Source organism: Photobacterium sagamiensis (assembly GCF_050337085.1).
Taxonomy (GTDB): domain Bacteria; phylum Pseudomonadota; class Gammaproteobacteria; order Enterobacterales; family Vibrionaceae; genus Photobacterium; species Photobacterium sagamiensis.
On record NZ_JAKJSP010000020.1, the window covers coordinates 115,343 to 157,148 of the forward strand.

A 41,806-nucleotide genomic window follows, 5' to 3' on the forward strand; every position below is an offset into this window, starting at 1 on the left:
TGAGCATGAACTGTGGACGACACAGATGCCTGCGTTTAAGGCGATGGTTGATGCCGGAGTGGCGACATTCATGACTGCGTTTAATGATCTCAATGGTATTCCTGCGACCGGCAACAAAACGTTGCTGACCGATATCTTACGCGATCAGTGGGGCTTTGAGGGCTTTGTCGTAACGGACTACACAGCAATTAACGAATTGGTACCACACGGTTTTGCCCGTAATGAGAAACATGCTGCTGAATTAGCTTTCAATGCTGGGGCAGATATGGATATGGTCGGCCGAGTATATATTAATTATCTGGAAGAGCTGGTGGAAGAAGGTAAAGTTGATATTGCCAAAATTGATCATTCTGTCCGCCTGATCCTTGAAATGAAATGGCGTTTGGGACTGTTTGAAGACCCTTACCGTTATTCTGACATCGAACGTGAAGAAAAAGAGATCTTAAGCCAACAGAACCTAGAATCAGCCCGTGATGCGGCTCGAAAATCATTTGTTTTACTTAAGAACGACAACCAGACACTTCCATTAAACGAAAAGAAGATTGATTCAATTGCATTGATTGGCCCTCTGGCAGACAGCAAAAGGGATACCATCGGTAATTGGGTGATAGCTGGCGACGGCCGCGATCAACCCATCACAATTAAAGAAGGTCTCGAAGCCCGTCTGGGGAATAAGGTTGAGATCAACTATGCAGAGGGGGCAACAAGCGCTTATCTTGTTGATGAAGAAACGATGGCTACGCATGGCGGCAAGACCGTTTCATTCGTCTTAGAAGATGATTCCAGCCTTAAGTCTAACATCCAGGATGCGATTGAAGCCGCGAAGAAGTCAGATGTCATTGTGATGGCTTTGGGTGAAGAACAGCGCATGTCTGGCGAGGCGTCCAGCCGTGTTGAACTGACACTCCCTGGAAATCAGCAACGGTTAATGGAAGAGTTAAAAAAACTTGATAAGCCGATGATACTGGTACTGCTAAGCGGCCGACCAAACGACTTGCAGTGGGCAGATAAAAATGTCGATGCTATTTTGCATGCATGGTATCCGGGCACTCAGGGCGGTCTGGCTATTGCCGATGTCTTAATGGGCGATTATTCTCCTTCAGGCAAGCTTCCAATGACCTTCCCGCGCTCTGTTGGTCAGGTACCTCTGTTCTATAACCAAAAAAGTACCGGTCGTCCGTATGACGCGAGTAATCCGAATCAACGTCAAGAACATTACACCTCTCGTTATGATGACTCGGCGAATACACCACTGTATGCGTTCGGACACGGCTTGAGCTATACCGATTTCACCTACGGCAAAATTAAGCTTTCTTCTAATACACTGACAATGGATGGTGAAATAGAGGTGGCGGTCAAAGTGACCAATAGCGGTGACTCTGCAGGTGAAGAAGTGGTTCAGCTCTATACCCGTCAGCTGGTGGGCTCTATCACTCGTCCGGTTAAGGAATTGAAAGGTTTCCAAAAACTGCATTTTGAGAAAGGTGAATCTAAAGAGGTTAAATTTACCCTCACAGCTGAAGATTTAGCTTTTTACCGTGCGGGCCTCAACTGGGGATCAGAGGCAGGCGACTTCTATGTTTATGTCGGCACTGCATCTGACAACGTCCAGAAAGCTGAATTCAAACTTATCGACAAGTAATGACATGTTTCCGTGCCAAAACGGGTTCCGTTTTGGCACAGCGATTTGTTGATCAGTATTCATAAAAAATCAAACTGCAGTTGAAAGGTAAAATGTCGTGAAAAAGTTATTACCATTATTAATCTCAGGACTTCTGACACAAGTTGGCTGTACTGCTGATGCAGAAGCAAAAACCGACGTCGCTTCAAGTGCCGAGCCTCAGCGTCCGAATATTATTTTCATCATGTCTGATGATCACGCCGTGCAAGCGTTGAGTGCATACGGAAGTGCAATCTCTAAACTGGCACCAACCCCAAATATTGACCGAATTGCAGCTAACGGTGTTCGATTTGCAAACTCATTTGTGACGAACTCTTTATGCGGGCCGAGTCGTGCTGCCATGCTGACCGGTAAATTTGGTCACAAAAACGGTTTCAACTATAACGGTCAAACCTTTGATGGTAGCCAAAATACCTGGCCGAAGACTCTTCATGAAGCCGGCTATACGACTGCGCTGATTGGGAAATGGCATATTAACCTAATTCCAAAGGGGTTGAACTTTGATCACTGGGAGATCCTTAATGATCAAGGTGAGTATTACAATCCGGATTTTATCACCAAAGACGGTGTCAAAATGGAGATGGGTTACACCACGGATTTAATAACGGACAAAACCATAAAATGGTTAGATGGACAGCGTGATAAAAGCAAGCCGTTTGCCCTCATGATGCACCATAAAGCACCACACCGTAACTGGATGCCCGCACTTCGCCATACTCAGTTGTATGCCAATACCCAATTCCCTGTTCCAGAGAATTACTTTGATAATTATGACGGTCGAGTTGCTGCGGGTAAGCAAGAAATGAATATCTATCGTGATGCTCAGGAAGGTCACGACCTTAAGATGACGACGGGAGTTGGTAAATCTGAGTGGCGTAAGGATATCTGGCCGCACCTGTTGGCGCGTTTGACTGATGAGCAGCGGGCCGAATGGGATGCCGCCTATCAAGAACGTAACGATTACATGAATGCCAACGAGGGCAATTGGTCAGAAAAAGAGATGGCTGTTTGGAAATATCAGCGTTACATGCAGGACTATCTAGCCACCATTGCCTCTGTCGACGAAAGTGTCGGTAAAGTCTTAGACTACCTGGATGAAAATGGGCTCTCTGAAAATACGCTTGTCGTGTACACGTCTGATCAAGGCTTCTTCCTTGGTGAACATGGCTTCTTTGATAAGCGCTTTATGTATGAAGAGTCTTTTTCAACACCTTTAGTCATGCAATATCCAGCAAAGATCAAACCAGGTACTGTGGTTGAAGGACTCGTGCAGAACATTGACTATGCGCCGACATTTCTTGAGTTTGCCGGTGTTAATGCGCCTAAAGATATGGATGGTGAGTCAATGGTGAAGCTCGTGACTACCGGTGATGCGAGTGAATGGCGCAATAGTTTGTATTACCACTACTATGAACTGCCAGGGTTCCACAATGTCGCACGTCACTATGGTGTACGAGATGACCGTTACAAACTGATGCATTTCTACTACCCTGACGATCAGTGGGAATTCTACGATCTGAAAAAAGACAGTTCAGAAATGAATAACGCAATTAATGATCCTGCTTATAAAGATGAAATTGCACGCCTTAAGCTTGAGCTGAAGAGACTTGAGAAGCAGTACGATGTACCACCAATGGCAGAGTGGGAAGATATGGAGCTTATTCATAATCCAAAGGACAGGTTAGAAGATCTTTTTCCTAAACAGCTTCAGTGATAACCGATAGCTGAGCGGATATGGTCGCTTGTGAACCCCTGAGTTTAACCGCAGGGCTGAGTAATTGAGAGATATTTGTTCGTGTTGGTGATAGTTTTGGCAGTTAACAATAGATTTGCCGAAAGCTACTTTACAGCTCGAGCTGGGCTCTGTATTATTCGCCGCATTGGAGAGATGGCTGAGTGGTTGAAAGCACCGGTCTTGAAAACCGGCATACGTTTATAGCGTATCTAGGGTTCAAATCCCTATCTCTCCGCCACTTCTTTTTATGAATAAAGCCTTTGATTTTCAAAGGCTTTTTTCATATCTAAATGTTGTCAAATCACCCATTCGCAATGAGGTGAGACAATGTACCTACTAAAGCAAGCAAATTCTGTATATTACTCAAGGGTTTGTACTCCAAAAGCATTATTGGAAATTGGCTATCCATTCGACATAAAAGTGTCGTTAATGACTAAGGATCGTTCGACCGCTATCCAACGTAACTTTTTGGTTGCCTCCACGATAAAAGCTGCTTTTTTGGCTGAAAGCCCTATCTCTTATGAAGAGTTTAAGAAAAAACTCGATGCTGAAATTGATAGAATTCGGCGTAAATCATTCAAAGTTGTCGACTACAAAGTCCCATCAATTAAACGTACCACGCACATTGTTAGCCATCAAAATTTCGTAGTACAGTCTCATGATGACATCGATGCAAATTTAGATATTGATATTTATCCACCAGAAAAACCGATTCTTGATGTTCTTAACGAATTTATTGTGAATAAACGTGCTAGTGGTATTACTCATCTCACGTGCCATCAACTGAAGCAACGCATCACTCATTTTGCAGAGTTCGTTGATAATAAGTCTGTTGAGTCGATTAATAGTCAAGACATCATGAAGTATTTGGCCCTCTTGAACTCAGAAGGCCGTAGTAAGAAAACTAATAAAGATTTTTTTGCTTCTGTTAAACAGTTCTTAAAGTGGGCAAGACTCATGTTCTATATCGATTCAAATCCTGCTCAAGAAATTGTCCCTAAGTTTAAAAAAGGCAAACATGCAAGCGAAGAGAGAGAGCGTTGGGAATTACCTGAATTACTAAAACTATTTGATAGTCATTACTTTACTAATGTTGATGAAGATTTAAAGTGGGTAACTCTACTACTTTTCTATCACGGGTTGCGTCCATCAGAAGCATGTCAGTTGCGTGCTGCTGATTTCAAAGTTAAAGATGGCATTTACTACCTTAAAATTACGGATGAAGGTGAAAATCAGCATGTGAAAAATGAACATGCTGTACGAATTGTTCCAATTCATAGGGAGCTTCTTCGACTTAACTTTATTGAGTTTGTTTCTACAAAAAAGAAATTGAAAACAGTTCAACTTTTTAACTATCGGCCTCTTGGTAAAGATGGCGATTGGTCGAAGCAGTATCGAACCAAATTCGGCAAGATACAAACCAGTATAGGGTTTGAAGCTGGTGATCGCCCAACAGCCTACAGTTTTCGTCATACGTTTATCGATGAACTTAAACAAGCTGGTATAGCAGAACATGATGTCGCGGAGGTCGTTGGTCATGTTAATAAAAATATCACATTTGGTCGATACGGAAAGAAATCGGATTTGAAGCATCTTCAAAAAGTAGTGGATACGTTCGATATTTTGGGAGGGTTTGCATAATGTTTAAGCTAACTAATGATATCCGTAGTTCTATTCTTGATGCACTTGAAGAGGCTTCTTATTCAAATCATTTAGATATTTCCCAGTATATGAAATTAGGTATTACACATGCTGAGATTGGCATCATTGACTTGGCTAAGTCGTTATTGCAACAATCACCTAATTTAACTGAAACAGATCTGATTCAAGCAGGTATATCCAAACGAAAAATAGATGCTCTTCTTGGTGGTTTAAGCAATATCAAGATGTTGTTAGGTCTATCAGATATAGAGCAATCCACCTTATTTCTCGATTGGATAGGCAAGTGTCCAAATAACGAAAAGATAATCATACCGTATTGGCTCTACGTTGAATATCAGCAGGAGATTAGAAGTAGGTTCACGGATAGCTGCAATTTATGCAAGATAAACGATCAGCAACATATCTATATTCAGTTGGATCACGGTATCAGCCTACCAGCCCTCCCGTTAACACGAAAAAAGTATGCAAAGATACCCATAAACAATGCTGAATTGATCGGTGTAGTGTGTGTACTCCTAAGTATGCAAGGTTTTGTACTTGAGAGGATCAACAATGAAAGGTCGGTTATCACGGCAAAAGATGTGAATGCTGATGAGAGAGTAGTTATTTCTGTAAGCTGCTGGTCTTCAAAAGCAACTACAAATAGTCAGTCGGACTTAATTATCTGCGTTATCGATGATTTTTTGCAAGAAAATGTTGTTCACCAAGAAAACTCATTTAGGCCTTGTATCATTACTTTGGATCAACTACTGGAATTGTAGTCGTAAAGCTAGCGAAAAACGCTTGTATTCAGTTTGAATACAAGCGTTTCGGTTCTAAAGTTCCAAATAGGGCGAAGATTGCATTGCCTAACGCTGGTAAAAACACAAGCTACCCAATAACCACACCATGATAGTAGATAGTCTACATACCTTGGCTTGAGAAAAAATGCTTATACCGTCCACTTAGGGCGGTTTTTAGTTGATTAAGTTAACTATTGAATCGACAAATATATAATAAAAACAACCGCTTACAAGTCTCAATCTTGACATGGATCACGTTTAAAGTAATTAAATTTGGCTATTACTTTGCTACTTCTAGCTATGATCTTCTTACTTCGAAAAATAATCTGTTTATTTTCAGTCTGTTACGGTTAATATTTGTTTTTCAAATATATAACCTATTGAATTTATTGGAATTTTTATGGTTGATAATTATTTTTTAAGCATTAGCATAGATATCAACTTCAACATATTCATCAACCTAATCTCGTAGGAGAACGCCTATTTATCTTTAAATCAGATTGATGGCACCGATGAAAACAACGAAAAAATAAGCGGTGATATTTATGAAAAAACAAACGAAAAATATTATAAGTGAGAGAAAAGTCCGCCTTAAGGCAAAGCTACAAGCTAAACGTAAAGGTACGAGAAAATCAGTGATCTCATTAGATAAAAAAGATTACGAACCAAATAGTGTTGCATATCAAGTATGTCATGTTATGAAAACTAAAAAAAGACGGGTTGCTGATACTACTTTTACAGGTATGAAACCACATGCCAGGCATATTATTAAGCGACTAGGTAACAATGTAGCAAAAGATTTATCAGCAACCGATATAGAAGATTTTGTCGAAGACATGTTTGAATACGGTGTAGAAGCAAAAGTCATTAATGGTTGTTTTACTATTCTTAGAGCGGTATTCGTGCGGGTGCATAGTGATTCTAACGTTAGTCCAATGAAGAGAATCGAAAACTACAAGCTTTCAGGTACCAAGTTACACCCATTATCAGAAGATGAATTGAAAGTCTTATTTGCTCAAGTTACACCTGATGTCATGTCTAAGATGATGTTTATGTGCGGTGTATTGACAGCATGCAGAGTAAGTGAACTTCCATGTTGGACGTGGGAAAATGTAGAGTTTTTTGATGATGCTGAAACAGGAAAAGAGCATGCTCGCGTAACGATTGATCTTGCAAAGCCAGCCAATGATTACAAGGTAGTCAAAACACCAGATTCAGAAAGAACAATCGTCACATCACCTGAATGTGCTCAAATTTTACGGGTTCTTGAGAAGCGAACTGCTAAGCTAAAGCCTATCGAATTTGACGTTATTCAGCGGGATAATCGAAGTGTAGAGATAATGAAAAGGCGGTTTGTATTTTATAACGATCAAACTGGCCAACCTTGGTTGAACCCTAAACAGTTTAGTAAGCAATTTTTTACAAGCTTCTTGAAGGAAGCAGGCATTTCTCATCGTGGGCCAGGCCAACTAAGACATACATGTGCATCGTTACATTATGCAAAGGGGGTAAGTCTCGCTTGGATAGCAAAGTTATTGGGCCATAAGAGCACATCTATTGTAGAAAAGCACTATGCTCGTGCTAATGAAGTCAACTTGAAATCTGAACAGCAAAAAGCGGATGCGACTATAGCTACTCTGTTTAAAACAATAAACTCCGATAGCATTATTGTTAATCGTGATGTTTTGCTGAAACAAAATAAATTACCACAAGTTGATTTGCCTGCATTATTGGCGAGGTTGCGTAGCACATCTGATGATAGTGAGAGAGATGCGCTCTGCGCTCAGATTGAGTTGCTTTATGCAATGGGAGTGTAGGTCATGCTTAACTACGTTGAAGTGGCGGGGAAAGACTGCTGCTTACCTAACCTTACTATTTTCCTGTTGCTTACTTACCTGCCTTTCTTAGTCAGTAAGGAAGGTAAGTAAGATGATGGACATGACGCAAAAACAGCTCGCATTCGAAAAAGCGATGGTAGCCAGTGGTAAAGATCCTGAGAAAGGAACAGCATTTGATAAATATGTGGAGCAATACAACATTGCCACTAATTATGGACAGAAGAGCATTTCAGCCAAGCACTTACAATCCCTTGCTGGTGGAGAATACTCAAAAGCACGCATAGCACATCAAGTGCTCTCATCGTCTATACCGACAAGCTACCAGCAGCGGTCTGTTCCTGACTGGTTTATTACAATTATTGAATCCGCTCAAATAGATACGAATAGTCTATGGAATGCCTTTGATTCTGAAATGCATGAGCAAATTGAACGTAGAGTTAAGCTTGCTGAAATTGAAAAAGAGAATGCTATCGTTCAGCTTCAAGAGTCTGACTCAGTTATTGATGAACTACAAGATGAAGTCAAAACACTCCAGCAACACGTTACTGAACTTAACCTTATTCAAGCTGAGTTAGATGCATTGAAGAGCCGATATGAAGTGGTTCTTGAAGACCTCTCCTTATCCGTACAAGAGAATTCATTCCAGCAACAACAGCCTACTGATTTTTATGAGATGGAAAACAGGATGGCTGCTGATAGAGCAAGAATGAAACAGCAAGAGAACCAACATTTAGCCCTTCAAAAAGCGCATCAAAATTTACGTGAAGAGCATAATAATTTGTTGTTAGAAAAAGGTAATCTTGAAGGAGAGAACCTAATTCTTAGACAGCAATCGGACTCCTCTAGTGGTGACGATGAGAACTTTGATCCTACACGCGGGATGGCTAAAATTTTCGGTAACAATACAGAATAAATTCGCAACGCGCCTTTGCGGTCAAAATATAAAGAGCAAGGTTACTCCTGCACCGTACAAATCGTTCCTCATTGTCGGTGCTCAGCTTCGCTGACCGGAGCCTTGCAATGGCGGCTGCCCTTGACTCGCTTGGGTTGCACCCAAACCCGCTAAAGATAACAAGATCTATTCTAATGGACGTGAACTGATGACAAAAAGAAAATACAAAAAAAAAGATATTGGTAAAAGTTATTTATCCGATCCGCACCTTTTTGATGCAGTTGAATATGCGATTGAAACCCTGGTTTCCGCAGGAGAGAGAATCACTCAAAAACGCATTGCGGAACTGACCGACACGAATATTACCGTAATCAAGCACATTTATCCTTATTTTGCCGAGAGGAAAACCCAGCGAATCGAGCTGCGGTGCTCTGTTGTGGAAAAAATGCAATGGCAGCAGAAGGCGCAACAAGCCGATATGACGGTTTCCCGGCTGGCCAGCCAATCGCTTAACAACGTAACGGTCAGTATTCCGCCTACCCAGCAACTGCGCGGTGCCATAAACCGCGTGGTAGTTGAGCGTGTCAGTTTTAATACGCTGATTAACCAACTAGCCAAGTGGGTCAACACTTACAAATCTTCTGCAGATGAATTATTTGTGGTGACTCAGCTTAAGCATCTATGTGAACAATTTGATACGCACGATAAAAAGGTGATGACAATTCTCGGACAAGATCATCAATACGATGAATTTTACCGGTTACCTTCCTCACCTAGGCAGGAAGGAAGGCAATGACAGCTATCGCTATTTTTAAGACTGATGGGGCTCATACATCAAAGCCTACCGCGGTTACTGACTACATTCATGGAAAGTACTCAGCCCTGACAGATACACAGAAAGAATTACTGAAGCAAAATGAAACATTATTGAGATTAGCCAGGGAGTCAGGTGATGTACAACTGGAGGCTGAAGCTACTTATCTCCTTGGCCAGATCCATGGCAAGATACGCAATCCGCCGCCGCAACCGATCACTGATAATCGGGCACAGGTTGAGTATGCCATTGCGATTACGCCGCATGTACATAAATATACCTCCGGTGTTATTGCACATGCCGAGGAAGATACTGAGAAGATACTGGCCAAGCCTGCAATAGAACCTGAATTTCGAGAATTGTTGGAAGCGCTGTTTTTTGCGGGGTTACCCGAAGAAGATCGCTTAATTGAGTGGGTCAGGCATACTCACGAAAAATTCATTGAAAATCACTTTGTGGTTCCACGCATTCATTTGCGAACAGGAAAATATTTCAATCCTACCCCGCCGGGCTGTGAGGGAGATCTTAACGCTGTGCGTAACTACCTGAATTTTAAGTACGATCTTGCCAGTCCAGATGATCCAGAGCGTAGCAGACTGACACAAGGCCCCAGAATTTATGAAAAAAATCGTGATTTGAAGAAGGTCCTGAATCAGCTTGTCGTTGATTTAATAAACAAAAGACGCATCAACAATCGTGATGATGTCGTTAATCTATTAAAGCAACAAGACGTTCAAAAGGCCTACGGTTTTTATAATGTAGAAATCTCAAGCAACTTTATACGCATTTATCCAACCAACAAACTTAAGGCGGTCAGGCTCAGAGGCAAAATTTTCTCGGGTGCTTTTCAAAGCATTGAAAGCTTGGCCGGGGAGAAAATAATCCAAAGCCGCGATGAGCGCCTGACTGAGCTTAAAGAAGAGTTGGAACATCGTATTAGAAAACGTGCTGCATTCAATATCAGAAGGTATTTGACCGTGAATGCTGGCATAAATCAAACCAAGCCCACACCTGAGAACGAGGGGCAGTCCCAACAGCTTGAACCTACTGAGTTATCTAAACAGGCTTCAATCAGCAAGGGGAGCCTGTTTAGCGCTACTTCTAGAAATCCATTACCAGAGCAAATCACAGTCAGTTATTCAGATCTGGTGCTGGGAGATCTCGATCCGGCATTAACAGGTTGGCAGTTAGTCGAAGAGTTGGAACGGCGGCGAGTCGTTGCTGCCATGATAGCGGAAGAAGCAGCAAGGAAGAAACAGGCGGCTTTGCTGAAAGTATTTCAGAAATTGCATCATTATTTAATCATCAATAATAAAGGCACAGAATATGAGTTATTTGGAGCAACAATTGCTGAACTGTATACAAACTATGCAGAGCGAGAACCAAGTACAAACCAACGCGTTAATGCAACAACAGCAAGAACAATCGAAGTCTTACGAAACCAGTATGAAACAGTTGATGCAGGAGTATCAGAAGGAAAGACAAACCCTGCTTCGCAAGCTGATAGAGACCCACAACTTTATAACAGACGAGTACAACAGCTCGCTGCAATTACTTCAGCAGCTCGCAACCGAATCGGATACACGCTCTGGCTCAGCCGAGTCATTGTTGATGAAATTAACCAACCGAGTAACGTTATTGGAACAATCACAACAAGATGCCGAGCAAGCACTGACGGAATTAACCGAATTATTGTCCAGTTAGCAGAAAGCAGTAAATTGCTATCCCAGTTTAAAAATGAGATTGCTAGGAGGCTTATAGCTAGTAAACGACTGAAACAACAAACACTTACGGTAGAGATGTTGGTCAATCATATCAATGGTGACAAAGTATCAGTAATTTCAAAAACTGATCCAAACAAGCAATAGCCTGTATTGTCGGCCTTGAAGTCAAAGCCTAGGAGAGACTGTAAATAACTTCGTGTAATTGCTTATCTATAATGCTACTAATGGCTACTCCAGCAAGACTTTCATTACCGATAAAGAGATGCTATCGTTCATATTGCGGTCAAGGTTCCTACCTTAGCACGCTTCGAAGACTACTTTTTGGTTAGCAAATAAGTGTGGCAGCTGTCACTTGCCTGTATTTCCTCAATATTGACTTCAGCTTCCCAAGCTGATGACGTGGGTCGATTTTCGCTGTCCGCTCCAATCTTTTGTGTACAGAGCCTCAATATAACCATTTGAAACAAAAACTTTTTGCTGAGTTTAATGGTATTTTTGTTGTTGAGCCAAATACCAGCATGCTGTGTCGCGTTTATTCGCACTATGTGCCTAATCTGAACCGTCAAGATGGCAATGCATTTGAATGCTTTATCAGCTAGGTGAATAGTTCTACGAAATATACACCATCAACTATTTTGCACTAGCCTTTGCTTTGACGTTATTCAATATAAGCAGTTTGAGAAACTCCAACGAGAATATATTGTGAGCTTTTAGCATGATATCTATCAGATGGTTCAATAGCGCATACATCTTCTTCTGCCATACCGGTAACATTGAGAGCACGAGTTAATCCAGTCAGTTACAGATTACTTATATGGTGTTTCTCCGGAGTAGAGTAAGACGATCTGCAAGAGATAGTGATTGGATACTGACAAAAATTGAGCTGCAAATATCGGAACAGTCACGGAAGCTGTGTTAGCACCATGCGTTGAGCAATCTCGGCTACTGTCAAAGACTCAGCACAGGCAGCTTGTACAGCCGTAGCTACCATTTCTGGTGACAGAGCGCGAGGTCGCCCTCCGGCATGCCCCTTCAATAATCCACAAAGGCCGAGTTCATACCATGCGTGATACCAGTTATATACCACTCTCGGAGTGACACAAAGCTCAGCGCCGATCTTTTTAGGTGTAAGCTTACGAGCCAATAATAATAATATTCCTGCGGCTCGAGTGCGGATATCTCGGTGTATATGATTCAACGCCAGTTGCTGTAGGGTATGACGTTCAGGTTCAGTTAGCTGTACGTTACATTGCATCGTGCAGTTCAAGCGTCGTATGTCAGGTGATAATGAAAGTGTGGCTTAATGAATTTTGTTTTCCTCAAGCACTTACTGTATTTAATTCTTTGTTTTTTACATTGCTGATTATCTGTACTGACCCGGTGTATCTGCTTAAAGCTTTATTTCCTGAACAAGGAATGATTGGTCTTTACCGCGAATTGAAAAATGGCAAGGAAAAGTCTGTTCAGGCTGTATAATCTTGTCCAGTATTTTATTTGAGCCCCACCATTTTCAGCTATCTGTTCAATGGAATATAAAAAGTAATGCATTATGACCATCGTCATAATGTTTTGTCTCTCGGTTTGTTAACGTTTACATTAAAATGTTAACCGGGTGAACCGTCGCTGCATATTAAACAAAACAGCTCAAACTGAGTATACAAAGGCGGGTTAAAATGAAAAACCAAATATTATCATTGATAATGACGGACACTCAGGCAACCAATATGGTGGGATGTTACAGTGGGCAAGATGTTAATACTAACCACATTGATGCGCTGGCAGAAAAGGGAATCCAGTTTACATCGGCTTATACGTCTGCTCCCGTTTGTACTCCTGCCAGAGCTGGGCTATTTACCGGGATCTATGCCAATCAGTCGGGCCCATGGACAAACAATGTTGCACCCGGCAGTAATATCCGTACCATGGGGCACTATTTTAAATCCAAAAATTATCGTACTGGCTATATCGGTAAGTGGCATTTGGATGGTCATGATTATTATGGTACGGGTCAATGCCCGGAAGAGTGGGATGCAGATTACTGGTACGATGGCGCGAACTATCTTGCTGAACTGTCCGATCACGAAGTCGCCCTATGGCATAATGGCCTCAACACAGCAGAAGATCTAAGAGCCAATAATATTGGCCCGGAATTTACCTGGGCGCACCGGATCAGTAACCGGGCATTACGTTTTCTTGACGAAGCACAGGAAAACCGCCAGCAACCTTTCTTGCTTGTCCTGTCTTATGATGAACCTCACCATCCATTTACTTGCCCGCCAGAATATGTAGAAAAATATCATGACTTTGCCTACGACTTAGGAAATAAACCCTTTGATAGTTTGCAAAACAAACCTGAGCACCACAAATTATGGGCAGAAGCCATGCCTTCTCCTGTCGGTAAGGATGGAAAATATCGTCATCCGCTGTACTTTGGCTGCAACGATTTTGTTGATGATGAAATTGGCCGTGTAATTAAGCATTTAGACCAGTCAGAAATAGACAATACCTGGGTTGTATATACCTCAGATCACGGTGAAATGATGGGAGCTTATAAGTTAATAAGTAAAGGGGATGCCATGTATGATGATATCACCCGGATCCCACTTATTATCCGCCCGCCTAAAGCGCAATGGTGCCACGTGGAAGTTGATATACCGGTTAGCCATATCGATATTTTGCCGACTCTGCTCAAGATTGCTGATATTGATAAAACAGACATGTTGCCAGGCTGTGATTTGTGCTCTATCGCGCAACACCAGAACAGCAAGCGTGGCGTGATGGTTGAATTTAATCGTTATGAAATCGAGCATGACAGCTTTGGTGGTTTTATTCCGGTGCGCTGCTGGATTGAGAATGACTATAAGCTGGTGATTAACCTGTTTGCCGAAGATGAGCTGTATGACCGTAATCAGGATCTGGAAGAAATGGATAACCTGATTTTTTCTCCCGAGCACGCGATGATTCGCGACCAATTGCATGATCGCCTGCTGGGTTATATGGATCATATTCGTGACCCGTTCCGCAGCTATCAATGGTCAGCCCGTAGCTGGCGTAAAGATAAAGCAGCTCAGTGGATGGAGGCATTCAGACCTCGGCCAAATGATGGTGTGGCGCCTGTAGTACGTGATTATGATACCGGCATGCCCACCCAGGGCGTAAAGGTTGAAGATAAAAAGTTGAAGTTTTAATCGCAATCCCGAGCCGCCGAATCTCCGGCTTATTCGCGCTCTGCCAGCATAAGCCGATCTATCACATATATGAATCATATATGGCTTGGGCATGCCCGTTGTAGGCCATTTCACTATTTACAATAAACATATACCTCAAACACGTGTCACGTATATAAAATTAGTTAAAAGGAGCATAGCAAGATGGATAGTAACAAAACTAAAACATTACTTACGCTTACCATAGGTGCATTATTATCAGCACCGGCTTTAGCTACAATTCCGAGCATCGAGTCAGACACTGACTGGTTTGACACATCGGGAAACCTGATAGAGGCTCATGGCGGCCATATGTTTGAAAATGAGGGGACCTATTATTGGGTAGGGCAGGATCGCTCCCATAATAGCAACCTGTTTAAAGGCCTGAATTGTTACTCTTCAACCAACCTAGCTGACTGGAAATTTGAAAACAGCATTCTGACTCCAGAGAAAAACCCGGAGCTGGATGCCGATAAAATCGTTGCGCGTCCCAAGGTTGTCTTCAACCAGCTTACCAATTCCTTCGTTATGTGGTTTAAATATCGTGATCCTACGGGTGTTGCCCCTAACATGAAAGCAGGAGTTGCCAGCAGTACCAGCCCTTGTGGTAATTATAATGTGGAGCGTACTTTCTATCCGGAAATTGATGGCGTTCAGCATTATACCGGTGACACAACTATGTTGGTCGATACCGATGGAGAGGGTTACTATGTCGTATCCTCTATTGGCGAACTTGAGAATGGGGTGCCGGGAACGGTGGTTGGAGGCGAGAATTTACGCCGTCTGAAAGTCTTTAAATTAACGCCTGATTTCAGAGATGTGGAAGAATTTCTCTATGATTTCCCGGTAGAGGTAGATAAAAAATCCAGAAGAGAAGGCCCCGCTTTAATGAAGACGGGCGATACCTATGTATTGTTATCTTCAGGGACTACCAGCTGGAATACCAATCAGCAGAAGTACTCAACGGCACCGTCAATGTCAGGTCCCTGGAGTGAATGGAAAAATATTGGTGATGAGGTAGGTTTTGGTTCTCAAACCGCATTCATTATTCCGGTCAATGGCAGCAATGAGGCCACTTTTATTTATGCTGCTGATAGTAATAAAGGTAACGTTTTGGTCGATTCTCGTTATGTATGGTTGCCGATCAAGCAAAATAATGGTGAATTGAAGCTGGATTGGATGGCAAGCTGGGGCATAAGCGAAGCTACCGGAGAGTGGTACCCTTCGCTAGATGCGTCGTTACCAACAAATACGCTTTTTGGTACCGCTATAATAGACAGTTGTCCCTCGGTATCGAGCGGCTTTACGGTCAACAAACTAGGTACCGGTGGCAACAATAATGGCAGTCTACAAATTAATAATCTTTATGTCCCTCGTGCTGGAGACTATCAATTAGATGTGAGTTACTTCAGTTCCGAGGATCGTGAAGCAGATATTAGTATTAATGGTGAATACCAAAGTCGAAGCACTTTTTCTGCCAGCGGTGCTTGGTGTTATGACGGTGGAGTACCAGCCACAAAAACGATTACGGTTAATCTGAATCAAGGTGATAATTCCATTACTTTTTCTAACAGCGCAGGAAATGCGCCTGTTTTAGATAAGGTGACTTTACTTCCTTAGTCAGTAAAAAAGTTCTGATTATTCACGGAACGATGGGAACTGGAAAAAGAAAGCGACAGCAACTTGATGCCAGTGTCTAACAAAGACTGTTTACTGATCATGCGCTTACATGGGTTGAGTGAAGTGATTCAAAGTGGTGAATATATAATGCCTGGAGCAACGTTATACCAAACGGCTGACACAGATCTGATTGGATCAGATAATTGTTCAGTTTGATATTAATCTCTAACAGTTAATAAATCAGACCGAAAATAAGGGGAATATTTATTCCCCTTATTATTACTTGATTACCACCGAAACTCAGCTTGATTGAAGCTAAAAAGACGCATGTTTAACATGTTGATTTTGTATTGAAAATGCAAACGGCTCATCTTATTTTTAACTAACCGACCTAAAGTTTAGTTTTGGGTGGAATATACCATCTAATTAGCTAGATAGTGAGCTTATCAAATCCAAGTTAAACGTTTACACTCATTCTTTCATTAAAAGTACCTTTCTTGTGTTACTTTTCTGGTTTTTGACCGTTATCCCCTTTAATTTGCCATAAATACTAGTGATTTGCTGGTGGTAACGTTTACACCGATATGATCTTGATCATAAATATAGATCGAGCTTGGTTGTTACACTTTTGACCATTCAGAAACGGTCTCTGTTTGATAGTGGATTTAGCTATCAATCAATAGATAACCAAGATTGTGAAAGATGCAGGGAGAGGGATAGTGAAGGTATTAGTCACTGGTGGAATGGGGTATATCGGCAGTCACACTTGTGTGCAAATGATCGAAGCCGGATTAGAGCCCATCATTCTGGATAATCTATCAAACAGTAAACAGGCAGTACTAAAACGCATTTTTGCATTAACTGGTGTGACACCGGAGTTTTATCTGGGGGATATTCGCGATCGGGTGGTGTTGAATAAAATTTTCCGTGAGCATGATATTAGCTCGGTGATTCATTTTGCTGGCCTGAAAGCGGTTGGTGAATCAGTTCTAAAACCGCTTGAATATTATGACAATAACGTGCACGGGACCTTGATGCTCACCGAAATTATGAAACAGGCCGGTGTGAAAAGCCTAGTGTTCAGTTCCTCAGCGACAGTGTACGGCGATCCGAAACAAGTGCCTATCAGTGAAACAACGCCTACAGGCCAGGTGACCAATCCCTACGGTCGCAGTAAGCACATGGTTGAAGAGTGCTTACGTGATATTCAGTACGCTGATCCTGAATGGAGCATCACACTGCTGCGTTATTTCAACCCTGTGGGGGCCCACCCATCCGGCACTATGGGAGAAGATCCACAAGGTATTCCTAATAACCTGATGCCATTTATTGCTCAGGTAGCGGTTGGCCGTCGTGAGTCTTTATCTGTGTATGGTAATGATTACCCTACTCCGGATGGCACTGGTATTCGTGACTATATCCATGTAACAGATTTAGCGGATGGCCATATTGCGGCTTTAAGCGCAGTGGGACAAAAATCAGGATTACACATTTATAACCTTGGGACTGGACAGGGTAGCAGTGTATTGGAAATGGTTGATGCATTCAGTCAGGCATGTGGCCATAAGATCCCTTATCAAGTCTGTGCCCGTCGTGCCGGTGATATTGCGAAATGCTGGGCCAGTACCGACAAGGCGAATAAAGACCTTAACTGGCAAGCCCATCGTACTATCGCTGAAATGGCACAAGATACCTGGCGCTGGCAGTCAAACAATCCTCAGGGTTATCCCGACGAAAAAGTCGAACCTCTTTACCTTTATGATATTTAAGGCAAGCTGACTATGTCTGATACAAATATGCAAGATTTTGATGCTGTTGAACATCCGCATCGTCGATATAACCCGTTAACCGGGCAATGGGTACTGGTTTCTCCTCATCGCGCAAAACGTCCTTGGCAAGGTCAGGATGAACCTGTCGATACTGAAGTCGCACCAAGCTATGACAGTAAGTGCTTCTTATGTCCGACAAACACCCGGATTTCAGGTGATAAAAACCCTGACTATACCGGCACTTATGTGTTTACCAATGATTTTGCCGCACTGACGACGGATACCCCTGAAGCGCCGGAGTCTGGCAATCCCTTATTTCGCTGTGAAAGTGCCCGAGGGTTAAGCCGGGTGATCTGTTTTTCGCCAGATCACAGTAAAACCTTACCTGAGCTATCGCCGTCTAGCATTCGTGGTGTGGTAGATACCTGGAATGAGCAAGTCGAAGAGCTAGGTAAGGACTATGTTTGGGTCCAGGCCTTCGAGAATAAAGGGGCGATCATGGGGTGCTCGCAACCCCATCCACATGGTCAAATTTGGGCCAATAGCTTCCTGCCCAATGAAATCGCGCGTAAAGATGACAATCTAAAAGCCTACTTCCAACAACACGGCAGTAATTTGCTGGTGGATTATGTGAACAGCGAACTGAAAGACGGCTCGCGCATTGTGGTAGAAACCGAGTACTGGGTTGCAGTCGTGCCTTATTGGGCGGCATGGCCGTTTGAAACAATGCTACTACCTAAAACACATATCCGCCGCTTGAATGATCTGACAGGCGAGCAACGCGATGATTTGGCGCTGGCTCTTAAGAAACTGACTAGCCGTTATGACAACCTGTTTAAGTGTTCATTCCCATATTCCATGGGCTGGCATTATGCGCCTTTCTTTAAGGAAGTTGAAACTGACATTGACCACTGGCAACTGCATGCATTGTTCTACCCGCCACTGCTGCGCTCAGCTACTGTGCGTAAGTTTATGGTGGGCTACGAAATGCTAGCGGAAACTCAACGAGATTTAACGGCGGAACAAGCAGCCGAAAAATTACGTGCCGTCAGTGACATCCATTATCGTGAGCAGTGAGAAAGATTATGACTAATACTACAAATTTAACCGAAACTGTCAGTTGTGTATTTGAGCAGGTTTTGGGGTATTCCGCCACTCATCTGATTCAGGCTCCGGGACGCGTCAATCTGATTGGTGAGCATACCGATTATAACGATGGTTTTGTTTTGCCTTGTGCTATCAATTACCAGGCAGTAGTGGCGGCAGCACCTCGACAGGATCAGATTGTACGTGTTGTGTCGGTGGACTATAGCAATGAAATTGATGAATTTAATCTGGAACAGGAGATTGAATTCAATCAAAACTGTATGTGGACTAATTATGTTCGTGGCGTCGTAAAATGTTTGCTTGAGCGAGGTTATGAGTTTGCGGGTGCCGATATTGTTGTCAGCGGCAATGTTCCACAGGGTGCAGGTTTAAGCTCATCCGCAGCATTGGAAGTGGTTATTGGTCAAACTTTCAAGGCGTTGTACGATCTGCCAATTTCACAGCAAGAGATCGCCCTCAATGGCCAGCAGGCAGAAAACCAATTTGTCGGTTGCAATTGCGGCATTATGGATCAGCTGATTTCTGCTGAAGGCAAGCAAAACCATGCCCTGCTGATTGACTGCCGTTCTCTGGATACGCGTGCGGTGCCTATGCCTGCTGATATGGCAGTCGTGATCATCAACTCAAATAAAAAACGTGGTCTGGTCGACAGTGAATACAATACCCGTCGCCAGCAATGTGAAGAAGCGGCACGTATTTTAGGGGTGAAAGCATTGCGTGATGTCACCATCGCACAGTTTAATCAGCGTGAGAATGAGTTGGATGAAGTGGTTGCCAAACGTGCACGCCATGTGATCACGGAAAATGCCCGTACTGAGCAGGCAGCATTGGCATTAAGTACCAGTGATATGGCGAAAATGGCTCAGCTGATGGCACAGTCTCATGCCTCGATGCGAGATGATTTTGAGATCACCGTCAGAGAAGTTGACACCTTGGTGGATATCGTTAAAGAACAGGTGGGTGAGCTGGGCGGTGTACGTATGACTGGCGGCGGCTTTGGTGGATGCATCGTAGCTATCATGCCTCCATCCTTAGTTGATGGTGTGAAAGCGGCAGTTGAAGCACAGTATCAGGCAGCGACTGGCCTGAAAGAGTCGATTTACGTCTGTAAAGCAATGGCGGGTGCCGGAGTGGTAAAGGCTCTGGAAACGGCAGAAGCCTAAGCTTTATGAGGTGTTGACCATGGCGATAGAACAAAGCTTTAAGGAAACCATGACGGAAGAGGCGGCCTACGACGGCCGTCCAGCCAAGCTGTTTACCCTTTCCAATACACAAGGTACAACAGTAACATTGATGGATATCGGGGCAACCTGGTTGAGCTGTCAGGTGGTGGTAGAGGGTAAGGCGAGGGAAGTACTGCTGGGTGTTCGCTCAATGGTACAGCATCAACAGCAGTCAGCGTATCTTGGGGCGACTGTTGGTCGTTATGCGAATCGCATTAAGGCCGGGAAGTTCAGTTATCAGGGACAAAGCTATCAGCTATTAACCAATGAGGCTGGTAACTGTCTGCATGGTGGTCCGAAGGGTTTTGACCAATGTCGTTGGCAAGTTGAGCAATCTGATCCGCAAAGGCTGGTGTTTTTACTGCAATCAGAAGATGGGAACCAAGGTTTCCCTGGTAACCTCATTACTCGGGTTAGCTATGAATTGTCAGATGATAATGAGGTCGCTATTAGCTATAGCGCCATGATTGATAAACCTTGTCCGGTTAATTTAACCAATCACGCGTACTTTAATTTGATGGGGGCAGAAGCAGGGCATGATTGCCTAGAGCATAAGTTATTTATTAATGCTGCTTACTACCTGCCAACCGATGACAAGGGTATTCCGCTCGGAGAGTTGAAACCTGTTGCCAATACAGGTTTTGATTTTACAAAAATTAAAACTATCGGCCGGGATTTCATGGTGGATGATGATCAAAAACGGGTATCCGGTTATGACCATTCTTTCTTGCTGGGTAACGATTGCCAAGGTGGTGAAGCCATTGCTGCCAAGGTGGTTTCGCCTGATGGCAAACTCATACTGGAAGTTGCTACCACAAAGCCGGCAGTGCAACTCTATACAGGGAATTTTCTCGCAGGTTGTCCCAATCGTTCTGGTAATGAATATGCAGGCTTAGCAGGCTTTGCTCTCGAAACTCAGTTTCTACCGGATTCGCCAAATAACCCTGAATGGCCTCAGCCATCATGTATTTTACAACAGGAACAAAGCTATCAGCACTGCACAATTTATAGACTAATTCTGGCTTAGATTAGTTAATCTAGGTATATTTGATCGATAAAATCAAAAAGCCCCTGCTGCATCAGTAGGGGCTTTTTCCATTTTTTTGTCTTAACTTCTGGAATTATATCCTTACGTACCTGTTTTACAGGGGTTTACACTGTTTTACACAGAACGAGCTATCTTATTAGTACCCCTCAGCATATTCCACGTTGAGGCATGTTTAGTGAGGTAAATATGAAAATCGTAATTTGTATACTTGCAGGTTTGTTGCTGATGGGCTGCTCTGGCCTACCCAGTCAGGTAGAACTTGCACAGAACAATGAATGGCAGCAAATTGGAATTCTTGACGGACAGGCAGGAAATTACCAAAAAGCCAAGCCGGAATTGACAAAGTTAAATGCGTTATCAAAAGCGGCTTATGAAGAATATAAGCAGGGCTATTTTAAAGGAATAGAACAATTCTGCCAGCCAGCTGAATCATATCAACGAGGAATGGATGGCCTCATGTATAACGGGCAGTGTGCTAATACCCAGCAAGAAGATATAACCGTTCAGCAGTGGAACGAGGGTTATGAATACTATGTGCTAGATAGTGCATTTGTCTTTAATGATGATTGAGATAACTGTGATTTTGACAAACGGCTTTCAGTGTTCACTCAGAGCCGTTTTTTTGTTTTCTAATTATTGGTTTTACAAACAGGACTACAAAATCAACTGGTAATAACTGTCACAATATGATCCTTATCATAATTAATTAGTGTCAACGTAATTTAAAATAATAATTATGCTTCATTTAGTTAAGGCGGAAAGTGAAATTGGCGTTAACCTTCTACAAATATTATTTAATCTGGAATTGGCTTGTTGTCATTATTTTTGGTTAGTAACGCTAGATTTTTATATTCATAATACATTGGAACACTGTTTAAAGTGACCGACTCAGTATTAGCCATTTAACTCGGTAAGATGTTGAGAGCCTAAAAGGTAGGTTCAATACAGTCTATGTTTTAATTTATTTCGTCGATCACAGAGGTAAGTAAGCAAAATGGACAACTCACTTTTACCTAATATCTATGAATTTTTAGCACGGATAGATCCGTTTGATAAACTGCCCGATAACGTACAAAAGCAACTTGCATCCTATATACAAATCTCTTATTTGTCAGTCGGCGAAAAAATTTATGATGGTCAAGAAGCGACAGAGCGTTTTCTTTATATTGTTAGAGTGGGGGCAATCGAGCAACGAAAGCCTGATGGTAGCTTACGAGCAAGGTTAGGTTCAGGGGATCTATTTGGTTTTACTTGGCTACAAGCTGATGATGAAGCTAGGTACTCGGCATACGCAGTAGAGAACACATTACTCTACACAATCCCAAATATGAAATTACAACAACTCTTAGAAGACAATCCTGAATATGCCTCACATTTCAATGCTCATGCGCGTATTCGCTTGAGTAAAGCTGTGAAGGTCGAGTGGTCTCATGAGGAGAAAGGGTTATTCGTAAAAGAAGTAGCGGATGTCGCCAATAACAAGGTAGCTATTGTTCAGTCGGACTGGACAATTCAACAAGCTGCTCGTGAAATGCGCGTAAGGCATCGCTCATCAGCTATTGTCATGGACGATGATAAATTGGTTGGTATTGTCACTGATCGCGATATGACCAAACGGGTAGTTGCTGAGGGGGTAGATCACCAATTACCCGTTATAGATATCATGTCGCCCTCACCTTATACAGTTGGTCCACATGATATTGTGCTCACTGCAGTTGCATTAATGATGCAACATAATATACGAAATGTACCTGTTGTCGCAGATGGCAAAGTGATCGGCATATTATCCGCGACTGACCTTGTACAAAAACACCGGATGCAAGCCGTTTATCTTATTAACAGCATTCGTCATTCTGATAGCATAGATGCATTAGTCGAACTGAAAATGCAACGGCAAGTTATTTTTGAAGCCTTGGTTGAAGGGGGTGTCAGCCCTCACAATACAGGTCATGTAATGACTTTGATTGCCGACGCTTATCAGAACCGAGTTATAGAACTTACACAGGAAAAATTGGGCGATGCCCCCTGTGAATTTGTATGGTTCGTTGCAGGCTCGCAAGCTCGTTATGAGGTGCAAGCAATTTCTGATCAGGATAACGCACTTATTTTACCAGAGGGAGTAACGAGTTCTCAACTGGCGTATTTCAACGAGTTTGCACAAGTTGTTTGTGATGGGCTTGATCGTTGCGGTTATATGTTATGTCCAGGTGACTTTATGGCTAGTAATGCTAAGTGGTGTAAATCTATAGATATCTGGAAAAAATACTATAGTGAGTGGATATTACGCCCTGAACGTGAAGCCTTGTTGAATGCTACTGTATTTTTGGATATACGTTGCGTCTATGGCTCTAAGCCTTTGTTTCAATCATTGCAGCAACATGTGAGTAACTTGGTGGAAGATCATCAACGCTTATTTTCAATCTTAGTTGCAAATTCTTTAAGGATCACTCCACCTCTCGGTATTTTTCGGAATTTTGTACTTATCAAAGAGGGGGAAAACCAAAATAAATTGAATTTAAAAAAGCGAGCAATTAACCCAATCGTTGATTTGGCCAGAGTGTATGGATTAGCTGCAGGACATGTTGAAGGAAGTACGAAAGAACGATTAGAAATTGCCTTAAAGTATGGAACTATTACCGAAGAAACATTTTCCGATGTATATGAAGCTTATCAATTTATATGTTCGATTCGTTTGAAATATCAGTTGAAATCGTTCAAGTCTGGAGAGCAGCCAAATAATCATATTGATCCAAGCTCTTTGAGTCATTTTGAACGTCACCATCTGAAAGACGCATTTAGGATTGTTGCTGAATTACAGGAAGCTGCTCAAATGCATTTTGCTAGCAAGGGGATGTTAAATTAATGATTAAGTGGTTAAAAAGTCATTTGGGCCCTTTAGATAAGATTAAAATTAGCAGAGAAAAGCAAATCAATGAGTCAAGCATTCCTAACATTTTAGCACCAATTTTTGAGCACCAGCTACCCGATAAATATGAAAAGCTTGAAAATTTAACTTATTTAGCTGTTGATATTGAGACGACAGGTTTGAATCCACTCGTCGACAGTATATTAAGCATCGGCTGGGTCGAAGTAGAAAGTATGAAGATTGATCTTCAAACAGCAAAGCACATATATATCAGCGCGTCAGAAAAAGTAAAGCGTGAAACTGCTGTTATTAATCATATAGTACCTGAGACTCTTCATAATGGGGTGTCAATTGATGATGCAATGGAAGAAGTTTTTAAAAATGTAGCGGGAAAGATCTTAATCGCTCATGGGGCCACGATTGAGAAACGATTTATTAATCACTATATAATGACTAAGTTGGGGTTTAATTCTCTGCCATTATTATGGTTGGACACAATGAGGATTGAGCGTTCAATGCTTGCATACCAGCAAAGTGATAAGGATTTAGACGATGTTAGATTAATAACATTACGAGAAAAATATGGTTTACCTGAATACCCATCTCACAATGCTTTGATTGATGCACTAGCAGCCGCAGAGTTATTTTTAGCACAAACAAAAATGGTTTTTGGCCATAATAAAACTGACATAGAATCAATCTTTAAGCGTTCGATATAAGAAGCAGTAAGTATAATCATGATATTTTATTGTTAGCCTTACAGTTGATTGCTTAATAAGTAGTCAGTGCCGTTTATCGCTGTACTCATCGAGAATGGCTTATTGTAATAGCCCTGCATGGCGTATCTGAGTTCTGATGGCCTCTACCTCGGCGGCCATGATGTTGGGTACAATGCCATGAAGGAACCGCTTCATGCTCAATCCAGGATGTAATCGCCTATTTATTCACAAGTGCTTGATTATATTGTTTAAAATCTAACATTCTGTATTTAGGATTTGTTATCGGCTCAGTTCTTTCCGTATAAACAGAAAAACAGATCTGTGAACTTACAATAGCTGAATCTGATTTGTTCAACAAAGCCGTTGCAATTGAGTATTGTCGACTGATCTATAGCCCTCTTTTAGAGGGCTAATTCCAAAGTGCTTACTCTGAAGATGGCTTTTCAGCTCTTTTTAGATGACTATTTGTAATTGATAGTAAACTTCTTGGGCCATGTAATTCCATAATATTCCTTTGATACCAAATGCCGCTATTGAATTGGTGTATTGGTTCGAGGGATTTCAAAGGAAATAATCCTTGTTGCTGCATATAGCCAATGAGCTTGTCTGGTACATACATAAGAAAATTATGATTCTGCATCAGTGTAATAGCTTGAGGTAAAAATGCAGTATGTAAACTTATTTTCGCTGGTTTAGTCCCTTTATTATAAAAGAGTTCATTCACATGCCACACATAATCATCAGATTGCTGATAAATCACCCACTTATTTTCTGATAAAGTTTCTATATCAATATTATCTGATTGATGCAATGGATGTTCTTTTCGGGCAATAACATGGAACTTAACATCGACCAACTTTTCTTTAACTATATATAAATCAGATTTAACATGACAGTCAATGTTGCCTAAAATAACATCAATTTTCCCTTCAATTAACTTAGGCAATAAGCTGCTGACAGGTCCGGCTTTTACTCTAACCTCAGCAAGGGGATGCATACGATAAAATTCAGACAATATGTCTGTTAGGTAGGCTTCAGCCCATAAATTATCTGCTCCAATTCTTAATTTTACTTCTTCTCCTTGCTGTACCGCTTGGATTTCACGTAGAGCATACATATATTCTTTTTCAATACGATTTGCTCTTTTTAGTAATATTTCACCATAGTGGGTTATGGCCATTCCCCTAGGCATGCGCTCGAATAATAACACGCCAAGTTTATCTTCTAATTTTTTAATATTTCTAGTTAGTGCTGGCTGCGTAATGTGAAGCTGCTCACAAGCTGTTGATAAGTTTTTATGTTGTGCAACTGCTTTAAACTGCCGTAGAAGCTTATCCATAGCTCATCTATAACCTTTCAGTATGGCTTTGGGCCAAAAATTCATTTTATCAATTGTAACTTAGAGAACATCATAGTAAACGAACTTACATTAATAATGTGAATGTTAAGCTGCATTTTATTTATAGAGGGAATCTGAATGTTTACCTTACTTACATGTGTCATGTTTATGGCGTTTGTTGCGTATTATTCATGGCGTAAAACGAAGGGGCAGGTATCTACAGCAAGTGGCTACTTTCTCGCCGGAAATGGACTGGGCAGTGTTTTTATTGCAGGTTCGTTATTATTGACAAATATTTCGACAGAACAATTAATTGGACAAAGCGGTCTTACTTATTTTGGTAATTTAACGCCACTGGCTTGGGAAGTTTGGGCTGTACGCGGGATCATCCTACTGGCCTGCCTATTTCTTCCTATGTATTTAGGCGGTGCTTTCGCGACTATCCCTGAATTTTTAAAATCACGCTATGGTGAAGGGACGCGTCGTTTAGTTGTTGGCCTATTGATGTTTGGTTACATTTTTGTCTGGTCACCATCAATTTTGTACGGTGGTTCTCTGGCATTAATGAAAATCCTCAACATTGAGCAGACTTTTGGTTTAAGTCAGGTTAGTGCGCTTTGGATAGTAACCTGGGTCATTGGTATCATTGGTGCGTTTTATGCCGTTGCAGGCGGCTTGCGAGCCGTGGCCATTTCTGACACCTTAAATGGTATAGGTTTGCTTGTGATTGGCTGTCTTGTTCCTGTTTTTGGTCTGATGGCGCTTGGCGATCAAATCGGTGGCAGTATGACGGATGCCCTGCATCATATAGCAACTACCCATACTGAAAAGCTGAATGCGATTGGTACAGGTAATAAAGGTGATGTAATTCCTTTCTCTGCCATATTTACAGGCTTAATGGTGATGGCAACCTTCTATTGGGCTACCAACCAATTTGTAATCCAGCGTGCTCTTGGTGCGGCTAGTCTGAAAGAAGGTCAGAAAGGCCTGTTACTCTCTGGCTTCTTCAAAATGCTGGTTCCTTTTATTGCCATGTTCCCTGGTATTTTGGCATTCCACCTATTTGGTGACGGCTTATCGCCACGAGACATTGCTTACCCGACTTTAGTGCGTGAAACATTGCCTGCACCACTTATGGGTCTGTTTATTGCTGTGCTACTAGGTGCAGTGTTCTCTACCTATAACTCGCTACTTAACTCTGCAGCAACAATGTTTGCGTTAGATATCTATAAGCCTTTTATTGACAAAAATGTAGGTGACACTAAACTTATTTTTGTTTCAAAAGTGTTTGCAATTATTTGCGCTGGTTTCACCCTGTTTGCCGCGCCAATGTTGCTTAATGCACCTGATGGACTATTTGTCTTCCTACAAAAGTTTACCGGCTTTATTGCGATACCAATCGTGAGCTTAGTCTTGATGGGTCTATTCACCGGTAAGCTGCGTATCCCTGGAAGGGCAGCTCAATTTATCATTGTGTTCCATGTTATTACCTATTACCTGTTGGTATGGGGATTAGAGCGTACTTTAGAAATCAAAGTGCCTATCCACTGGATGCATGTGTTTGGCCTGTTATTTGTGATTGAAGTATCGATATTGGTTGTCTGGGCGTTAGTCAAACCATCCAAAGAAGCATTCGTTCATATTCATAAGCCTAAAGTTGAAATGCAACCGTGGCGATATGCGATGCTGACCAGCTCTGTGCTTCTATCTCTTGCAGTACTGTCTTACATCGTATTCTCAAATGTTGGTCTGGCTTATGCGGATGCTGTGGTTTCTCCGATATTTGGCAAAGTAATTCTGATTACTATCGGTGCTTGTATTGGTGTTTCTGTTTGGGCGCATACTAAATTGCAGCCAAAGTATAAGCGATACGTTGTTAGTCGCTATGGTAGCGAAGCAGACAAAAAAGCGCTTGAATCAGAAAAAACACTTGTTAATGCAATTGAGAGTAGTAGTAAATAATGAAAACTATAGACAATACTCAAGTTAAAAAACAACCCAATATTTTATTTATATTACTGGACGATTTAGGTTGGAAAGATCTGAGCTGTTATGGCAGTGATTTTTACGAAACGCCTCGACTAGACTTGCTGGCTCAGCAAGGTATGCGTTTTACTAATGCCTATGCTTCTTGCCCGGTTTGCTCTCCTACGCGGGCCAGTATTATCAGCGGTAAGTCGCCGGCCCGTCTTGGCGTGACACAATGGTTGGGCGGATATTCAGAAGGTAAGTTGGCCCATGTACCCTATGTTGACCATTTATCAACCGAGCACACTTCTATTGCTTCGGTGCTGCGTGACAATGGTTACAGTACTTGGCATGTTGGTAAGTGGCATCTGAGTAAGCATGATGAAACGCGTTCGGAAACCTATCCGGATAAACATGGCTTTGACGTGAATATCGCAGGCTGCGACTGGGGGCATCCATTTAATGGTTACTTTGCTCCCTACGGAATTGAAACCTTAGAAGAGGGAGAGGAAGGTGAATATCTGACAGATCGAATTACAGATGAAGCCATTAATCTGATTCAAGCTGATCAGGAGAAGCCTTGGTTCATGCATCTCTCTCACTATGCGGTGCATACACCCATAGAATGTCATCCACATTTGGTTGAAAAATACAAAGCGAAAGCAGCAAGCCTGGGATTAGATAAAAAAGACCCATTTGTGAAGGGAGAAAGCTTTTCTTGCGCACATTTGAAAGATGACCATGTATTACGTCGTATTATCCAGAGTGATCCGGTTTATGCCGCAATGATGGAAAATCTTGATTGGAATGTTGGTAGGGTATTGGATGCGCTGGAGGCGACAGGCCAGGCTGACAACACCATTGTGGTTTTTTATAGTGATAACGGTGGATTGGCGACGTCAGAAGGCTCTCCTACCTGTAACGCACCGCTAGCTGAAGGTAAGGGTTGGATGTACGAAGGCGGTACGCGCGAGCCACTGCTTGTTCGTTGGCCTGCAGTTATAAAGCCAAATACGTTATGCAGTGAGCCTGTCAGCAGCATGGACTTTTTCCCATTGTTCCTTGAAGCGGCACAGCTTCCGCTAATGCCTGAGCACCATGAGGATGGGGTGAGCTTCATGCCGTTGCTGAAAGGAGACGCGAGCTTTAAACGTGGCCCGCTGTTCTGGCATTACCCGCATTACAGCAACCAAGGCGGAACACCGGGTTGCTCCGTTCGTGAAGGGCAATGGAAACTGATTAAGTTCTTTGAAGATGATCATCTTGAGCTATACAACTTAGATGAGGATGTGTCGGAAGAATGTAATTTAGTTGACCTTCATCCGGAAGTCGCTGATAGGTTACATCAACAACTTCAAGCCTGGCAGCATGATGTAGAAGCTAAGCTTCCCGTATCTAATCCTAACTACGAGTCAATATTTGGATTGACATCGGCTGAGTAAAGCTGACAACAATCTTGATATCAATTTCTCCCTCAGTAATTTCTTTGCTGAGGGGGATATACTCCCCTCTAACAACAAAAATATTAATACTATGGCGAAATCTTCTCTCTCTCATTGTCATGTGATGGCAAAACCAACTGGCTCAGTATGTAATCTTGATTGTAGTTACTGTTTTTATTTGGAAAAAGAAAAACTTTATCCGGGTCGAAATAAGCACTGGATGATGAACGATGAAACGCTTAGTAACTATATCGAGCAGTACATAAAAGCCCAACCGCATCCGGAAGTTGAGTTTGTGTGGCAAGGTGGTGAGCCAACAATGATGGGGCTTGATTTTTTCAAGAAAGTTATTGAGCTTCAACAGACATTCTCTAACGGAAAGAGCATCAGGAACTGTATTCAGACAAATGGGATATTACTGAATGAAGCATGGTGTAAATTTTTAAAAAAACATGAATTTCTAGTTGGAATATCAATTGATGGCCCGGCTGATCTCCATGACCATTATCGTGTAAATCGCAGCGGAAAACCAAGCCATGACAAAGTAGTTAAAGCAATTGAAAAACTTAAAAAATATAAAGTTGAGTTTAACATTTTGACTGTTGTCAATGACTACAATGCAGAGCATCCTGAGCGGGTATACGAATTTTTGTTGTCAACAGGTGCTAAATACTTACAGTTTATTCCTTTGGTTGAACGCTCTTCCAGTGTACCGACAGAAGAGGGACTGTATTTGGTGAGCCCTGAATATAGCAATGTAGCGAATGTTACACCATGGTCAGTAATACCTGAGGCTTATGGTCAATTTCTATGTCGTGTATTCGATCAATGGATCAGGAACGACGTAGGGGAAATCTTTGTACAGATGTTCGATACGACATTGGCGAGCTGGTACGGTATGCCACCAGGTGTTTGTGTGTTTGCAGAAACATGTGGTCACAACTTAGCCCTTGAGTCGAATGGTGACGTGTACAACTGCGATCATTACGTATATCCAGAACATCGTTTGGGTAATATTCATACAGATACCATTCTGGATATGAACAACTCTGAAAAGGCCATCGAATTTGGTTTGGATAAAAAAAGCACGTTGTCCAAAGATTGCAGAGAGTGCCAATACAAGTTTGCATGTCATGGTGGATGCCCCAAACATCGCTTTGCAATTTCAAGCAGTGGAAAAGCGGAGCAGAACTATTTTTGTAAGAGCTATAAGCAATTTTTTAAACATTCAGAAGCGAAAATGAGAACAATGGTTGAACTTATATCCCATCATCGACCTGCATCAGATATTATGCGTCGGTTTGTTCCAAAAGAAATATCAACAAAGAAAAAGATGGTGGCCAGGAATGATAGTTGTCTCTGTGGTAGCGGGAAGAAATATAAAAAATGTTGCATGAACCAATGACAATGCAATTGATTGTTATAAACTAATTGGTTAAATAAATAAGATAGCTTGAATTATACAAAATATCTAGTAAACACTTTGCAAAATCTGTTAGGTGTATTTTTACACGGCTAAAGTAGATGTAAGGTTGTAATGTTATTGCTACCTTGTCGAGGTGATTTATATTCTCCTTGCATTTCCCATTTAAACATGTACCTCAATCGAGATATACATAACTTTGGCATATTAATGTCAATATGCCAGGTGTCTATATCGACGCCTGGTTTTGTGTTTTATGAGCTGAAAGAACACAGCAGAACTTTAGTTTCAATCAAAAGAATTAGAATTTCACGCAAGTATTTATAATTGAGATATGCTTTATTTGATACAAATTACCACCATGTTTTTTAATTCTATTAAATACGGATCAAAAAAGGCTTAATAGACTCTAAGATCAAGAACACCTGAATGATAATCAAGAATATAGTACCAAGCCAATGCAACATGATTAATATAGCTCTGACAATAATCAATGATTGCAATTTTTTCTCATGAGAGATTGATCACAATGATAATATATGGGTTCTTAGTGTAAGTCATTGTTTTAAAAGGGTTGATTGCGCGAGATGTTTTTTTCTTATGGATACGCGCTGTTAATGTATTTCCATTGAACATTCAAGAACCATATATTTAACCGAAGAAAACGATGTGCTCATAAAGCGAACGGAAAAGAGACTTCATATTTATTTAGTCACCATATTCGGCTTGGACCATTAAGTGGACGTTTAACTGATTAGTTTATGTCTATTGAATCCTTATCATCATTAGTTTAATAATCCTTAAAGGAAAAGGTACATTATGAAAATTAATACAAAGATAAAGCAATCTGCGTTATCAATTGCAACTCTACTTTTTGCTTCGTCAACATTAGCTGGTGTATCAACTATCGAACCTGGTAAAGATTGGCTAGATACCAATGATCAGTTGATTGAAGCTCATGGTGGTGACATGATGCTAAAAGATGGAGTTTACTATTGGATAGGTCAGGACCGGACAAAAAACAGCAATACTTTTAAGGCGATAAATTGTTATAAATCGACTGATTTAAGTAACTGGGAATTTGTTAACACTGTGATGTCTGCAGAAAAAAACCCGGACCTTCCTACTGAAGTCATTATTGCACGTCCTAAGTTTGTTTATAACAATCTCACAGATAGCTATGTAATGTGGTTCAAATACCGTAATCCTAAAGGTGTCGCGCCAAATATGCGGGCAGGGATTGCAAGTAGTAAGTCCGTTTGTGGTGATTATAAAGAAGAAGGGATCTTCTTCCCTACCGCAAACCATGTTTCTCACTATGCGGGTGACAACGAGTTAGTCGTTGATGAAAATGGCAATGGTTATTACGTGCTATCTTCAATTGGTGAGCTTAAACATGGTGAAATGGGCCAGCTAACTGCTGGAAAGAAGAAACGTCATATTAAAATATTCAAGCTGACACCTGATTTTAGAGATCTAGAAAAACTGGTTTATGAATTCCCTGTTGAGACAAACAGAAAAGAGAACAGAGAAGGACCTGGCGTATTTAAAATGGGTGATAAATATGTAATGTTCTCATCAGGCACTATGGGATGGAAGCCAAATCAACAAAGATATTCAATGGCGCCATCTATGGAAGGTCCTTGGAGTGAGTGGAAGGATATTGGTGATAATACAGCCTTTGATTCTCAAACAGCTTTCATTATTCCAGTACCTGGCGAAAAAGGAACAAGCTTTATTTACGGTGGTGATCGCCATACCGCTAAGAACCTGGCGGAATCACGTTATATCTGGTTACCGATTAAAGAAACTAAAAATGGTTTAACAATGGATTGGCAGGACAAATGGACTGTTAATGTTAAATCAGGAGAGCTAAGCACAGATTAATAACGTCTAGGTTTGGAGGGCATGCAATATGCCCTCTTTTATGGATTAGAGAAATAAAAGAGAATATGATGAAATCTTTACCTCTACCTAAATCGATAGTGGTGGCACTATTACCTTCACTGCTGTTAAGTTGTAGCATAAGTGCTGGAGCGAATAGTACTGAAACTACAGGCCAAGCGATAACTAAGTTGAGTCTGCCATACGATAAAGTGACAACAATTGATGGTGTACTGTATGGACTAAAGAAAAATACCCAAGATAACAAATTCTATAATTTTACGGTTATTACTTCTTATGACGACGGTCAAACATGGTCTGATCCCAAAGTTGTACTAAGTGCAGCTGACTTGACTGGAAAAGGCTTGGATCAATTAGATGATTATTCTTTATCCCAGTTACGAGCAATTAAATGGTTACGCTGTCCTAGTACCGGAACAATGTCTATTTGGGCGAAGCGTCATGGTGTTGATGCTAACGGAAAGACGATCGTAAAAAAAGAACTTCTACGAGCCGCTATTTTGGACCCTGCAAAGTCACCTTCTAGTGCTTATACCGATTCAATAATAATTGACCGCCCTTATGGATACTCTTCGGGTGATTTGGGATCGGTTGTCGACAACAATACACTGCATTTAGTTTCCGCAGCAACCAGCGAAGGAAAGATTAACCTCTATGAGTTAAACCAGGAATGTAGTGACTTAGTTGCTAATGGGCCGCTTGCATCGCTGGAATGGCATAATCAGAACGGCAGTGTTGATCACAGGGAAGCCCCGAGTATCTTTAAGCAAGATGAATATTTCTACTTAACCACTTCGGGAAAGACAGGCTGGCGTCCTAATCAACAGAAATATGCTTACGCCGAAAATCTGGCGGGACCATGGTCGGAGATGTTACCACTTGGTGACAGTACGGCTTACCACTCCCAACTATTTGGGGCAAAAAAAATCGTCGCCAATGATGGCTCAGGAAATACAAGCCGGATTTTCTCTGGAACTCGTAATGCCGAAACTTGGAATGGTACAGACAATCGACGCGTTTGGATGCCGCTCTATTTTAATACAAAAACATCTTTGGCAACCAACTATTATGATTACATTGAAATTGATGAGATGTCTGGAACCGTTACTGGGCATCAGCATGACCATGGTACCAACCTAGCTATTAGGAATGTATCCGTTGAAAATAACAGTGATGATGTAAGTGCACTTACCGACAACGATTTAACGACATCTTGGTATAATAACAACGATACAGATAAAACATCATTAGTGTTTGAACTTGATGATAAGCAACTTGTAAAAGCATTAAAGCTGAAGCATTACGACCAATACAACGATAAAACGGATGTTACATTAAGAACACCGGCAATAAAAATTGAAGTTTCAGAAGATGGTGTCAATTATACGGAAGCATTCAATGATATTGCCCCATCAATCACTTGGCTTCAACCGATTGATATCATTGATACGGAAGGTAAGTACATTAAGTTATCTCTGATTGAAAATCATAAAGGAAACAGCAAAGGAACTACTTCAGATTTTGGTTTTTATCAAGTTGAAGTCTGGGGAGGTGAGTCAAATAAAGTTCCTTTAGTCGCTGATGACTTTTCCAATAATTCTGAAGGGGAAAAACCGTTTGGGTGGAGTACGGTTGCATCACCAAATACTTTTGCCCAGGTAACATCTGATAGTAACCAGTTGCAATTAACCGATCAGACAGATAAAGGAAGAGTTGTTGTTAGCAAAAGTTTCACACCGCAGAAAGGTTCTTCTGTTAGTGTAAGTACGAAGTTTAAATTTACCGACATTGGTAAAGAAGAGTATGTGCGATTGTTTGCCGGAACTGATTTTCTAGTGAACATTGTCAACTCGAAACAATACTCTGGCTTGGCTATAACAGATAAAGAATTTAATCAAACCAAAATTGCAGATATTAATCCAGATACATGGTACGAGCTAAAAATTCTACTCAATACGGATTCACAAACCTACGATATTTATATCAACGAAAAGTTAGTGTGGGGTGGCGCACCATTTGTGAGTGATAAGAATTATATCGATACAATTAAGCTAGGAACAGCGACTAACCGAACCCAAAGCATCGCATATTTTGACGATGTGTATATCTCGGGACCAATTAGTAATAGTAACAATTAATTATTTTAATAAACAAGGTAGTAATTTCATGATTAAGAAGAGTAGCGCTTTTAGCATTGTACTGCTTGCGACGGCATTGTCTGCTTCATTCTCGGCATCTGCAGGATTTGTTGAGGTTGGTGCTGAGTTTCGAGATTTCAGCACTAATTATGAAACGGAGTCATGGTTCAGGCCGTATACAAAATGGATGGTGAATCCTATCGAAGGCTCGCCATTTAAAGTGATTGGTCGTATGGATTATCGCCATTATGATTTACCAGCACAACGCCAATGGGGTAATCATGCCCGACAAGAGCTGTATGTTGGTTATCGCTGGAAGTTCGATGACTTCGTCTTTGCACCAAAGGTAGGTTTTCGTCATGCAAGTTTCTCCAATGATTCGCGGGTAACTGAGTATCGTGTTTACCCAAATATGAGATACAAAATCAATTCAACATTCTCTGTTGCTATTGATGGCTTTCTTGCTCCTGTTGATGTGAAGGGAGTTCCGAGAATGGGGAAGGCTGAATTGAATGAAGTAGGCATTAATAAAAAAGTCGATCGAGTTAATTATAGTGATTATACACATGAGATTGACTTCATTTTATCTACAAAGTTAGCTAAAGATAAAAGGTTATTAGCTTCAATATATAGTGAAACATATAGAAAAGGAAAAGAAGGACGTGATGCGAAGAACAAGCAAGTAGAAGCATTGGAGCTTCGTCTTGCTTATAGTCAAAACTTCGGTGACCTTCGAGTGAGTCCTTACACCTATATTGATATATCAAGGGATATAGAAAGCGCTGATGGTGTTAAGCGAGAGGGGCTTCGTCAGCGATACGGTGTTGAAGCCGCCTATAAATTAACTGAAAAATTGGCATTTCAAACACGAATATTCTATCAAACAGAAGAAGTTGAAGATAGAGAACATGTAAAGCAGGACGACAAGAACTATATGAACTATAAAGCAAGTTTCAAATACTCATTCTAATGTGACTCGAAAGAATCATGGCCGATAATTATCTTACAACTTCAAAAATATCTGATTTTTTCGGCATTTCGGTAAATCACGGCTCAAACGGGGGAGGCCGTGATTTATCGACACTGGTTATAACAGTCCCTGCGGGTTTTCAGCTGGGACTGTTATTTTTTGAGTAATAGATGGAGCTTACTTTCACGAGTTATCATTTTTGCTTACTGACAGGCGACGAACCAAGGTTGGCATAAACATACGTGTACCAGGATCATTGGTTTTCCCATTTGCCAACTTAAGCGAAAGCTGAGCAGCCTGTTCAGCCATCATCAGGATTGGGTAGCGAATGGTAGTCAGCTTCGGATGGAGGTATTTGGCAATTAATCCGTCGTCAAAGCCAATTAATGACATTTGTTCTGGAGCGCTGATCCCATTTTCATCTAATACTGACAGTGCGCCTGCTGCCATATAGTCGTTGTATGTTGCCACTGCCGTAATCGGTAAATTTTTGGCTAGTAGGTTGGTCATCGCACTTTCACCGCCTTGTTCATTCGGGCTGGCGTACTCAATATAGCTGTCTGAACTGGTAAGGTCGTGTGCTTTCAGCGCCTCAAGATAACCGGCTTTGCGCTGCTCCGTATCTTCAATGTTATGGTTAGAGCAGATGTAGCCAATATGCTGGTGACCGTGGCGAATTAAATATTCGGTGGCAAGGTATGATCCTTTATGGTTATTAAGCGCGATACAACGCTCAGCGATTTCTGGAATATATCGGTTAATCAGCACCAGGCCAGGCACTTCCTGAGCAAAAGCGATCAGCTCCTGGTTAGTCAAGCCTTTACTGTGGATCACTAACGAGTCACACCGGCTGTTGATCAGAAGCTCAAGCGCCTCGCGTTCTGTCACGGCATCATGATAACCATTACCGATGAGAATATGTTTCCCGTTGCGACGGGCGATCCCGTCGACTGCTTTAACAAGAGTACCGAAAAACGGGTCGGAAACATCACCCACTAAAACCCCCATGGTATTAGTGGATTGACTGACTAATGCACGTGCATTGGCGTTCGGGCGGTAACCGAGTTTGTGCATTGCCTGATTGACTGTCTCTATCGCTGCTTGACTAGCCTTGGGAGACTTATTGATGACCCGTGATACGGTTGCAACAGAAACACCAGCTTCTTTTGCTACATCTTTAATAGTTGCCATAACTTACCTTTGTGTGCACCAGTGATGTCATTTAACAATGCTTGTGAAAATAAGGCAAATCGAGAACATATTATTGAGATTTTTTTGACCAAGATGCCTTGAAAATCATGTCTCGAATGCTAATGTAAACGTTACCACAGTTTGGTGCCGATTGGATAAAGTAAATGGACTATTTCAGATTCAGATTAGCCAAGTGAGATAGTCGTTTCGACAGGACAAAGATGTGGGATTAATAGCAAATCCGATGGGTGACGCGGATACAGCTGCCAGTCAACTGGAGTTTAGTCTGACGTAGTAAGCGTTTATGACGACAGCTTGGGTGAACTCAACGTACTTAAGCTCATTACCTGCTTAAGACTACTTAGATGGGTCCAATGCTTTAAAAACTAAGTTGAATTACGATTACTTGATTAACGGTGTATGTTGGATTATGAGAACAGAATTTCCTTCTCAACTTTGCGAATTTACTTGCTACAGTGCACTGACTAAAGGGGAGTCAGTGTATCGTTCTGGCGAGTTGGCAAATGGTTTTTTTTACGTTGAATCAGGGCTAATAGGGCTTTATAAGACATCGATAAACGGCAAGGAGAACCTGCTGAGAGTCTATGATTCAGGTTGTTTTTTTGGCTATCGAACTCTTTTTAGTCATCAGCACTACTATGCAACGACCAGGGCGATGTTACCGAGCCGGATCGCCACTGTTCGAGTGAACAACGTCGCTAAATTGCAAGCTGTCACCCCTTCATTAGTTGACAAGCTATTATTGGGTGTGTGCCAAGAGCTGGGAGAGGCTGAATCAAGGTTAGCCAATGTAGCATCTCACAAAGCTGGAACTCGAATCCTTGATGCTGTCTTATATTTGTTCCGTGAGTTTCCGGAGTATCCTTGGACGAATAGAGAAATAGGTGAATTTAGTGGCACAGAAACAGAGACTGTGATTCGCTTTTGCCGAAAGCTTAAATCTGAAGGGCTATTTGAACCAGTAAATCGACGACTAAAACCCGTAAGCTTAAATGCATTGCAAGACTATCGTAATAAGTTAGTTTCTATGCGCTAATTTAACCCGCAGATATTCTAAATTTAATTATTTTCGATCTATTGTAATGACCCGGAGTCATTTAGAAAATCATGAGTGCTATAGGTGATATTCAAATGAATTATCAGTGTCTATAAATACTGATTTATAAAAACACGTAAGGGATATTAGCCACATGAAAAGAATAATAATGTTTCTAATCGGAGCCGTTCTGTCAGGTCTTATTATTAATTTACCTGCCTCTGGTGCTGAAATTATCACAAGAAAGGTTGCCGGAACAAAAGAAGAGTTAGTATATGACATATTAGAATTAGTATTAAGCAAAACAATGCCTGATGCAAGCTTAATACAAGCTTCAGAGGTACTAAATGGAGCAAGGTTGCGAGAAGAAGTTAAGCAGGGCAATATCGATGTTATGTGGACAGGTGCATCTCCTGAGAATGATAGACAACTGCTTACGATCAGAATTCCGGTGCTAAAAGGCCTGTTAGGGCACCGAATTTTCATTATCAGAAAGGGAGAACAGTTTCGATTCGATAACATTTCTACGTTAAATGATTTGAAGCAGCTTAATGCGGGACAGGGAACATTCTGGGGAGATAATAAAGTACTCGGAGCTGCCAATGTTCCGGTGATCACGACAATAAAATACGCCAATCTCTTACCTATGCTAGATGGAGAACGCTTTGATTACTTTCCTCGGGCAGTGCACGAACCTTGGAGTGAAGTTGCCTCTCGGCCAGAAATGAACCTTACTGTTGAAAAGAAACTGATGCTGATTTACCCCAATGCTATGTATTTCTTCGTTAATAAAAATAATCATAAACTGCACGAGAAGATTTTCACTGGTTTCGAAATGGCAATAAAAGATGGCAGTTTTGATGATCTGTTTTTTAATCACCCCATGATTAAAGACGTACTGGCAAAAGCAAATTTAAAACAACGGACTGTCTTACGAATTGATAACCCATACCTGCATCCTGACACGCCAACAGGACGTTCGGAATTTTGGTTAGATATTACGAAGCTTTAAAAAGGGATTATAATGAAGTCTATTACTCAAAAATCTATGCTGCTTTTATCGAGTGCATCGCTGATTGTTATGGTGATCATTTTTTCTATTAGTTTTTACTTTGCACAGCAGTATTCTGAAGAGTTATTGCAAAACGAGATAAAAGAATCTGATTCAGTATTGTCAGTTGTGCTTCAGGAGCCTATATTTGCTTACGATAGTACATTAATAACGAATACCCTCTCTGCATTTGTCGACTTCCCCTATATCCATAAAATAGCGGCTTATGACCATCGTGATAAGTTGTTGTCTGAAAAAATAGAGCAGGCTGTTCCTCCTGCACTCGAGGATATGATTACCAGAGATATCGCTATTTATTGGGAAGAAAAAAAAGCAATAGGAAAGCTGACCGTAGTCTACCGAGCCGATAAAAATGATGCGATGCTTAACATGGTAAAAATTGTCTTTTCAACCATCGCTGTTGTTTTGTTACTGGTACTACAGTTGGCCAATTGGGTGGCACTAACGCGTTTTGTGGTCAATCCAATAAGAAAGGTGGCGGATGCCCTGGCTGATATAGCAGCTGGCGGCGGTGATCTTACCCGTCGTCTCGATATCAAAAGTGAAGACGAAGTCGGGCAACTGGCAAAAAATTTCAACCGCTTTATAGAGCAGCTATATCAGCTGATAGATAATGTTGTTGATACAGCAAATGAAGTTAACACAACGTCGTTTGTGATGATGGAACATGCAAATAACAATGTGGGTGCCACTCGACAGCAACTCCAAGAAACAGATCTGGCATCCACAGCATTGAATCAAATGTCCTCGACATCAAGTGAAATAGCTCAAAATGCTAATCAGACAGCAAGACACACCAAGAGTTGCAGCAAGCTTGCATACAGCGGTAGTGAAGTGGTGAAAAACACGGCAGAGCAAATTAAACAACTGGATCATGACATGACTTCAACAGCCGATAAGGTAAGGCAACTGCGTGATATGAGCGATACTATTGGTTCGGTACTTAATGTCATTAAAAGTATTGCAGAGCAAACCAATTTGCTTGCTCTTAATGCTGCCATTGAAGCAGCCCGTGCCGGCGAGCAGGGGCGGGGATTTGCTGTCGTTGCTGACGAAGTACGGAACCTCGCACAGCGTACTCAAGAATCTACGACTGAAATAGAGAAAATAATCGAAGAGTTGCAACTGGCTTCGACTGATGCCAATGAGTCAATGGAGTTTAGCCAAAACGCACTTCAGAAAACGATCGAGGAATCAGGAAAGGCGAGTCAGGCGCTCTCTGAGATACTAAACAATATTGGCCAAATCAGTGATATGAACACACAAATTGCGACGGCATCTGATGAGCAAAATGCAGTTTCAGCCGATGTTAGCAAGAACGTTACCGAAATTTTTAATATTACTAATCAAGTCACCAACAACGCGCAAGGTGTGAGGGAAGCAAGCGCGCGTCTTAGCGAGCTTAGCGAGGGAATGAAACAAGACCTTTCACTGTTTAAACTCTAAGCTCTGTTATCAAGGTTAGTATTTATATATCATCGTTTTTTTGTGCCATTTCATGATGAAGTGGCACCTATACCCAATCAACTTAAAGATGCAGACTTGAGCACCTGAAAGTTATCATTAAGTCGAGACGTCAATGAGCCTGCGATCTCTGGAAGAGTGACAGTAAAAAATTGGTCTATAGCTTCCTTGAAGTCACGTTTACTTTTGAAGTAAACGTTATTCCTCGACTTTTCGTTCATCACTTTCCAAAGTCGTTCTATCGGATTAAGGTTCGGACTGTAAGGCGGAAGATAATGAAGCTTAATATTGAGAACGAAAGCCGCATCCCKGACCAAATCACTACGGTGATATCCCGCCCCATCTAAGATGATATGGAGCGTGTGATCTAATGGGTAACTGTCCCTCAGTTTGCAGAAAAAGCGAACGATGTTCTCACTGTTAATGCTTTCATAGTCACTAACAACAGTGGCTCCGATGTCCAACAGGTTCAGCGCACCGATAATATTAAGTCGGCTACGACTACCTGTTGTTTCAAGCACTTTATCTTGCCYTGTACGTATCCAACCATGCGTGATTTTAGTCGCCWGCGTTGGATGAACAGCATCAATGAATAAAATCGATTCATCCTTGCCACAGCTCGCTTTAAGAGCGTCATAAGCCTCGATAAAAGCCTGCTGTTTTGCTTCATCAAACTTATGTGGGACACCTTTGGGCATCTTATAACTARAGCCATTGTGATGAAGCCATTTGTTCATGCCTGGGACACTGTATTGAACGCCAAAATGTTCCATTACGTAGGCTACGATTTGATGAGTATGATGGTAGGCATGCTCAGTCAGATGCTCTATTAGCGCCATTGTTTGAATTACAGATAAGTATCCCGATGACCCGCCATTTTCAGGTGTCAGTTTTTTCGATTGTTCATARTCTTTGAGATGACGAAGAACTGTCGTTTCATGGATGCGCAGAGCTTGTGAAATCATGGAGGTACTCCAACCTTCCGATGCAAGAAGTACCGCTTTTATACGATCACGCACTCGACCGTCAYGAGTCTTATCATGCTGGTTTTCAAGTTCTTGTTTCTGCTTTTGGGTTAGAGTCATTTTCATAGTGTGTAGCATGATCCTCATTATTAAAGAAATCAAGCATCATCAATGATCACGGGTATA

General features: G+C 41.6%; 31 protein-coding genes and 1 tRNA gene (1 of these 32 only partly in view). 28 read left to right on the top strand and 4 right to left on the bottom strand.

The genetic code is table 11. The annotated features are described in order from the left end of the window. The 9 genes from bglX to L4D76_RS09930 all read left to right on the top strand — a co-directional run. A protein-coding gene (bglX, locus tag L4D76_RS09890) for a beta-glucosidase BglX (RefSeq protein ID WP_428440741.1) crosses the window boundary here: on the top strand, window positions 1-1,642 show its 3' portion. 743 nt of this gene lie to the left of the window's left edge; 1,642 of the gene's 2,385 nt are visible here — the last part of the coding sequence; its start codon lies off the left edge, out of view; it ends in the stop codon at window positions 1,640-1,642. A gap of 97 nt (window positions 1,643-1,739) precedes the next feature. Further along, window positions 1,740-3,395 carry a sulfatase family protein gene (locus tag L4D76_RS09895; protein WP_428440742.1) on the top strand — a complete coding sequence of 552 codons (1,656 nt, stop codon included), beginning with the start codon at window positions 1,740-1,742 and terminating at the stop codon, window positions 3,393-3,395. 168 nt (window positions 3,396-3,563) lie between these two features. Next, a tRNA-Ser gene (locus L4D76_RS09900) sits at window positions 3,564-3,654 on the top strand. Window positions 3,655-3,845: 191 nt separating this feature from the next. Next, the gene (locus L4D76_RS09905) at window positions 3,846-5,057 is read left to right on the top strand and encodes a tyrosine-type recombinase/integrase (protein ID WP_428440743.1); all 1,212 of its coding nucleotides are present in this window, start codon (window positions 3,846-3,848) and stop codon (window positions 5,055-5,057) included. Next, window positions 5,057-5,839 carry a hypothetical protein gene (locus tag L4D76_RS09910; protein WP_428440744.1) on the top strand — a complete coding sequence of 261 codons (783 nt, stop codon included), beginning with the start codon at window positions 5,057-5,059 and terminating at the stop codon, window positions 5,837-5,839. The genes L4D76_RS09905 and L4D76_RS09910 overlap by 1 nt, the downstream gene beginning before the upstream one ends. 566 nt (window positions 5,840-6,405) lie before the next feature. Beyond that, entirely contained in the window at window positions 6,406-7,677 is a 1,272-nt protein-coding gene (locus tag L4D76_RS09915; protein ID WP_428440745.1) for a tyrosine-type recombinase/integrase, read from the top strand. Between the two features lie 112 nt (window positions 7,678-7,789). Next, entirely contained in the window at window positions 7,790-8,611 is an 822-nt protein-coding gene (locus tag L4D76_RS09920; RefSeq protein WP_428440746.1) for a hypothetical protein, read from the top strand. A 187-nt stretch (window positions 8,612-8,798) separates the two neighbouring features. Next, entirely contained in the window at window positions 8,799-9,386 is a 588-nt protein-coding gene (locus tag L4D76_RS09925) for a plasmid mobilization protein (protein ID WP_428440747.1), read from the top strand. Further along, entirely contained in the window at window positions 9,383-11,272 is a 1,890-nt protein-coding gene (locus L4D76_RS09930; RefSeq protein WP_428440748.1) for a relaxase family protein, read from the top strand. Before L4D76_RS09925 ends, L4D76_RS09930 begins: the two co-directional genes overlap by 4 nt. A gap of 757 nt (window positions 11,273-12,029) precedes the next feature. Here the strand turns inward: L4D76_RS09930 and L4D76_RS09935 are convergent. Further along, window positions 12,030-12,383, bottom strand: a complete 354-nt coding sequence (locus tag L4D76_RS09935; protein ID WP_428440749.1) for a helix-turn-helix domain-containing protein — start codon at window positions 12,381-12,383, stop codon at window positions 12,030-12,032. 32 nt (window positions 12,384-12,415) lie between these two features. Here L4D76_RS09935 and L4D76_RS09940 point away from each other — a divergent pair, with 32 nt between their 5' ends. The 10 genes from L4D76_RS09940 (at window position 12,416) to L4D76_RS09985 (ending at window position 24,686) form a co-directional block, all read left to right on the top strand. Further along, window positions 12,416-12,604 (top strand): hypothetical protein, encoded by a 189-nt coding sequence (locus tag L4D76_RS09940; RefSeq protein ID WP_428440750.1) that lies wholly within the window; start codon window positions 12,416-12,418, stop codon window positions 12,602-12,604. 197 nt (window positions 12,605-12,801) lie between these two features. Further along, on the top strand, window positions 12,802-14,316 hold the full coding sequence (locus tag L4D76_RS09945; RefSeq protein WP_428440751.1) for a sulfatase-like hydrolase/transferase: 1,515 nt from the start codon (window positions 12,802-12,804) through the stop codon (window positions 14,314-14,316). 183 nt (window positions 14,317-14,499) lie between these two features. Next, on the top strand, window positions 14,500-15,954 hold the full coding sequence (locus L4D76_RS09950; protein ID WP_428440752.1) for a family 43 glycosylhydrolase: 1,455 nt from the start codon (window positions 14,500-14,502) through the stop codon (window positions 15,952-15,954). Between the two features lie 719 nt (window positions 15,955-16,673). Beyond that, window positions 16,674-17,723: a UDP-glucose 4-epimerase GalE gene (gene galE / locus L4D76_RS09955; RefSeq protein ID WP_428440753.1), complete on the top strand. Its 1,050-nt coding sequence runs from the start codon at window positions 16,674-16,676 to the stop codon at window positions 17,721-17,723. A gap of 12 nt (window positions 17,724-17,735) precedes the next feature. After that, window positions 17,736-18,800, top strand: coding sequence for a UDP-glucose--hexose-1-phosphate uridylyltransferase (locus tag L4D76_RS09960; RefSeq protein WP_428440754.1), 1,065 nt, complete (start codon window positions 17,736-17,738; stop codon window positions 18,798-18,800). An 8-nt stretch (window positions 18,801-18,808) separates the two neighbouring features. Then, on the top strand, window positions 18,809-19,993 hold the full coding sequence (galK, locus tag L4D76_RS09965; protein ID WP_428440755.1) for a galactokinase: 1,185 nt from the start codon (window positions 18,809-18,811) through the stop codon (window positions 19,991-19,993). Window positions 19,994-20,012: 19 nt separating this feature from the next. Next, the gene (galM, locus tag L4D76_RS09970; protein WP_428440756.1) at window positions 20,013-21,080 is read left to right on the top strand and encodes a galactose-1-epimerase; all 1,068 of its coding nucleotides are present in this window, start codon (window positions 20,013-20,015) and stop codon (window positions 21,078-21,080) included. 207 nt (window positions 21,081-21,287) lie between these two features. Beyond that, window positions 21,288-21,671 (top strand): DUF2799 domain-containing protein, encoded by a 384-nt coding sequence (locus L4D76_RS09975; protein WP_428440757.1) that lies wholly within the window; start codon window positions 21,288-21,290, stop codon window positions 21,669-21,671. Between the two features lie 424 nt (window positions 21,672-22,095). Next, window positions 22,096-23,964 carry a putative nucleotidyltransferase substrate binding domain-containing protein gene (locus tag L4D76_RS09980; protein WP_428440758.1) on the top strand — a complete coding sequence of 623 codons (1,869 nt, stop codon included), beginning with the start codon at window positions 22,096-22,098 and terminating at the stop codon, window positions 23,962-23,964. Next, window positions 23,964-24,686, top strand: a complete 723-nt coding sequence (locus tag L4D76_RS09985) for a 3'-5' exonuclease (protein WP_428440759.1) — start codon at window positions 23,964-23,966, stop codon at window positions 24,684-24,686. Before L4D76_RS09980 ends, L4D76_RS09985 begins: the two co-directional genes overlap by 1 nt. 424 nt (window positions 24,687-25,110) lie before the next feature. Here the strand turns inward: L4D76_RS09985 and L4D76_RS09990 are convergent, their stop codons facing one another. Next, the gene (locus L4D76_RS09990; protein WP_428440760.1) at window positions 25,111-26,025 is read right to left on the bottom strand and encodes a LysR family transcriptional regulator; all 915 of its coding nucleotides are present in this window, start codon (window positions 26,023-26,025) and stop codon (window positions 25,111-25,113) included. A 138-nt stretch (window positions 26,026-26,163) separates the two neighbouring features. Here L4D76_RS09990 and L4D76_RS09995 point away from each other — a divergent pair, with 138 nt between their 5' ends. The 6 genes from L4D76_RS09995 (at window position 26,164) to L4D76_RS10020 (ending at window position 35,871) form a co-directional block, all read left to right on the top strand. Then, window positions 26,164-27,987: a solute:sodium symporter family transporter gene (locus L4D76_RS09995; protein WP_428440761.1), complete on the top strand. Its 1,824-nt coding sequence runs from the start codon at window positions 26,164-26,166 to the stop codon at window positions 27,985-27,987. Then, entirely contained in the window at window positions 27,987-29,435 is a 1,449-nt protein-coding gene (locus L4D76_RS10000) for a sulfatase (protein WP_428440762.1), read from the top strand. Before L4D76_RS09995 ends, L4D76_RS10000 begins: the two co-directional genes overlap by 1 nt. Before the next feature lie 91 nt (window positions 29,436-29,526). Next, on the top strand, window positions 29,527-30,840 hold the full coding sequence (locus tag L4D76_RS10005; protein ID WP_428440763.1) for an anaerobic sulfatase maturase: 1,314 nt from the start codon (window positions 29,527-29,529) through the stop codon (window positions 30,838-30,840). An 837-nt stretch (window positions 30,841-31,677) separates the two neighbouring features. Further along, window positions 31,678-32,745 carry a family 43 glycosylhydrolase gene (locus tag L4D76_RS10010; protein WP_428440764.1) on the top strand — a complete coding sequence of 356 codons (1,068 nt, stop codon included), beginning with the start codon at window positions 31,678-31,680 and terminating at the stop codon, window positions 32,743-32,745. A gap of 68 nt (window positions 32,746-32,813) precedes the next feature. Then, window positions 32,814-34,901, top strand: coding sequence for a discoidin domain-containing protein (locus L4D76_RS10015; protein WP_428440765.1), 2,088 nt, complete (start codon window positions 32,814-32,816; stop codon window positions 34,899-34,901). Window positions 34,902-34,929: 28 nt separating this feature from the next. Next, a complete protein-coding gene (locus tag L4D76_RS10020; RefSeq protein ID WP_428440766.1) occupies window positions 34,930-35,871 on the top strand; it encodes a hypothetical protein in 942 nt (313 codons plus the stop codon). A 183-nt stretch (window positions 35,872-36,054) separates the two neighbouring features. On the opposite strand, the gene L4D76_RS10025 is transcribed toward L4D76_RS10020, so the two are convergent. Next, window positions 36,055-37,062: a substrate-binding domain-containing protein gene (locus tag L4D76_RS10025; RefSeq protein ID WP_428440767.1), complete on the bottom strand. Its 1,008-nt coding sequence runs from the start codon at window positions 37,060-37,062 to the stop codon at window positions 36,055-36,057. Between the two features lie 430 nt (window positions 37,063-37,492). Here L4D76_RS10025 and L4D76_RS10030 point away from each other — a divergent pair, with 430 nt between their 5' ends. The 3 genes from L4D76_RS10030 to L4D76_RS10040 all read left to right on the top strand — a co-directional run bounded on the left by L4D76_RS10030 (window position 37,493) and on the right by L4D76_RS10040 (window position 40,637). Continuing rightward, the gene (locus tag L4D76_RS10030; RefSeq protein ID WP_428440768.1) at window positions 37,493-38,119 is read left to right on the top strand and encodes a Crp/Fnr family transcriptional regulator; all 627 of its coding nucleotides are present in this window, start codon (window positions 37,493-37,495) and stop codon (window positions 38,117-38,119) included. A 154-nt stretch (window positions 38,120-38,273) separates the two neighbouring features. Then, the gene (locus L4D76_RS10035) at window positions 38,274-39,131 is read left to right on the top strand and encodes a diguanylate cyclase (RefSeq protein WP_428440769.1); all 858 of its coding nucleotides are present in this window, start codon (window positions 38,274-38,276) and stop codon (window positions 39,129-39,131) included. 12 nt (window positions 39,132-39,143) lie between these two features. Beyond that, window positions 39,144-40,637, top strand: a complete 1,494-nt coding sequence (locus L4D76_RS10040) for a methyl-accepting chemotaxis protein (protein WP_428440770.1) — start codon at window positions 39,144-39,146, stop codon at window positions 40,635-40,637. 77 nt (window positions 40,638-40,714) lie between these two features. On the opposite strand, the gene L4D76_RS10045 is transcribed toward L4D76_RS10040, so the two are convergent. Next, complete coding sequence (locus L4D76_RS10045) at window positions 40,715-41,746, bottom strand: IS630 family transposase (RefSeq protein WP_428440771.1); 1,032 nt, start codon at window positions 41,744-41,746, stop codon at window positions 40,715-40,717. Window positions 41,747-41,806: the final 60 nt, after the last annotated feature.

Bases quoted from the DNA above. Each gene is read 5' to 3' on its own strand.
- L4D76_RS09905 (WP_428440743.1), top strand. From the start codon at position 3,846: ATGACTAAGGATCGTTCGACCGCTATCCAACGTAACTTTTTGGTTGCC.
- L4D76_RS09910 (WP_428440744.1), top strand. From the start codon at position 5,057: ATGTTTAAGCTAACTAATGATATCCGTAGTTCTATTCTTGATGCACTT.
- L4D76_RS09915 (WP_428440745.1), top strand. From the start codon at position 6,406: ATGAAAAAACAAACGAAAAATATTATAAGTGAGAGAAAAGTCCGCCTT.
- L4D76_RS09920 (WP_428440746.1), top strand. From the start codon at position 7,790: ATGATGGACATGACGCAAAAACAGCTCGCATTCGAAAAAGCGATGGTA.
- L4D76_RS09925 (WP_428440747.1), top strand. From the start codon at position 8,799: ATGACAAAAAGAAAATACAAAAAAAAAGATATTGGTAAAAGTTATTTA.
- L4D76_RS09930 (WP_428440748.1), top strand. From the start codon at position 9,383: ATGACAGCTATCGCTATTTTTAAGACTGATGGGGCTCATACATCAAAG.
- L4D76_RS09935 (WP_428440749.1), bottom strand. From the start codon at position 12,383: ATGCAATGTAACGTACAGCTAACTGAACCTGAACGTCATACCCTACAG.
- L4D76_RS09940 (WP_428440750.1), top strand. From the start codon at position 12,416: ATGAAAGTGTGGCTTAATGAATTTTGTTTTCCTCAAGCACTTACTGTA.
- L4D76_RS09945 (WP_428440751.1), top strand. From the start codon at position 12,802: ATGAAAAACCAAATATTATCATTGATAATGACGGACACTCAGGCAACC.
- L4D76_RS09950 (WP_428440752.1), top strand. From the start codon at position 14,500: ATGGATAGTAACAAAACTAAAACATTACTTACGCTTACCATAGGTGCA.
- L4D76_RS09960 (WP_428440754.1), top strand. From the start codon at position 17,736: ATGTCTGATACAAATATGCAAGATTTTGATGCTGTTGAACATCCGCAT.
- galK (WP_428440755.1), top strand. From the start codon at position 18,809: ATGACTAATACTACAAATTTAACCGAAACTGTCAGTTGTGTATTTGAG.
- galM (WP_428440756.1), top strand. From the start codon at position 20,013: ATGGCGATAGAACAAAGCTTTAAGGAAACCATGACGGAAGAGGCGGCC.
- L4D76_RS09975 (WP_428440757.1), top strand. From the start codon at position 21,288: ATGAAAATCGTAATTTGTATACTTGCAGGTTTGTTGCTGATGGGCTGC.
- L4D76_RS09980 (WP_428440758.1), top strand. From the start codon at position 22,096: ATGGACAACTCACTTTTACCTAATATCTATGAATTTTTAGCACGGATA.
- L4D76_RS09985 (WP_428440759.1), top strand. From the start codon at position 23,964: ATGATTAAGTGGTTAAAAAGTCATTTGGGCCCTTTAGATAAGATTAAA.
- L4D76_RS09990 (WP_428440760.1), bottom strand. From the start codon at position 26,025: ATGGATAAGCTTCTACGGCAGTTTAAAGCAGTTGCACAACATAAAAAC.
- L4D76_RS09995 (WP_428440761.1), top strand. From the start codon at position 26,164: ATGTTTACCTTACTTACATGTGTCATGTTTATGGCGTTTGTTGCGTAT.
- L4D76_RS10000 (WP_428440762.1), top strand. From the start codon at position 27,987: ATGAAAACTATAGACAATACTCAAGTTAAAAAACAACCCAATATTTTA.
- L4D76_RS10005 (WP_428440763.1), top strand. From the start codon at position 29,527: ATGGCGAAATCTTCTCTCTCTCATTGTCATGTGATGGCAAAACCAACT.
- L4D76_RS10010 (WP_428440764.1), top strand. From the start codon at position 31,678: ATGAAAATTAATACAAAGATAAAGCAATCTGCGTTATCAATTGCAACT.
- L4D76_RS10015 (WP_428440765.1), top strand. From the start codon at position 32,814: ATGAAATCTTTACCTCTACCTAAATCGATAGTGGTGGCACTATTACCT.
- L4D76_RS10020 (WP_428440766.1), top strand. From the start codon at position 34,930: ATGATTAAGAAGAGTAGCGCTTTTAGCATTGTACTGCTTGCGACGGCA.
- L4D76_RS10025 (WP_428440767.1), bottom strand. From the start codon at position 37,062: ATGGCAACTATTAAAGATGTAGCAAAAGAAGCTGGTGTTTCTGTTGCA.
- L4D76_RS10030 (WP_428440768.1), top strand. From the start codon at position 37,493: ATGAGAACAGAATTTCCTTCTCAACTTTGCGAATTTACTTGCTACAGT.
- L4D76_RS10035 (WP_428440769.1), top strand. From the start codon at position 38,274: ATGAAAAGAATAATAATGTTTCTAATCGGAGCCGTTCTGTCAGGTCTT.
- L4D76_RS10040 (WP_428440770.1), top strand. From the start codon at position 39,144: ATGAAGTCTATTACTCAAAAATCTATGCTGCTTTTATCGAGTGCATCG.